Genomic DNA, 55,557 nt, shown 5'->3' with positions numbered 1-55,557 from the left:
GACGAAGCCGCCGCCCGGCTGGTTGTGGCCGCGCAAGAGGAAGTACACGGAAATCAGCGCGGCAACCGGTAGCAGCAGGCGCACCAGCACGGCCGGCACCATCATCGAGCCCGCGGGCACCACCGACTTGATGTCGGGCGCGTCGGGGATGCCGCCGTCCTGGTCCATCTGCTGGCGCGGAATGTCCGCGCTCTCGGCGGCCGGGCGGAAGCGGCGCAGCAGCGCGTAGACGGTCAGCGCCACGATGCCCAGTACCGTGATTTCGCCAAACGTATCGAAACCGCGGAAGTCCACGAGGATCACGTTGACCACGTTGGTGCCGCCGCCGTCGGGCAGCGCCCGGTCCACGAAGTAGGACGAAATGGGATTGGTCTGGGGCCGCGCCAGCACCGAATAGGCCAGCGCCGACATGCCCGTGCCGGCCGCCACCGCCAGCAACAGGTCGCGCAGGCGGCGCCCGCGCGCCATCAGCGTGGCCTTCAGGCTTTCTTCGTCGTCCTGCACGATGCGCCGCGGCAGCCAGCGCAGACCCAGAAGCAGCAGCACCAGCGTCACGACTTCGACGGACAACTGGGTCAGGGCCAGATCGGGCGCCGAGAACCAGACAAAGGTCAGGCAGGTGATCAGCCCTGCCCCGCCGGCCAGCGCCAGCGAGGCCAGGCGGTGGTACTTGGCCTGGAACGCGGCGGCCAGCGCGCACGTGCCGCCCACGATCCACAGCAATGCGAACACCGGATCGACGGGCGTCAGGCGCACGGCGCCGTCCAGCCAGCCGCCCGCGCGCAGCGGCAGCCACGCGACGAACAGCGTGCCGACCACGATCAGCACCATCTGCACCTGCAGGCGCGTGGACGACACCCAGCGCAACAGCCACGCGGCGGCAACGCTGGAACCGTCCAGCAGCGCCTCGAATGTGCGGCGGCCGTCCAGGCGGTAGATGAACGGCACGCGGCCGGGATTGGCGCGCTGATGGGCACGCAGGGCCAGGTACAGCAGCACGCCTGCAGTGGTGGCGACCAGGCTCATGGCGAGCGGCAGATTGAAGCCATGCCAGACGGCCAGGCTGTAGTCAGGCATGTTCTCGCCCAGGATGCTTTGCGCCGCGGTGGCCAGGAACGGACCCACGGTCAGGCTGGGGACGATGCCGACCAGCAGGCACATAAGGACCAGCAGCGCGCTGGGCAGCAGCATCCAGCGCGGCGGTTCGTGCGGTTCGCGCGGCAGGTCGGTGGCCGGCGGGCCGAAGAACACCTGCAGGATGAAGCGCAGCGAGTACGCCACGCTGAACGCGCCGGCAATCGTGGCCAAGAGCGGCAGGCCAAGCTGCACGTAGCGGTCCGCGCTGACGAAGGTGGTCTCGGCAAAGAACATTTCCTTGGACAGGAAGCCGTTCAGCAGCGGCACGCCCGCCATCGAGGCGGCGGCCACCATCGCCAGCGTGGCGGTGATGGGCATCGCCTTGTACAGGCCGGACAGCCTCCCCAGGTCGCGGGTGCCGGTTTCGTGGTCTACCACGCCCGCCGCCATGAAGAGCGACGCCTTGAACGTGGCGTGGTTGATCATGTGGAAGATGGCCGCCACCAGCGCCAGGGTGCTGTTCAGGCCCAGCAGCAACGTGATGAGGCCCAGGTGGCTGATCGTGGAATAGGCCAGCACCCCTTTCATGTCCTGCTGGAAAATGGCTGCGTAAGCGCCCAGCACCAGGGTGATAAGCCCAAGGCCGCCGATGATCCAGAACCATTCGTCGGTGCCCGACAGCACGGGCCAGAAGCGCGCCAGCAGGAAGACGCCCGCCTTGACCATCGTTGCCGAATGCAGATAGGCCGACACCGGCGTGGGCGCGGCCATGGCGTTGGGCAGCCAGAAATGGAACGGGAACTGAGCGCTTTTGGTCAGCGCGCCCAGCGCCACCAGCACCAGCACGGCCGGATACCAGGGGTCGGCCCGGACCAGGTCGCCCGACGCCAGGACGCGGTCCATGTCGTAGCTGCCGACGATGTGGCCCAGGATCAGCACCCCGGCCAGCAGACAGAGCCCGCCCGCCCCGGTGACCGTCAGCGCCATGCGGGCGCCCCGGCGCGCGTCCAGGCGGTGGTGCCAGTAGGCGATCAGCATGAAGGACGCCAGGCTGGTCATTTCCCAGAACAGCACGAGCTGGATCAGGTTGCCCGAGAGCACCACGCCCAGCATGGCGGCCATGAAGGCTTGAAAGAAGGAGAAGAAACGCGGCACCGGGTCTTCGGGCGACATGTAGTAGCGCGCATACAGCACCACCAGCGCGCCCATGCCCGAGACGATCAGCGCGAACAGCCAGGCGTAGCCGTCCATGCGCAGGGTGAATTGCAGTCCGAGGGCGGGCGCCCACGGAATGTCGGCCCTAATGACGCCGCCGTTGGCGACGTCGGGATACAGGGTCGCGATCAGAACCACGCAGACGAGGGCGATGAGGCCAGCCAGCCACGCCTCGGCGTTGCGGGCGTTGGAAGGCAGCAGCGCGGCGCACAGGCTGCCGGCGAACGGCAGAGCGAGGATCAGGATCAGCGACATGGCGTTCCGAAAATGTCCGGGCCCCCTCCCGCCAGCGCAAGGCAGCGAGAGACGAAACAGACCGGGGATTGAAAAACGGACGGAACCCTGGCCCGGTGCGTCGCTGCACTACACGTTGCCCCGTGGGGACATCAACCAACGCCAATTGAACGGCGCAGACAGAAACAAACGCAATAGCTTTCTTGCAAGACCGGGCAAGAATCTCATCCGAAAAATATCAGATTCTTGTAAGTTATGCAGAGATTTATGTGAGTACTCAGCTAATGACAGCATGATGACTGCGCAGCGTTTGCGCACTGAAAGCGTATCGAAAGGCGTTCAACTGGCTGTCAGACACACTTTTTCCTGTAACTTCCGTCATCTTCGCTGAAATGGAAAACGTCTGAAAATTTTTGCCTTTCAACATGACAGGGACAATCCCAAGTTGACCGTGGGGACATACCTGTGTGGAATTGCGGCCACGAGGCGTTGGCTTGCCGGCACCCCCGGCAATGCGCGCTTCACCGAAGCCGGTCCAAGAAGCCGGCCGGCTCGGAACAACAATATGGAGAAGACTCTTGAACGTGTTGTCACATGCCAAAGCCGCCCTGGCCCTTGCCATCGCTGGCGTCTGCTTGACCTCCGCCGCTCAGGCCGCCGATCCCTACCCCAATAAACCCATCCGGCTGATCGTTCCGTTCGCAGCGGGCGGCACGACCGATATCGTGGCCCGCGTGGTGGCTGAAGGCCTGGGCCGTGAGCTCGGCCAGCCCGTGGTCGTTGAAAACCGGGGCGGCGGTGGCGGCTCCATCGGCGCCGACGCCGTGGTGCGCGCCGCGCCCGACGGCTACACGCTGGGCGTGGCCACGGTGAGCACCATGGCCACCAATCCGGCCACCAATCCCAAGAACCCGTACAACCCGCTCAAGGACTTTGCGCCGATCACCAACATGGTGAACGTGCCCAACGTCATGACGGTCAACCCCAGCGTGCCCGCCAAGACGCTGGCTGAATTCATCACCCTCCTGAAGAACAACCCCGGCAAGTACAGCTATGCCTCGTCGGGCGCGGGCGGCATCAGCCACCTGGATGGTGAACTGTTCAAGTCGCTGACCAAGACCGACATGGTCCACGTGCCTTACCGCGGATCGGGCCCGGCGCTGAACGACGTCATCGCCGGCCAGGTCAATGTGCAGTTCGACAACCTGCCCTCCTCGATGCCGCACATCCAGGCGGGCAAGCTGCGCGCGCTGGCCGTGGCGGCGCCCAAGCGCCTGCCCGCCCTGCCCGACGTGCCGACGTTCGCCGAAGGCGGCCTGCCCGACATGGACAACATGGCGTGGTATGGCCTGGTGGCGCCCGCCGGCACGCCGCAAGCGGTGATCGACCGCGTCCACGCCGCGGCGGTCAAGGCGCTGAAGGATCCGAAGATCGCCCAGCGCCTGGCCGACGGCGGCTCGCTGGTGGACGGCAACACGCCGGCCGAATACGCCGCGCAGATCAAGCGCGAACTTGAACTGCGCCAGCGCATCGCCAAGGACCGCAACATCGTCCTGACGAACTGATACTCCAGTTCGACATGAAGGGCGCCAACGCCGGTTGGCGCCCTTTTTCGCCTCCTGCGCCGCTTGACGGCAATTGCCCGGGTGGTAGCATCTGCCCCGTGCAATCCGACATATCCTCCCTACCCTGCGTCACCTGCGCCCTCTGCGCCCTGCGCTCAACGCTGTTGAGTTCGCAGGAGGTCGCCGCGCGTTCCGCTTACGCGCGGTCCAAGCCCGGCTAATCGCCCGCCTTTCCCCTTTCTGATTTCCTTGCTCCGGCCCGTTGCCGGCTGCCTTCGCACATCCACGCGCGCCGCAGCCTGAAACCGGCCGGCGGGCGCACTGCCGCGTGGCAGGTGCCCGTCCCCATTTCGCCTGCGCACGCCTTCACGAAAGCTGGCGCGGCGGCCACGCACCGTCTTCGATTCAGCGCCATGCAACTCACCAAGAAATTCGTCAAAGCCAAGAACCCCTGCGCGGGCGGCTACAAATGGTTCCTTCGCGACCACAACGGCCAGGGGGACTACCAGGCCGTGCTCGACGCGCTCGTCGCCGACGGCCGCGTCGGCGATGCCTGCTGGCTGCTGGATCAGTTCGGCCCGACCGACGCCGTGCTGCGCCTGGACACGCTGGACGCGAACGCCATCGTGTTCGCGGGGACGCTGGAAGTGCGAATGGGCATCAACGTGGACACGGTGGTGCGCGCCGGACGCAGCATTGTCACGGGCGGCGGGATCCGGGCGGGCGAATCGATCGTCGCGGGCGAGAACATCACGGCCGGCGGCAACATCGCCAGCGCCGGCAACCTGCGGGCGGGCGGCGACGTGGCGGCCGACTGGGGCATCGAGACGGCCACCCGCCTGGACTGCGGCGGCAACGTGCGCGCCAAGTGGGACATCTGCGCGGGCCAGGATCTGGCCGTGACCGGCCACCTGCATGCCGGCCAGGACATCAGCGCGCAAGGCGCCATCAAATGCGGGCAAGGCATCAAGGCGGGCGGCAGCGTTCGCGCGGAACAGGAAATCCATGCCGCCTGCGGAATACAGGCAGGCGGATCCATCCAGTGCGGCGATCACCTTGCCTGCGGGTGGGGCATGATCGCCGGCGAGGACATCCGCGCGGAAGGCGCCATCCGGGCGGGCGAAGGCGTGCACGCGGCGGGCATCATCGCGGCCGGGCCGGGACACGGCGTCTATGCCGGCCTGAGCGTGCGGCTCGACGCGTGGGACCTGTGCGCGCGGGTCGTGGCGCAGACGCGGCCTGCTCAACTCGTGAGCGGTCATTGGGCGGGGCCGGACGGCGCGCTTGACGCGCCCGCGACGGACGCCACACCGCCGTGGAGCGGCTGGATGGACGTCGGCGCAGCGAACAGCCAGGCCCCGGGCGGCGGCCCGCGCGCCTGAAAACCGTGCCAGCGTCTGCCGAGGACGCTATCGCTGCTGCTGCCCCTGATCGTTCCCCGACGCCGGATGGCGCAGGACGAGCATCAGCCCCGTCAGGATCGCGGCCATGCCCGCCAGGCTGAGCGCCGGCAGGCGATTGCCCAGGATTACGTAGTCCAGCGCGGCCGTGCCCACCGGCACCAGGTAGAACAAGCTGGTCACGTTGACGAGATTGCCCGCCTGGATCATGCGGTAAAAAAGCAGCGTGGCGCCCACCGAGATCACAAGGCCCATCCAGATCAGCGGCACGATAAAGCCGACGCTCCAGTCGGCATGCAGCGGCTGGAATGGAGCAAACAGCAGGCACAGCACGAGGCTGACCGCGTACTGCAACGGCATCACCTCCATCGGCGCCTGCCGGACGCGCTTTTGCAGCAAGGCGCCGCCCGTCATGCTGGCCAGCGCGGCGCAGGCATAGGCGATGCCTGCCACGGACAAGCGGGTCAGCGCGATGCTTTGATACACCACCAGCACCAGCCCGGCCAGCGCCAGGCAAAGCCCTGCCAGACGCGCCGGGGCATGGCGGCGCTCGGTCAGCGCCAGCGTCAGGATGGGTTGCGCGCCAAGCAACGTGGCCAGCACGCCCGGCGTCACGCCATGATCCAGCGCGAGCAGATAGCAGATGGAGTAACTGCCGATCAGCAGCGCGCCCGTCGCGGCCACCTGAATGCGCGTGCCGGGCTGGGGCAGCCATCGCCGGCGGGGTGCGCAGATCAGGAGCAGCGCCGCCAACGCAAGCAGGAAGCGGCACAACAGAAATCCAAAGGCGGAGGCGTGCGACAGCCCCCATTTCGCGAAGATCGCGCCGCCGCTCCACAGCAGCACGAACAAGGTGGTGGACGCGCGGGCAGTCCACGCGCTTCGGTTGATGGACATGAGAAATCACCTGTCTGAATGGCAACAGACTCCAGCCCGGCGCGCGATGACGCGCGCTCTCGGGCGCGCGCTGCTCAGACGGCAGACGTCATGCGGCTTGCGGCGCGGCGCGAGGGGTCAGGCGGGAGAAGGGAAAGCGGCAGGTCAGCCGACGACGGCCGACACGGGACGGCGCAAAGCCAACCCTGGCGGGCACACGCCCGACACCACACCGCTGGGCGGCGAGGCGGGCGGCGGCGGCGCCGCGTTCTTGACAGGAGAGACCGCCGGCGGAGAACCGGCAGAGAAGAAAGCCGGCACGCGCGCGCAGGCAAGACCGGCGCGGACGGCGCGGGCAAGCATGGCGAGAGGCGTGTGATCAGGCATCGAAGCAGCCTACCGGCCGCGGGCCGAAGCGTCAAGCGTTGGCGTCGGCGTCGGAATCAACGCCAACGCGCCCCGCCGCTATCCGATCCGGCGCTGCTCCACGCCCATGTCCCGCCATGCCTCGCCGTGGCAGGTGAACATGAGGATCTGGTGCCGCGTGGCGGCGTCAAAGAGCGCCCGTTTCATGAAGTCGCGACGCGCGTCGTCGGTGTGCACCAGCGCATCGTCCAGCAGCAGCAACGTGGGCCGGCCGGCCTCGCGCAGCAGATCCGCGTAGGCAAAGCGCGCCAGGATGCCAAGTTGCTCGCGCGTGCCGAAGCTGAGCGCCTCCAGCAGATCCTCGCCGTCGCCGCGGCGCAGCGCCGTGGGCAGCAGCGCATCGTCCAGTCGCAGCGCGGCGTCGGGAAAGAGCAGCGCCAGATAATGGTTGAGCCGCCGGGCGAGCGGCGCCTGCAGGCGCTGCGTGGCCGCGGCGCGTTTGTCGGCCAGCAGCTTTTGCAGCAGGTCCAGCGCGGCGGCGCGCCGCGCGAACTCGTCGCGGCGCCGTTGCAGGCGTTCGCAGGCCGCCTGCATTTCGGACAGGCGTTCGCCCAGCCCCTGCGCCCCGGCCTGATCCAGCTTGCCCTGCAGCTGCAGGATGTCGCCGTGGCGCTTGTGCTGCGCATCGCGTTCGATGGCGGCGGATTTCTCGAACCGCTGCACGTCCTGCTCGGCCAGTTCGGGCCGGTGTTCGGCCAGCGCGGCACGGGCCTCGCGAACACGGGCGTCGAGCTGGTCGTGGGCGCTGCGCACTTCAGCGAGCCGGCCTGCGCGTGCCTGCCGTTGGGCCACGCGTTCAGCGGACTGCAATTCGGCGCCCCGGGCAGCCGCCTGCCCTTCCAGCAACTGGGCGCGGGCCGTGTCGGCGTCCAGCGCGCGCTGCGCGTCGGTAACCGCCTTTTCCGCCTGGGCGGCCACCGCTTCGGCTTCGCGCAGGGCCTGGATGGCGTCCGGCAGGCCGTCGTCGTCTGCGTCCGCGACATCACCGGCCACATCGTCGCTCAGGTCCTGCGCGGGGGGCAGTTTGGACAGCCTTTCCTGCAACTGGGCAAGACGCGCCAGCGCTTCGTCGCGCTGCGTGCGCAGCGCATCCACGCCGCGCGGCGCGTGAATGCCCAGGGTTTTGCGCATGCCGTCCAGCTCGCGCTGCAACGCGGTGTAGCGGGCGTGGCGTTGCTCGGCGTCAGTCAGGGTGTCGACGCCCGCCCGCTTGAGCAACGCGGCACATGCCGACTCCGCGCGCGCCAGGTCGCGCTGCAGGGCCGGCAGATCCTGCCCGCCGGGTTCGATCTGCAGGCGGCCCACGCCGGGCAGGTCGAGTTCAGCCGCGGCCGTCAGCAGGACCTCGCCCGAGCCGCTGACCGCCTTGCCATCGAGCAAAGCTTGCGCGCCGGCATCGAGCCGGTAGCGCAGGCGGGTGGCCACGGCCTGTTGCTGCAATTGCAGATTGCCCAGTTCGCGGCTGGCCTTGCGCAGGGCTTCGATTTCGGCGTCGGAGATCTCCAGGCGCACGGCCTCGGTCTTGAGCGCGAATCCTTGTTCGATGAGGTGGGTGACCGCGATCAGGGCGGTGTCCAGGCGTTCGATCTCGGGCGTGAGCTGCGCCAGCTGGCGGTCCAGATCCCGGCGGTCGGCTTGCGCCTGAAGCTGCGCCACGCGACGGCGCGCGGCCTCGAGGGCGGCCGCATGCGATTGCCGCTGCTGCTGGGCGCGCACCAGCGGCTCCTGCATTGCCTGCACGTGCGCGTGCGCGGCGCGCGCCTCGCGCAGCAGCGACTGGTAGTCGGCTTCGTCCTGCTGATCGCGCCGGACCTGGTCCTGCAGCAGCGCAAGTGTCTGTGCTGCCTGCGCCTGCTCGCGTTGCAGCCCGTCGAAGGCTTCACGTTCCTTGGCCAGCGCGGCCAGCCGCGCGCGGGCCTGCACGGCCTTGGTCTCGAAATCCTTCCAGGGCTGCTCGGCCTGCGCGCGTTCATGATCCCGCCGCAACTCGGCCAGGCGGTCGACGTCGGCGTTCAGTTGCGCCATGGCCTGCGCGCACGCGTCGCGCTCGGACGTGGCGCGGGCAAGCGCGTCTTCGGCTTCCTTGTAGCTGCCCTTGGGCCGGCCGTTGCGCGCGTCCAGCAACGCGGCGCGCTCAGCCGAGACGCGGTCGAACAGGCGATCGCCGTCGCTGGACGCCAGCTCGCCGGAGAGCTGCGTCAAGGCATCGCGCAGATGCGAGCCCGCGTAACTCGCGGCTTCGTGCAGGTTCTGGCCGTCGCCCTGGCGTATCCAGAGCAGGCCCGGCACGCCGGCCAGGTCGGGTTTGCTTTGGCCGCGTCCGGGGAGTTCAAAGCCCAGCAAGACCGCCAGCGCGTTTTCGGCCTCTTCGCCGTCCAGCCGCTGCGCGCCGTCGTCGACGACGAGTTCGCAGCGGGCCTTGGACAGGAACTGCTTTTTCAGGACATACGAGTGATCCGCGTGCGTGAAGACCAGCTCCACGCTGGGGCGCGCGCCCGATTCGCCGTGCGGCGCCAGGTCGGCGACCTTGCTGGTGCTGTAGCGTTCAAGGAACGCGGCACGGATGGCGGCGGCAATCGTGCTCTTACCGGCCTCGTTGGGACCGACAAAGAGGTTCAGGCCGTCTTGCAGATTGTCCAGCGACAACGGCTGGCGGAACTTGCGGAATTCTTCGAGGGCGATGCGGGAGATCTTCATTTGGCGGCTCCCGGCGCAGCGGTTTCACGCTGGAAGCGCAGGAGCAGGCGCAAGGCCTCGCTGGCCACGGCGGACTGGTCGTCTTCGGCATGCGTTGCCTGTGTTGCCTGCAGCGCTTGCAGTTGCGCGGCGACCTCGCCCACATAGCCGCTGGCGCGCAATTGCGCCAGGTCGGCCTCGTCGGGTTCGAGCCGCACACCCGACAGATCCGGCAGCAAGGCCCGCACCTGCGCGGCGGCTTCTCCCACCGCCTTTTGCAGCGCGTCCCAGGTTTCAAGGTTGACGTGGCCCTGCACATCCAGGCGCAACACATCATCGGCGCGCAGCGCTGCCATTCGCTCTGCCAGCGCCTGCGCGTCCGACGAGAGACTGAGCGTCTCTGTCCAGGCGGACCAGCGGTACCGGCCCGTCGCGATGCGTTCAACCACGGGCGCCATGCCGGGCGCGCCGATCTGCACGTCAAGCACGTAGCCGGGCTCGTTGCCCCGGAAGCGGTCCTGTTCGGGCGTGCCGGCATACCAGGTGCGGGCATCGATGGACAGGCAGCCGTGCCAATCGCCCAGCGCCAGATAATCCAGACTGGCGCGGTCCGCGCGATCGGGCGCGATGGGGTTGGTGGCGTCGATCGTGTCGGGCAGGCGGCCGGCAACGCTGCCGTGCGCCAGGCCCACGCGGATGCGCCCGGCTGGCGTTTCCAGCGTGTCGAAGGCCTGCGTGACGTCGTCGTAGGTATGACGCTGCGTGAGCGGGGCCGCAAGCACGGCGAGGTTGGCTTGCGGCAGATCCACGACGCCGGTGACAAGCGGGACATGCACGTGGGCGGGAATGCAGCCCAGCTGCATGGCGCGGCTCCAGACGCTGTCGGCCAGCGCGGCATCGTGGTTGCCCGCGATCATGACCCAGGGCCCGGTGTAGGCAGACATGGCGGCAAAAAGCCGGCGGATGGTGCGATCCGACACCGCTTGCGTGTCGAAGACGTCTCCGGCGACCAGCACGGCGTCCACGCGGCGCTCGGCGGCCAAGGTGGCGATGCGGGCCACGACCTCGAAGCGGGCCTCGGCCAGCATGGCGGCATCGTCGGTTTCAAACTGGCCGTACTGACGGCCGATCTGCCAGTCGGCAGTGTGCAGGAAATGGGTCATGCGGCGATTTTGGCATAAAGCGGCGGGCCTTCCGGGCCCTCGCAGTGCTCAATTCAGCACGCGCAAAAAGACGCGGGCCGCATCGAAGCGGCCCGCCGGGTGTGCGCCGCCAGCGGCGCGGTGGGCGGATCAGGCGCCCTTGCCGTTCAGCACCAGTTCCTGACGGGAAGCGGCGCGCCGGTCGTAGCGCGACAGGCCAAGCCCGTCGGTGCTGATCGCGGGACGCTGGCCCATGACGAGGTCGGCGACCAGCTTGCCGGAACCGCAAGCCATGGTCCAACCCAGCGTGCCGTGGCCCGTGTTCAGATAGAGGTTGCCGTAGCGCGTGGCGCCGACAACCGGCGTGCTGTCCGGCGTCATGGGACGCAGGCCCGTCCAGAACTCGGCCTGGGCCACGTGACCGCTGCCCGGGAACAGGTCGTTGACGACCAGTTCCAGCGTCTTGCGGCGGGCGTCTTTCAGGCGCAGGTCAAAGCCTGACAGTTCCGCCATGCCGCCCACGCGGATCCGCTGGTCAAAGCGCGTGACGGCGACCTTGTAGGTTTCGTCCAGAACGGTCGACACGGGCGCGCCGGCCTCGTCCTTCATGGGGATGGTCAGCGAATAGCCCTTGACCGGATACACCGGCAGGTCCAGTCCCAGGGGTTCCAGGAAACCGCGGGTGTAGCTGCCGAAGGCCGCCACGTAGCGGTCGGCTGTCAGGACCTCGTTGCCCACGCGCACGCCGGTGATCTGGCCGCCAGCCGTGTTCAGCCCCGTAACGCTTTGGCCAAAGCGGAAATCCACGCCCAGTTCGGCCGCCATGTCGGCCAGCCGGCGGGTAAAGAGCTGGCAGTCGCCGGTTTCGTCGTTGGGCAGGCGCAGACCGCCGGAAAGCTTGTGGGCGGAATTGGCCAGCGCGGGTTCGGCCGTCACGAGGCGGTGGCGGTCCAGGAGTTCGTAGGGGACACCCACCTCTTCGAGCACGGCGATGTCGCGGCGCGCGGCCTCCATCTGGGCATCGGTGCGAAACAGCTGCAACGTGCCCCGGGTGCGTTCTTCATAGTGGATGCCGGTGGAAGCGCGCAGTTCGCGCAGGCAGTCGCGGCTGTACTCGGACAGGCGCAGCATGCGTTCCTTGTTGACGGCATAGCGGTCGGCCGAGCAGTTGGCCAGCATGGCGGCCATCCATTTCAGCTGGTACAGGCTGCCGTCCAGGCGGATCGCCAAGGGTGCGTGCTTTTGAAACAGCCATTTGATCGCCTTGAGCGGAATGCCGGGCGCCGCCCACGGGGTGGAATAGCCAGGCGAGACCTGTCCGGCGTTGGCGTAGCTGGTTTCCTGCGCAGCTGCGGGCTGGCGGTCCAGCACGGTCACTTTGGCGCCCTGCCGGGCCAGGTAATAGGCAGTGGTGGTGCCGATGACGCCGCTGCCAAGGACGATCACATGCATGATTCTTTCCGATAGTTGGTTTTGTCTGGGAATTTCGGTAGTCTATGACCCCTTCGGCAGTGAAAAACACTGAATATTTTGCTTTACCAGTGCTTTTTCTCGGGCCACCCCCTTTTTTTGATCCGCAAAAGTGAAATGCGCGACCTCGACCGAATCGACCTCAAAATCCTCGATATCCTGCAGCGCGAAGGCCGGATTTCGGTCACCGAATTGGCCGAGCGCGTCAGCCTGTCGGCCACCCCCTGCTCCGACCGCGTCAAGCGCATGGAGCGCGAGGGCGTCATCACGGGTTACCATGCGCGCGTCAATCCGGCGGCGCTGGGCAAGAACCTGCTCGTCTTCCTGGAGATCAAGCTGTCGGCCAAGTCGGGCGACGTCTTCGACAAGGTCAAGAAAGAGCTGCTGTACGTCCCGGAAGTCATGGAGTGCCACCTGGTGTCGGGCGACTTCGACTATCTGGTCAAGGCCCGCCTGACCGAAATGAACGAGTACCGCCGTCTCTTGGGCGAAATCCTCAAGCGCCTGCCCGCCTCCGCCGAATCGCACAGCTACATCGTGATGGAGGAAATCAAGGAGACGCTCTTTCTGCCGGTGGACCGCTAGGGCCTGTTCACACTAAAAGAAGGGATGCGCCCTGCCCCGGCCACCTGCGGCCGCCGGGTTGTTACCGAAAAAACCGTTGGCGGCTGCTATGCTGCGGCCCTCCCGGCGAACCAATGCGTTCGTCCGACCCTATTTTTGCTCTTGCCTATGACCCGTCTTTATAAATACTTCTTTCGCGGCCTGATCACCGTCCTGCCGCTGGCGCTGACGATCTACCTGCTGTATCTCTTTCTGGCCTGGACGGAAGGCGTGGCGCTGACCTTTCTGCGTCCCTTCATCGGCGGCTTCTACGTGCCGGGCATGGGCCTGGCGCTGGGGATCCTGGGCATCCTGGTCATCGGCTATCTCGTGTCCAAGCAGCGCGTGCAGCGCGTTTTGACGCTGGTCGAGATGCCGTTTACCAACCTGCCGGTGGTCAAGAGCATCTATTCGTCGCTCAAGAGCTTTGCCGACTACTTTTCGCCCAGTTCCAAGAACACCGCCCAGCAGGTCGTCGTGCTGCGCATCCCGGGCCAGCAACTGGAATTGGTGGGCCTGGTGACCCGCCGCGGCACGGACGGCCTGCCCGAAGGGTTCACCCAGGGCGACCGCGTCGCGGTCTACCTGCCGATGGGCTACATGATTGGCGGCTACACCGTCTTCGTGCCGCAGGAATGGGTGCAGCCCATCCAGATGTCGGTCGAGGAAGCCATGCGATCGTCGCTGATCGCCTGGATGGCGCGCGCCGAAACCGGCAACAACCGCCCCGTGCCTCCCGCCAGCCCGCAGGCGCCCGCGGAGGACCCCGCCGCTGCCCCGGCCGCCTCGGCCGCGACTTCGCCAGCCAACCCCGCCGCCCCGGCCAACCCCGGCAACCCCGGCAACGGCCCGGCCTGACCCCGCCGCTTCGAAACCCCATCATGTCCATCATCGAATTCACGCTCGCCGAAGGCAGCCCCTATATCGAGATCAACCAGCTGCTGAAGGCGACCGGCCTGTGCGACAGCGGCGGCGCCGGCAAGATGCTGGTGGCGGACGGCCAGGTCAGCGTCGGCGGCGTGGTCGAAACACGCAAGACGGCCAAAATCCGCGATGGCCAGATCGTGACCTGCGGCGGCGTGCGCATCGTGGTTCGTGCCTTTGCCGGCCCGCATGACGACGCGGGCGAGAGCGCCTGATTTCCTGTTGATCCCCATTCGCCGCGAGCCGTCATGAAACTCAAGATGTCCCAGAACTCCATTTTTGCCGTGCTGCTGCGCTCGCCGTGGTGGATGAGCGCCGGCGTGGCCGTGCTGCTCAGCGCCGGCGGCTTTGCCGCGCTGCCGCTGGAGTATGCCGCGATGGGCGTCTTTGCCGCGGTGCCGTTCGCCGTGATTTCCCTGATGGCGGCGTACAAGCAAATGCGCGCCCCGTCCGGCGCGCGTGTGCAGGCGGTCACCGAAGCGGTTGCCGCGATGTCGTGGGCCGACTTTTCGCGGACCGTTGAAGCCGGGTTCCGGCGCGACGGCTGCGAGGTCGAGCGCCTGCAGGCGCCCGGCGCCGATTTCGCGCTGACCAAGGACGGCCACGTGGCGATCGTCAGCGCCAAACGCTGGAAGGCCGCCAGGAACGGCGTGGAACCGCTGCGCGAACTGCAGGCCGTGCGCGAAAAGCGCGGCGCCCGCGAAGCCATCTACATCGCGCTGGGCGACGTATCCGACAACGCGCTGCAATACGCGAAGGCGCAGGGCGTCTCCCTGATGACGGCGCCGGAACTGTCCAAGCTGCTGCGCGACCTGAAAGCCTGAAAGCCTGAAACCTCGAATGCCGCCCGGCGCGGCCTACACCACCATGACCGACGTGGCCGCCACGACGCGCCACGCGCCCGACGCAGAATCGGGCGTCCAGGTCCGCATGAAACGGAACGTGCCGTTGGCCGGCACGCCGTTGTAGCTGCCCGAGATGCGGGCCAGCACCGACACCACTGCGCAATCGGTCCGCGGCAGGATGCACTGCTCGGACAGATCCAACGCGTGAATCTTGAGCAATCCGCCGCGGTGGGCTTCCAGGTCATCTTCGCGCGTGACTGTCCAGCCCATGTGATTGACGAACAGCAGATCCGGATCCAGCAGCGCCTCCAGCGCGGCAATGTCCGAGGACAGCATGGCCTGGCGCAGCCGTTCCTCGGCGGCCTGGATTGCGGCGGTGATCGAAGCGTGCATGGCGTGGGTTCCGGGCTGATCTTGGGATGACAACACGCCCGCATTCTATTCGGTCATCAAGCGTCTTGCCTTGTTGCCATTGCCGTACGCGCGCCCCGCGCGCATGCGCTTTAATTCACCTGCCGCGTGTTTGCGGCGCAACCCCACCTGTGATTTCCAAGATGACTTATCGCCTCCTTGCCGACCTTGTGCTGGTCATCCACGGACTGTTCGTCGCGTTCGTGGTCTTTGGCGGCCTCTTGGCGTTGTGGAGACCGCGCATGGCGTTCTGGCATCTGCCGGCGCTGGCGTGGGGCGCGCTGGTGATCGGCATGGGCTGGATCTGCCCGCTGACGCCGCTGGAGGTGTCGCTGCGCGAACGGGCCGGCCAAGAGGGCTACGCGGGCGGCTTCATCGAACACTACATCCTGGGCATCATTTACCCCGAAGGCATCACCCGGACCACGCAGATGCTGCTGGCGGCGCTGCTCATCGTGGGCAACCTGGTCATCTACACCGTGTGGGCGCGGCGCCGGGCGGGCGCGCGCCGTGAGGCCGCGGCGGCTTGCAGATAAGGGGCGCCGCGGCGCTTGCCGTTGGGCTACAGGCTACGTGCGATCACCAGGCGCTGGATGTCGCTGGTGCCTTCGTAGATCTGGCAGACGCGCACGTCACGATAGATGCGCTCGACGGGAAAATCCTTCAGGTAGCCATAGCCGCCCAGCGTCTGGATCGCCGCCGAGCAGACCTTCTCGGCCATCTCGGACGCAAACAGCTTGGCCATGGAGGCCTCGGTCAGCGCCGGCCGGCCCGCTTCGCGCAAAGCCGCGGCGTGCAGCACCATCTGGCGCGCGGCGTGGATCTGGGTCGCCATGTCCGCCAGCCGGAACGACACGGCCTGGTGCTCGATGATCGGTTTGCCGAAGGCCTGACGGTCGCGAGCGTAGTCACGCGCGCATTCGAAGGCGGCGCGCGCCATGCCGACCGATTGCGCCGCGATGCCGATGCGGCCGCCCTCCAGGTTGGACAGAGCGATCTTGTAGCCCTCGCCTTCCTCGCCCAGCCGCCAGGCGGCCGGAATGCGCATGTCCTCAAAGGCAATCTGGCAGGTGTCGGACGCGTGCTGCCCGAGCTTGTCTTCCACCCGCAGCACTTTGTAGCCGGGCGTGCTGGTGGGCACGATGAACGCGGAGATGCCGCGCTTGCCCGCGTCCGGGTCGGTGACCGCGAACACGATGACGGTCTGCCCGTTGCGGCCCGACGTGATGAACTGCTTGGCGCCATTCAGGATGTAGTCGCCGCCGTCGCGCCGCGCGCGGGTATGCAGGCTGCTGGCGTCGGACCCGGCCTGCGGCTCGGTCAGCGCGAACGCGCCGATGTGTTCGCCGCGCGCCAGCGGACGCAGGAACTGCGCCTTCTGTTCGTCGTTGCCGAATTTCAGGATGGGCATGCAACCGACCGAGTTGTGCACGCTCATGATGGTGGAGCAGGCGCCGCTACCCGCGGCAATTTCCTCCAGCGCCACCGCGTAAGCGATGTAGCCGCTGTCGTTGCCATCCCACGCTTCCGGGACGAGCATGCCGAAAAAGCCCTGTTGCGCCATCTCGGCGATGGCATCGGCGGGATAGTGATGCTCGCGATCCCACCGCTCGGCGTTGGGCGCCAGGCGCTCCTGGGCAAACCGGCGCGCCATCTCCTGGACGCTTTGCTGTTCGTCGGTCAAAAGCATGCTTGTCTCTCCTGCGGCAGCCGGCGGGCAAGCCGCGGCGCGCGATTCTTGTGGTGTGCCAGCACGGCGCATGACGGAACGCGCCGCGTGATTGCGAGAATACACCGGCGCAGGCTAGGCCCGGGGTGCATCCTGTTCCGCGCGCTGCTGCGCCGGTCCCATCGCGCGGCTCAGGTTGTAGGCCGTGTTCACCAGCCCGATGTGCGAGAAGCCCTGCGGAAAATTGCCCACCAGCCGGCGCCGCACCACATCATATTCCTCGGACAGCAGCCCCAAATCGTTGCGCAGCGACAGCAGGCGGTCAAAAAGCCGCTGCGCATCGCCCAGCCGCCCTTGCATCACGTAGGCATCCGCCAGCCAGAAGCTGCAGGCCAGGAACACGCCCTCCTCGCCTTCCAGGCCGTCGTCGGTATCCTGGACGGCGTATCGGCGCACCAGCCCGCCGTGCATGAGCTCGCGCTCGATCGCGTGCACGGTGCCCGTCACGCGCGGGTCGTTGGGCGGCAGAAAGCCCACCTGCGGGATCAGCAGCAGGCTGGCATCCAGCGCTCGCGAGCCGTAGCTCTGCACGAAGCAGCCGCGGGTGCGGTCAAAACCGTTTTCGCAGATGTCCTTGTGGATGCGTTCGCGAATCCGGCGCCAGACTTCGACCGGCCCCTTCAATCCCCAGCGCTCGCAGGCCTTGACCGCCCGGTCGAACGCCACCCAGCACATCACCCGCGAATGCGTGAAGGCGCGGTGTTCGCCCCGCACCTCCCAGATGCCGTGGTCCAGTTCGCGCCAACGCTGCTCCAGCGGCTTGAGCAGCACGTTCTGCAGGCGCCAGGCCTCGGCCAGCGGCGCCAGGTCGGCGACGCGGGCCGCATACAAGGTGTCGATGAGCTCGCCGTAGATGTCGAGCTGGCTCTGCCCGGCCGCACCGTTGCCCCGGCGCACGGGCCGGCTGCCCTCGTAGCCGGGCAGCCAGGGGATTTCCAGCTCCGGCAGCCAGCGGTCCCCGGCAATGCCGTACATGATCTGCAACTGGTCGGGGTGGCCGGCCACTGCGCGCAGCAGCCATTGCCGCCATGCCTCGGCTTCTTCGCGATACCCGGCGTTGAGCAAGGCGTACAGCGTCAGCGCCGAGTCGCGCAGCCAGCAATGCCGGTAATCCCAATTGCGGCCGCCGCCCAGCTGTTCGGGCAGCGAGGTCGTTGGCGCGGCGATGATCCCGCCGGTGGGCTGGAATGTCAGCAGCTTCAGCGTGATCAGCGAGCGCACCACCGCGTCGCGGGTGCCGTCGCCCGGTCCGTCCCAATGGCAGCGCTTGGACCACTCCTGCCACCACGAGACGGTGCGGTCCATGCTTTCGACCCGGTCGGGCACGAACCGGGGCGTGCGGTGCGAACGGTGATACGACAGGGTGAACGGCACGACGCGCCCGGGATGCACCGCAAAGCGCGCCGTCGTCTTCATGTCGTGGCCTTCCAGCTCGATGGGCGTGTGCAGCTCGACCGCGTCCGGCCCGGCGATGGCGTTGAGCCCGTAGTCGCGCCGCCGCACCCACGGCACGCTCTGGCCGTAGTTAAAGCGCAGGATCAGCTCCATGTCCATCTGCACGTGGCCGGACTCGCCGCGCACGATGCGCACGACATCGACCCGCTCGTCGTCGTCGCTGAGCGGCATGAAGTCTTGCACCAGCACCGATCCCGTGCGGGTCTCGAAACGGGTTTCCAGCACCGCCGTGTCGGGCACGTAGCGGCGCGACGTCGCGCGGACCTTGCCGTGCGGCGCAATGAGCCAACGCCCATGCCTCTGGTCGCCCAGCAACGCGGCAAAGCACGCGGGCGAATCGAAGTGCGGCAGGCACAACCAGTCGATCGAACCGTCCCGCGCGACCAGCGCCGCGGACAGCATGTTGCCGATGAGGCCGTAATCCTCGAGCGGTTTGGACATGCCGGTCCTCAACCCGCGCCGCGGAATTCGGGATACAGCGTCATGCCGCCATCCACGAAGAGCGTGGTGCCGGTGACGTAATCCGACGCATCGCCCGCCAGCCAGACGGCGGCCTGCGCAATGTCCTCGGGCTCGCCGATCCGGCCGTAGGGGATGAGTTCGAGCAGCTTGGCCAGCGCCTGCGGCGTGTCCCACGCGGGCTGGTTGATCGCGGTGCGAATGGCGCCGGGCGCAATGGAGTTGACCCGGATCCGGTCCGGCGCCAGTTCCTGGGCCAGCGATTTCATCAGCAGCGAAATGCCGCCCTTGGAGGCCGCGTAGTTCACCTGAAACGCCCAAGGGATCACTTCGTGGACCGAACTGATGAACAGGATGTTGCCCACGGACAGCTTCTGGCGGGCGGGATCCGGAGGCTGCGACTTGAAAGCCCGGGCCGCCGCGCGGGCGCAGAGGAAATGCCCGGTCAGATTGACGTCGATCACCCGCTGCCAGTCCGCGAGCGTCATGTCGGCGATGGGAGACGGGTGCTCGACGCCCGCATTGTTGACCAGGATGTCCACCCGGCCGAAATGCTGCACGGCCTGCTCGAACAGATGGTCGACGTCGGCTTCGCGGCTGATGTCGGCGGCCGCGGCCACCGCCGTGCCGCCGCTGCGCTGAATGGATTCCACCACCGCCGCGCCGCGGGCCTGCGAATCGCCACCGGCCCGGTGGTTCACCACCACGCGCGCACCCGCTTGCGCGAGGCCGATTGCCACGGCGCGCCCGATACCGGAAGACGCGCCCGTCACCACGGCCACGCGGCCGTCCAGGTCAGTCGTGTGCTGCATGCCAGTCTCCTTGGCGGTCGGCGTGGGCCGGCCGCCGGTGTAGAGGAATCCAGGGTAGTCCCGCGCAAGGGGCCGGCGCAACCCGGCCGCTTTGGAGCGGCGGACAGCAAGCGGCATTCCTCAAGCCGGCAACGCAATAATGAAACACCATAAGTTGCATAAGATGCCGCCGGCTTCTATCATGCAACTTTCAAAGTATCGAAATCTCGAATCTCAGCCCCTTGAGTTCGGCCCGTTCCGGAGGATCCTTCATGCACTACGACGTCATCATCATCGGCGGCAGCTTTGCCGGCCTGTCCGCCGCCATGCAATTGGCGCGAGCCCGCCGGCAGGTGCTGCTTGTCGATGCCGCCCGGCCCCGCAACCGCTACGCCGCGCACGCGCACGGATTTCTGGGCCAAGACGGCGTGCCGCCGCAGGAGATCGTGGCCAACGCCCGCGCGCAGCTTGCGCGCTATCCGACGGTGTCGTTCCTGGACGGCGAAGCGATCCAGGCGCTGGCGCAGGACGGCGGCTTTGCCGTCATCATGGCGGGCGGCGAGCAGGTGCGCGGCGCGCGCCTGATCCTGGCGACCGGCATGCGCGACGAACTGCCGCCACTGCCCGGATTGCAGGCGCGCTGGGGCCAGACCGTGCTGCACTGCCCGTACTGCCACGGCTTTGAAGTGGCGGGCGAACCGCTGGGCGTGCTGGCCGCGCATCCGATGTCGGTTCATCAAGCGATGTTGCTGCCCGATTGGGGGCCGACCACCTACTTCACGCAGGGCCAGTTCGAACCATCGCCCGAGGATGCCCGCCATCTTGCCGCGCGCGGCGTCCTCGTGGAACGCACGCCCGTCGTGGCGCTGCTGGGCGACGCGCCAGCCCTGACCGGCGTGGTGCTGGCCGACGGCCGCGAGGTGCCGCTACGCGCGCTGTTTGTCGCCAGCCGCGTGCACATGGCCAGCCCGCTGGCCGGACAGCTGGGCTGCGCATTCGACGAGGGGCCGCTGGGGCCCGTCATTCGCGTGGACGACATGAAGCAGACCACCGTGCCCGGCGTGTTCGCGGCGGGCGACGCGTCGACGCCGATGTCCAACGCCACGCTGGCCAGCGCCTCGGGCGTCATGGCGGGCGTGTGCGCGCACCGCTCGCTCGTGATGTCATGACGTCATGCAGGCGGGGCCCTGGCCCGTGCATAATGGCGGGATTGCCGGCCCGCTCTCCGCCTGGAGCATGGGCCGCATGTTCATCCGACCATGCATCCAGGAGCAGCCGTGCTGGATCCCATCCTCGCCGAACTTTCCACTACCCTGCCCGCCGCCAAGTCGGTCGAGCAGTTGACCCGCCCGCTGCTGGACATGCTGGGCGCCGTAACCGGGCTTGAATCGACGTACCTTACCTCGGTCGACCTGAAGGCCGAGCTGCAACGCGTACGCTACGCGCGCAACGTGGGACACCTGCAGATCCCGGAAGGCCTGTCGGTGCCCTGGGACGACACGCTCTGCAAGCGCGCGCTGGACGAAGGCCGCATGAGCACCAGCAACGTGGCGCAGTGCTGGCCCGATTCGGACGCGGCCCGGCAACTGGGCATACAGACCTACGTCAGCACGCCGGTGCGCGCCGACGATGGCGCCTTGTACGGAACGCTGTGCGCCGCCAGCGCCCGCCGCCACGAAATCAGTCCCGAGGCGGAAGCGGTGCTGAAACTGTTTTCCAGCGTGATCGCCAGTTTCATAGAGCGCGAAATGCTGGTTGAGCAACTGCATGCGGCCAACGTGCAGCTCATGTCGTATGCGCTGACCGACACGCTGACGGGCCTGCCCAACCGGCGCGCGCTTTACGAAGCGCTGGACCGGCTGCTGGCGCGGGCCGTGCGCGAACACGGCAGCGTGCTGGTCGGCGTCATCGACCTGGACGGGTTCAAAAGCATCAACGACACATACGGCCACCAGGCGGGCGACACCTTTCTGCAGGAAGTATCGCGGCGCATGGCCGCGGCGCTGCGCGGATCGGACATGCTGGGACGCGTGGGCGGTGACGAATTCGTTCTGATCGGGCCCGGCCCCGCGCTCATTCGCAAACGGTCCGACTCGGGCGGCGTGGCGCAACAGGCCGAAGCCGAAGAAGCGGCGCGCGCCATGGAAGAGCGCATCCTGGCCGCCACGATGGGGCGCTATCCGCTGGGCGAAACCACGGTGGCGTATGAGGGCGCCAGCGCAGGTGTGGTGGCGCTGGACCCGGCCGGACTGGACGCCGAAGCGGCCGTCCGGCTGGCCGATTCGCGGATGTATGAAATCAAGCAGGCGCGCCGCGCGGCGCGCACCATTCACTGATTGGCCGCGCGGCGCATCGGCGTTCGATGCCCCGGCGCGCGATCACACGTCGACGCGCGGCCGCGCGCCTATTGCAGCTGCGCCTTGAAGAACGCCGCCACGCGGGCGTTCAGGTCCTGGTGGAATGCGGTGCGGTCAAAGCCTGCCTCATCGCGGCAGATGCCGGGCGATGCCCCGGCCTGTTCGGCGCCGCACGGCGCCAGGAATGCGAAATGTCCGGCGCCGGCGGCCACGTGGTAGTCGGGCGCGGCGCCCAGGCCCTCGCGCACCGCTTGCACGCTGGCGGGGCTGACGCCATCGCCGCCCTGCGCTGAAGCCCAAAGCTGGATCGGCATCGACACGCGCTTGAGCGCCTCTTCCGGAAAGACATTGAGCGGATCGGCAATGACCGCCGCCTTGATGCGCGCGTCCTGCGGATACGGTTGCTGCGGCACCCGGCCAGCCGCGATGTCGCGGCACATGGGCAGCGATGCCTGGCTGGCGCAGATTGCCAGCCCCGCCGCCAGGTCCGGCGCCGCACCCGCCAGCACCAGGCCCGTATAACCGCCCCGTGAAAAACCAAAGAAGCCGATCTTGTCGGGATCCAGCCTTGCCTTGTCGGGCCACGTGCCGGTCATGTAGTCGATCAGACGGCGCACTTCGCGCGGCCGGGTGGAAAAAATGGACAGATAGCCCTGGCGCGACTTGTCCTGCGCGTTGTCGCCCACGTGATTGATCGCCGCCACCACGAAGCCCGCATCGGCCAGCGCGGCGGCGGTGTCATGGTGACTGAGGTACGAACCCGCCGAGCCATGCGACATGACGATGAGCGGGTAGCGGCCTTCGGGCAGCTTGCAGCCCTGCACGCCCTGGATGGTGACGCGGCCTACCTTGATTTCACCGGCCGGTTCGGCGCAGGGCGTCCAGACCGCGCCTTGCAGGCCGGGACCGTACTGGTCCATGGGCAGGTTCAGGCGTTGAAAACCTGCGGCGTGCGCCATGCCGGCGGCCAAGGCCAGCGCAGAAGAAACCAGGGAGACGGCGAGCTTGGGAACGGGCATGCAGGACAGAATTCTGAGAGACGCGCGGCGCGCGGATGGCGAGATTGTGACATGCGCGAATCCCCGGCGGCGCGAGGCCTGGGGGTGAAAAAAAGAACGCCACAGGCAGCCTGTGGCGTTCATGCGTTGACGGCAAATGCGTTGACGGCAAATGCGTTGACGGCAAGTCAGGCGCTTACCGCACCTTGCCGGCCTTCCACGCCGACAGCAGCTGGTCGTACGGGATCGTTTCGCCCTTGGGCTTTTCATTGGCCAGCTTCTTCCACGGCGCGTGCTGATCGGACAGCCACTTGCTGGGATCGCTCTTGGGATTGAGCTTGGGCGCGCATTGGGCCATCCCGGCCCGTTCAAGCCGCGCCATCACCTGATCCATTTCGTTCGCCAGATTGTCCATGGCCGCCTGCGGGGTCTTTTCGCCCGTGACCGCGGTGGCGACGTTCTTCCACCACAGCTGCGCCAGCTTCGGATAATCCGGAACGTTGGTGCCGGTCGGCGTCCAGGCCACGCGCGCCGGGCTGCGGTAGAACTCGATCAGGCCGCCGTAGTTGGCCGCGTTCTTGGTGAAGAACTCGCTGTTGATGTCGCTGTCGCGGATGAACGTCAGGCCCGTGATCGACTTTTTCAGCGACACCGACTTGGACGTGACGAACTGCGCATACAGCCAGGCGGCCGCCATCTTGTCGGGGTTGGTGGACTTGAAGAACGTCCACGACCCCACGTCCTGGTAGCCGTTCTGCATGCCGTCCTTCCAGTACGGACCGTAGGGCGACGGGGCCATGCGCCACTTCGGCGTGCCGTCGTCGTTCACGACCGGCAGGCCCTTCTTGGTCATGTCGGCGGTAAAGGCCGTGTACCAGAAGATCTGCTGCGCGATCTGGCCCTGCGCCGGCACGGGCCCCGCCTCCGAGAAGGTCATGCCCATGGCCTGCTGCGGCGCGAACTTCTTCATCCAGTCGATGTACTTGGTCAGCGCATACACGGCGGCCGGGCTGTTGGTGGCCCCGCCGCGCGAGACCGACGCGCCGACCGGCGTGCACTTGTCGTCAGCGACGCGGATGCCCCACTCGTCCACCGGCATGCCGTTGGGCAGCCCCTTGTCGGCCGCGCCCGCCATGGACAGCCACGCATCGGTGAAGCGCCAGCCCAGCGACGGATCCTTCTTGCCGTAGTCCATGTGGCCGTAGACGCGCTTGCCGTCGATCTCCTTGACGTCGTTGGAGAAGAACGTGGCGATGTCTTCGTACGCGGACCAGTTGGTGGGCACGCCCAGTTCATAGCCGTACTTGGCCTTGAATTTTTCTTTCAGATCCGGGCGGGCGAACCAGTCGGCGCGGAACCAGTACACGTTGGCGAATTGCTGGTCCGGCAGCTGATACAGCTTGCCGTCGGGCGCCGTCGTGAACTTGGTGCCGATGAAATCCTTCAGGTCCAATCCGGGATTGGTCCATTCCTTGCCCGCCCCGGCCATGTAGTCGGACAGCGGCAGGATGGCGCCATAGCGGTAGTGGGTGCCGATCAGGTCGGAATCGGAGATCCAGCCGTCGTAGATGGACTTGCCCGATTGCATGGACGTCTGCAGCTTTTCGACGACGTCGCCTTCCTGGATGAGGTCGTGGTTGACCTTGATGCCGGTGATCTCGGCAAAAGCCTTGGCCAGCACCTTGGATTCGTACTCGTGCGTGGTGATGGTTTCGGACACCACGCTGACCTCATTGATGCCCTTGGCCTTGAGCTTGGCCGCGGCATCGATGAACCATTTCATTTCGGCCATCTGCTGTTCCTTGGACAGCGACGACGGCTGGAACTCCGAATCGACCCACTTCTTCGCCTCCGGCTCGCCGGCCCAAGCCCCTGACGTTCCGATCAGGGCGATAGCGGCCGCCATGGCGTGCATGCGCAATTTCATGACCTGTCTCCTCGATAAGTCTTCCCCTATCGTGCTGCGGACCGCTGGCCGGGGAAGACGCTGGCCGATAGTCCTTTACCTGACTGCCCGAAACCAACGAAGGGTCTGGCGCCCTTCTCTCACCCTTTTTTCATGATGAAGGCCAGCAGCAGCATGGACAGCACGAAGCTGATCCACACCGACGGCGGCTGATCCAGCGAAAACCACTCGACCGCTTTCTGGCCGAATCCCAGGAACGCCAGGTTCAGCCACGCCGCGGCCATCAGGCCGATGAACAGCCGGTCGCCGCGCGTGGTGCGCAGGGGCAGAAAGCCCTTGCGCTCCTGCGTGGGCGACTTCAATTCCCAGATCGTCATGCCGACCAGCATCAGGACGATGCAGCTGAAGAACACGGCGACCGGGGTGGTCCACACCATCCAGCTGAACATGGCTGCGCCCTCCTGTTGTCCAGATGCCTACACCCGGCCCATCGCGAAGCCCTTCGCGATGTAGTGCCGCACGAACCAGATGACGATGCCGCCCGGCACGATGGTCAGCACGCCCGCCGCGGCCAGCACGCCCCAATCCATGCCGGAGGCCGACACGGTGCGCGTCATGGTCGCGACAATGGGCTTGGCGTTGACCGAGGTCAGCGTGCGCGCCAGCAGCAGTTCCACCCAGCTGAACATGAAGCAGAAAAACGCCGCCACGCCGACGCCCGACTTGATGAGCGGCAGGAAGATCGTCAGGAAAAAGCGCGGGAACGAATAGCCGTCCACGTAGGCGGTCTCGTCGATCTCGCGCGGCACGCCCGACATGAAGCCTTCCAGGATCCACACCGCCAGCGGCACGTTGAAGACCAGGTGCGCCAACGCCACGGCCAGGTGCGTGTCCATCAAACCGAACGAGCTGTAGAGCTGGAAGAACGGCAAGAGGAACACGGCGGGCGGCGTCATGCGGTTGGTGAGCAGCCAGAAGAACACGTGCTTGTCGCCGATGAAGCGATAGCGCGAGAACGCGTAGGCGGCCGGCAGCGCCACGCCCAGCGAGACGACCGTGTTGATGACGACGTAGATCAGCGAATTGATGTAGCCCGAATACCAGGCCGGGTCCGTGAAGATGGTGCGGTAGTGCTCGAAGGTAAAGTCGCGCGGCCAGAGCGTCAGCGTGCTGACGATCTCGGTGTTGGACTTGAACGACATGTTCAGCATCCAGTACAGCGGCAGGATGGCGAACACCAGGTACAGCGTCAGGAAGGCGCCGCGCCACCAGGAGGATTTCTCACGCATTTGCCCGCTCCTCGTCGAAGCCGCCCGTGGTGCCCGCGCGTTGCATCCAGTTGTAGAGGATGAAGCACAGCAGCAGGATGATCAGGAAATAGATGATCGAGAACGCCGCCGCCGGGCCCAGGTCGAACTGGCCCACGGCCTTCTGCGTCAGGTATTGCGACAGGAAGGTGGTGGCGTTGCCCGGGCCGCCGCCGGTCAGCACGAAGGGCTCGGTGTAGATCATGAAGCTGTCCATGAAGCGCAGCAGCACCGCGATCATCAGCACGCCGCGCATCTTGGGCAACTGGATATAGCGGAAGACGGCAAAGCGCGAGGCGCCGTCGATCCGCGCGGCCTGGTAGTACGCATCGGGGATGGCGCGCAGCCCCGCGTAGCACAGCAGCGCCACCAGCGGCGTCCAGTGCCACACGTCCATGACCAGCACGGTGACCCAGGCGTCGACGTCGTTGCCCGTGTAGTTGTAGTCCACGCCCAGCCACGACAGCGTGGCGCCCAGCAGGCCGATGTCGGTGCGGCCGAACACCTGCCAGATCGTGCCGACGACATTCCACGGAATCAGCAGCGACAGCGCGATGATGACCAGCACGGCCGACGCGCGCCAGCCGCTGGCGGGCATCGACAGCGCCAGCAGGATGCCCAGCGGGATCTGGATCAGCAGCACCGCGAACGAGAACCCGATCTGCCGAAAGAGCGCGCCGTGCAGTTCCTCGTCCTGCAGCACCGCGGCGAACCACTCGGTGCCGACGAACACGCGGCGTTCCGGCGAGATGATGTCCTGCACCGAATAGTTGACGATGGTCATCAGCGGCAGAATGGCCGAGAACGCCACGCACAGCACGACCGGCATGACCAGGAACCAGGCCCGGTGATCGGTGGGTTTCATGGGATCAGCACCTCGTCGCGGTAGAAGCAGGTATGCGGGTTGAGCACGGACAGCCACACCGTGCCGCCCTTGCCTTCGGTGACGATGTTGCTGCCCAGCCGGGCGCGCACGGCCGTGCCCTCGAAGTCGGCGACCAGCAGCGTGTAGGTGCCCACGTCCTGCACGCGCTCCACGCGCATGGGCACCGCGCCGGGCGCCCCGGCCTCGGCCAGCCGCAGGTATTCGGGACGCACGCCCAGCTTGACCGGCCCCGCGTCCCGCAGCTTGGCGGCCACGGCCTCGGGCACGCCGTCCATGCGGCGCTGCCCCACCCTCAGCGCGCCATCGCGCCACTGCGCGGGCAGGAAGTTCATGCCGGGCGAGCCGATGAAATGGCCGACAAAGGTGTGCGCGGGCCGCTCAAAGAGGTCGTCCGCGCTGCCCACCTGCACCGCGCGGCCCCGCGCCATCACCATCACCTGGTCGGCAAAGGTCAGCGCCTCGGTCTGGTCGTGGGTCACGTAGATCAGCGTCAGCTTGAATTCGTGGTGAATTTCCTTGAGCTTGCGCCGCAGCTCCCACTTGAGCTGCGGGTCGATGACGGTAAGCGGTTCGTCGAACAGGATGGCCGACACGTCGCTGCGCACCAGCCCGCGGCCCAGCGAAATCTTTTGCTTGGCGTCCGCCGTCAGGCCGCTGGCCCGGCGGTCCAGGACGTTGGACATTTCCAGCATTTCGGCGATGCGGCCCACGCGCTCGCGGATGCGCTCGGGCGGCACGCCGCGGTTGCGCAGCGGAAAGGCCAGGTTCTCGGCGACCGTCATGGTGTCGTACACCACCGGAAACTGGAACACCTGGGCGATGTTGCGCGCCTGCGGGGTCTTGTCGGTGACGTCCTGGCCGTCAAACAGGATGCGCCCGTGCGACGGCCGCAGCAGGCCCGACACGCAATTGAGCAGCGTGGTCTTGCCGCAGCCGGAGGGCCCCAGCAACGCGTAGGCGCCGCCGTCGCGGAAAGTGAATTGCAGCGGCAGCAGCGCATAGTCGTCATCGGACTGGGGATGGGCGACGTAGGAATGGGACAGGTCCAGCTCGATCTGCGCCATCAGGCCACCTCCCCCGCGCCGGTCGGCTGGCGCGGTGCGGCCAGCAGCGCGCCGTCCACGCCGAAGGCATAGGTCTGGGCCGGATCGAAGTACAGCTGCACCCGCTCGTCCAGCTTGTAGCGGTGCACGCCGGGCAACTGGGCCACGACGTCGCCTGCGGCCGTCTCGGCGTGCACGAAGGTGTCGGAACCTGAAATTTCAGCCAGCGTCACCCGGCCGGGCAGCGCCACGTGGCCGGGCCGCGCCTCCACGTCCAGCGCCCCGGCCCGCAGGCCGGCCGTGATGCCGGCCTCGGCGCCCGGCGGCAGCGCGCGCGCCACCGCCACGTCGCCCTGGAGCACGAAGCCGCCGTTGTCGCGGCGGGCGGCGAACAGGTTCATCGGCGGATCGCTGAAAGCGCGCGCCACGCGGATCGAATTGGGCCGGTGAAAGACGTCGGCCGTGGGGCCGTACTGCAGCAGTTCGCCCGCGTCGAGCACGGCGGTGTGGCCGCCCAGCAACAGCGCCTCGCCGGGCTCGGTCGTGGCGTAGACCACGGTCGAACGCCCCTGCGCAAACAATTCCGACAGTTCGTCGCGCAATTCCTCGCGCAGCTTGTAATCCAGGTTGACCAGCGGTTCGTCCAGCAGGATCAGCGGGGCGTCCTTGGCCAGCGCCCGGGCCAGCGCCACGCGCTGCTGCTGGCCCCCCGACAGCTCGGACGGGTAGCGGTCCAGCAGATGATCGATGTGCAGGCGCGCCGCCATCGCGTGGACTTTGTCGCGCGTATTGGCCTCGCCGCGCAGCTTGAGCGGCGAGGCGATGTTGTCGTAGACCGACATGGACGGATAGTTGATGAACTGCTGGTAGACCATGGCCACGTTGCGCTGGCGGACCGGCACGCCGGTGACATCGGCGCCGTCAACCCGCACGCGGCCTTCGGTGGGCCGGTCCAGCCCGGCCATGATGCGCATCAGTGAGGTCTTGCCGGCCAGGGTGGCCCCCAGCAGAACGGTCATGGCGCCGGGAACCGGGGCCAGGCTCATGGGATACAGGTGCGTCTGCGAGCCGGCCCGCAAAGCTATCCCGTCCAAGGTCAGCTGCATCTAGTCTCCTCAACCTACTTATACGTCCCTGTTTTCTACGGACTTCGGTATTCGGCACAGCGTCCCGCCCTTTGCGGCGGCGCAATCACGCGCCGACGCAACAGGATGAGCATACTCTTTCAGATGGCTTTCGTTTTTTGTGCGTTTTACCGAAGAAGCGAACAAAAAACAATCTTGCGGTGCGTCATTATTTTTCGCTTTTGTTGTTTTATCATTCGAACATGACACTGAATCCACGACAGAGCGCGCTGATCGAAATGGTGCGGGCCCAGGGCTCCGCCTCGATCGAAGAGCTCGCCAAACGCTTTGACGTCACGCTGCAGACCGTGCGGCGGGACGTCAACATCCTTTCCGAAGCCGGCCTCTTGTCGCGCTTTCATGGCGGCGTGCGCATCGAAGCGTCCACCATCGAGAACATCGCGTACCGCAAACGCCAAGGCCTGCATGCCGCAGGCAAGCAACGCATCGCCGAGGCCGTGGCCCGCGCGGTGCCGGATGGCTGTTCGCTGATCCTGAACATCGGCACCACCACCGAAGCCATTGCGCGCGCGCTGCTGCGCCATCGCGGGCTGCGCGTCATCACGAACAACCTGCACGTGGCCGACATCCTGTCCGACAACCCGGATTGCGAAGTCATCGTGGCCGGCGGCGTGGTGCGTTCGCGCGACCGCGGCATCGTGGGCGAAGCCACCATGGATTTCATCCGCCAGTTCAAGGTCGACATCGGACTGATCGGCATTTCCGGCATCGAGGCCGACGGCACGCTGCGCGATTACGACTTTCGCGAAGTGCGCGTGGCCCGCACGATCATCGAGCAATCGCGTGAAGTCTGGCTGGCCGCCGATAGCAGCAAGTTCAAGCGCCAGGCCATGGTGGAACTGGCGCATATCTCGCAGATCGACCGGTTCTTCACGGACGCGCATCCCCAGGAGCCGCTGGCACAAGTGTTGCTGGATTCGGGCGTGCGCTGTGACGTCGCCGCGGCGCCGAACCTGCCCAAACCGACACCCTGACCCGTGCGCCGCAGCGGCCCCAACCTCCGCTTGCGCGCTGCCGGCACGAATATCGAAGCATTTACCTCGCGGCCACGCCGCTCCCAAAGAACATGAACCAACCCCTCGCCTCCGTCACCCCGCCCGAACGCAGCCGCTTACTCAACACGCTGGACAACACGCACTCCTGGGACGTCATCGTCATCGGCGGTGGCGCGACCGGCCTGGGCACGGCGGTGGATGCCGCCGCGCGCGGCTACCGGACGCTGCTGATCGAAGGCGCCGACTTTGCCAAGGGCACGTCCAGCAAGGCCACCAAGCTCGTCCACGGCGGCGTGCGCTACCTGGCGCAAGGCAATGTCAGCCTGGTGCGCGAAGCCCTGCACGAGCGCGGCCTGCTCAACCGCAACGCCCCGCATCTGGTCTGGCCCCTGGGTTTCGTGGTGCCGGCCTACACGATGATGGACCAGCCCTTCTACGGCATCGGCCTGAAAATGTACGACATGCTGGCGGGCAAGCTGAACCTGGCGCCCAGCCGCTGGCTGTCGCGCCGCGAGACGCTGGCCAACGCCCCCACCCTGGCCGAGACCGTCAACGGACGCAGCCTGAAAGGCGGCGTCCTGTACTACGACGGCCAGTTCGACGACGCGCGCCTGGCCATCAGCCTGATGCGCACTCTCTTTGACCTGGGCGGCACGGCGGTGAACTACGTGCGCGCCACCGGCCTGACCATGACGAATGGCAAGGTGGACGGCGTCACGGCCACGGATGTGGTCGGCGGATCGACCTTCACGTTGCGCGCGCGCTGCGTCGTCAACGCCACCGGCGTGTGGGTCGATGCAGTGCGCCGCATGGAGGACAAGAACGCGCAGACGATGGTGGCGCCCAGCCAGGGCGTGCACCTGACGCTCCCGCACGACTTCCTGCCCGGCAAGCGCGCCGTCCTCATCCCGAAGACCGACGACGGCCGCGTGCTGTTCGTGGTGCCCTGGAACGGCCACACCATCGTCGGCACCACCGACACGCCGCGCCAGGACCTGCCGCTGGATCCCGACGCGGGCGCGCAAGACGTGGATTTCATTCTGAACACCGCGGCGCGGTATCTGAGCCGCAAGCCGACGCGCGACGATGTGACCAGCGTCTGGGCCGGCCTGCGCCCGCTGGTCAAGGCGACAGGCGAAGCCTCCACCAAGAAGCTGTCGCGCGAGCACACGATCCTGGTGTCCAAGGCCGGCCTGGTGACGGTGACGGGCGGCAAATGGACGACATACCGGCGCATGGCGCAGGACGTGGTGGACACCGCGATCCAGCACCAGCTGCTGACGCAGGCCTCGTGCCGCACCGAGTCGCTGCCGCTGCACGGCGCCGGCGGCCTGGCGCCGTCGCAGGAACACGCCGGCACGCCTGACAGCTACTACGGCAACGATCTGGCGACCCTGCAAGCCCTACCCGGCGCCGGGCGCATGCTGGTCAAGGCCAGCGGCCTGTCCGAGGCGCACGTGCGTTTCGCCGCCCGCTACGAACTGGCGCGCAGCGCGGAAGACGTGCTGGCGCGCCGCAACCGCGCGCTGTTCCTGGACGCCGAGGCCGCCATGCTGGCCGCGCCCGAAGTCGCGCGCATCCTGGCCGAGGAACTGGGCCACGACGCGGCCTGGCAGCAGCGCACGCTGCAGGATCTGGCCACCGTCGCGGCGAACTACCGCTTGAAGTAAACCGCTACGGCACGCGTAGCGGGCTGCCCCCGATCATCGATTCGAAGACGCGCAGCAGGTCGGGATCGCATTTCGATCCCGCCTCCTGGCTCAGGATCCGCATGATCTGCGTGTGGGTGCGCGCCGGATGGTAAGGCCGCGCATCGCCCAGCGCGTCGTAGGAATCGGCCACCGAAATGATGCGCGCATGCAGCGGAATGGCATGGCCCGACAGGCCGTCGGGATAACCGGAGCCGTCGAAGTGTTCGTGGTGGTGCCGCACCGCCAGCGCAATGGCTTCGCGCTGCGGCATCGCGGTCTGCAGGATGATGAAGGCGCCCGCCGCGGCGTGCGCCTTCATGATTTCCCAGTCTTCCTTTTCCAGCCGATGCGGGCTATGCAGCACGCGGTCTGGCGTGCCGATCTTGCCCACGTCGTGCAGCCGCGCGGCCACGGAGACGACATCCAGTTCATCCTGCGGCAGTCCGCTGGCCCGGGCCAGCGCAACGCTTAGCGCCACCACCCTTTTGCAATGCCGGCCGGTGGCCGGGTCGCGCGCCTGCATGGCGGCGAAAAGCGCCGCTTCATAAGTTCCTGCTGGAAGATCGGGGACGTCGGGGGGCATTGGAAAGCACGCGCGCCGCAACGGCATGACGGCGCGCTCAGTTCAGAAAGGCGGGATTCTGACACAATCCGCCACAATGCCGGGCCGCATCGCGCTTGGCGTGCGGCCCGGCCCGTGTCCCGCCCTGCGCGCCCGGCAGCGGTCAGTCCTTCAGGCGTTCCAGCAGCGCGCGCGCCACGCCCACCGACGAGCCGGGATTCTGCCCCGTGATGAGCAAGCCGTCGCTGACCACATGCGGCTGCCAGTCCGGCCCGCTGCTGTACAGCCCGCCCAGCTTTTTCAGTTCGTCCTCGACCAGGAATGGCACGACATCGGTCAACTGCACGGCCGCTTCTTCCGCGTTGGAAAAGCCCGTGACCTGCCTGCCCTGCACCAGCGGCTTGCCGTCGGCGGTCTTGGCGTGACGCAACACGCCGGGCGCATGGCACACGGCCGATACCGGCTTGCCGGCGGCCAGCATGGTTTCGATCAGCGCCACCGAATTGTTGTCTTCGGCCAGGTCCCACAGCGGGCCGTGGCCGCCGGGATAGAAGACCGCGTCGTAGTCCGAGGCCTGCACCTCGGACAGCCGGCGCGTGGATGCCAGCACGCGCTGCGCGTCGCTGTCTTGCTTGAAGCGGCGCGTGTCGTCCGTCTGCGCGTCGGGATCGTCGCTCTTGGGATCGAGCGGCGGCTGGCCGCCCAGCGGCGAGGCCAGCGTGAGCTTGGCGCCGGCGTCCAGGAACGCGTAATACGGCGCCGCAAACTCTTCAAGCCAGAAGCCCGTCTTGCGCCCCGTGTTGCCCAGCGTGTCGTGGGAAGTCAGCACGATCAGGATGTTCATGTAGCGCTCCATTCGTCAGGGCCGACCCGCACAATGCGTTTGCCGGCATTTTCGCCCTTGAGCAGCCCGATCAGCCCGCGCGGGGCGTTCTCCAGGCCGTCGACCACGTCTTCACGATACTTGATGCGGCCTTGCTTGATGAGGTCCAGCATGGCGTCGCGGAATTCACCGTAGCGGTGCGCGTACTCGTTGAAAATGATGAACCCCTGCATTTTCAGCCGCTTGGTCAGGATGGTGCGCATGAGCAGCGCAAGCCGGTCCGGGCCCTCGGGCTGGCTGGTCGCGTTATAGGCCGAGATCAGTCCGCAGACCGGCACGCGGGCGCGCGGGTTCAAGAGCGGCAGCACGGCATCGAAGACGGCGCCGCCGACGTTTTCGAAATACACGTCGATGCCTTGGGGCACGGCCGCGGCCAGGCGGCCGGCCAGGTCCGGCTGCCGATGGTCCAGGCATTCGTCAAAACCCAGTTCCTGGACCACGTAGCGGCACTTGTCCGGTCCGCCGGCAATGCCCACGACCTTGCAGCCGTGGATCTTGGCGATCTGGCCCACCACCGCGCCCACCGCGCCGCTGGCCGCGGCCACGACGACGGTTTCGCCCGCCTTGGGCTGGCCGATGTCCAGCAGTCCCATGTAGCCGGTAAAGCCGGGCATGCCCAGCACGCCCAGCGACCAGGACGGGTTTTCGGGATTGGCGCCCAGGCGTAGCAGGCCCGCGCCGTCGGACACGGCGTAGTCCTGCCACCCGGTCTGCGCCAGCACCCATTCGCCGACCGGAAACTGCGGATTATTCGAGGCCTGGACGCGCGTGACGGTGCCGCCGACCATCGGTTCGCCAATCTGCACGGGCTCGGCGTAGGACGGGGCATCGCTCATGCGGCCGCGCATGTAGGGGTCGAGCGACAGGTAGACCGTGCGCAGCAGCACCTGGCCCGGGCCCGGTTGGGGGACTTCGCCCGTTTCCAGGCGGAAGTCGGTGTCGGCGGGCTCGCCGTGCGGCCGCGCGGCAAGCACGATACGGCGGTTGGTTGAAGCGGATTGGGGCATGGTGTGCGGCCTCCTTCATGGAGCCGGCCGGGCCTCGCTACACGCCCGGACGGCGTGGTGGGGAACCGGACCATTACACCATCGCCCACCGCCGGCAGCCGCTGAAACCCTGATGATCGAACCCCCTTTTAATTAATTAATTCTTTAATTAGAATCCGCCGCATGGCTTCCGCATCCCCTCCTTCGTCCCCTCGCCGTCCCGGGCGTCCGCCGCGTCCGGACAACGCCACCGCGCGCGCCAATCTGCTGGATCTGGCCACGCAGCTGTTCGCCGCGCAGGGCGTGGCCGCCACCACGATCGCCAACATCGCGCAACGCGCGGGCGTCACGCCGGCGATGCTGCATTACTACTTCAAGAGCCGCGACCAATTGATCGACGCCGTGGTGCTGGAGCGGATCGTGCCCGTCATCGGCTATGTCTGGGCGCCCGTGCCGCTTGAGCCGGGTGGAGCCGCCGGTGGGCCGGCTGCTGGCGGCACGCCCGCGGCCCCCCTGCCCGATCCGGCGTCGGCGGCGCGAGGCTTCATCACGGAAATCGTGGGCCGCGTGGTCCAGAGCGCGACGGATAAGCCCTGGCTGCCCTCGCTGTGGATGCACGAAGTCGTCAACGAAGGCGGCCAGCTGCGCGATCGCGTGCTGCGCCATCTGCCATCGGACCGGCTTCAGGCGTTTGCCGGCCTGATTGCCGAATGCCAGCGGCGCGGCGCCATCACGCCGGGGGTGGAACCGCGCCTGGTGTTCCTGTCCATTCTGGGCATGACGCTGCTGCCGCTGGCCACGTCGAATTTATGGCGCCGCATCTGGCAGAACGACCCGGTGGCGCAGACCATCGACAACGACGCGATCGCGCGCCACGCGATCGCCATGCTGACCGGCGGCCTCTTTGCGCCCACCACGCCGCCAACCTCCTCGTCTTCAGGACGCTGACCATGCGCACCCTCCGCCTTCTGCCCGCTTCCCTGGCCTTGCTGACGCTTTTCGGCTGCGGCAACAACGACCAGGCCTTCTATCAGGGCTACGTGGAGGGCGACTACGTCTATGTGGCCTCGTCCGAGCCGGGGCGCCTGGACACGCTGGCGGTGCGGCGCGGCCAGCAGGTCGACGCCAACCAGCCGCTGTACACGCTGGACGCCACACGCGAAGCCGCCGCGCGCGATCAGGCCCAGGCCGAGCTGTCAGCGGCGCGCGCCCAACTGGAGGACATCGCCACAGGGAAGCGCCCCCCCGAAGTCGATGTCAGCCTGGCGCAATTGGCACAGGCGCAAGCGGCCAGCCGCCGAGCCGCCGCGCAGCTTGCCCGCGACAACGCGCAGTTCCGCATCGGCGGCATCCCGCGCTCTCAGCTGGACGACAGCCGCGAACAGGCGCAGTCGGACGCGGCGCGCGTGCGCGAACTGCAGGCGCAGGTCGAGGTGAACCGGCTGCCGGGGCGCGACGACGCGCGGCGCGCGCAGGCCTCGCAGGTGCAAGCCGCCGACGCCGCGCTGGCGCAAGCCGAATGGACGCTGGCCCAGAAACAGCTGGCCGCGCCGTCCGCGGGCCGGGTGTTCGACACGATGTACCGGGTGGGCGAATGGGTGCCCGCCGGCAGCCCGGTCGTCAGCCTGCTGCCGCCCGGCAACATCAAGGTGCGCTTTTTTGTGCCGGAGACGGTCGTCGGGTCGCTGAAGATCGGGCAGCAGGCCACGCTGCGCTGCGATGGCTGCGGCGATCCGATACCCGTGCGCATCGATTACGTATCGGATCAGGCCGAATACACGCCGCCCGTGATCTACAGCCGCGAAAGCCGCAGCAAGCTCGTGTACATGGTTGAAGCGCGCCCGGCTGCCGATGTGGCGGCGCGGCTGCATCCGGGCCAGCCGGTGGAGGCCACCCTGCCATGAGCACCCCCGGCTCCGCCACCAACGTCATCGACGTTCACGGCCTGAACAAGCACTTCGGCAACAAGCACGTCGTGAATGACGTGACGCTGCAGGTGCGCGAGGGCGAAATCTTCGGCTTCCTGGGCCCCAACGGCAGCGGCAAGACGACCTGCATCCGCCTCATGTGCGGCCTGCTCACGCCGGATTCGGGCAGCGGCACCTGCCTGGGCTACGACATCCTGCGCGACAGCGCCCAGATCAAGCGCAACGTGGGCTACATGACGCAGAAGTTCTCGTACTGGGAGGACCTGACCATCCGCGAGAACCTGGATTTCGTGGCGCGCATGTACGGCATGGACCAGCGCAAGGAGGCCGTGGACCGCGCGCTGCAGGATCTGGGGCTGCAAAGCCGCGCGGGGCAATTGACGGGATCCTTGTCCGGCGGGTGGAAGCAGCGGCTGGCGCTGGCCGCCTGCCTGCTGCACCAGCCAAGGCTGCTGCTGCTGGACGAGCCCACCGCCGGCGTGGACCCGACGGCCCGGCGCGATTTCTGGGAGCAGCTGCATGAACTGGCGGCGCGCGGCATCTCGGTGCTGGTCAGCACCCACTACATGGACGAGGCCGAACGCTGCCACAAGCTGGCCTACATTTCGTACGGCAAGCTGCTCACGCAGGGCACCGCCGACGAGGTCATCGCGGAACAGGACCTGACCACCTGGGCGATCCACGGCGCCAACCTGGTCCCGCTCGGCCAGCAGTTGCGCGGCGCGCCCGGGGTCGACCAGACGGTCGCTTTCGGGTCGGCGCTGCATGTCAGCGGCAAGGACGCGGCGCAGCTGGAAAGCACGCTGCGCGCGGCCATCGCGGGCCAGGACCTGCGGCTGGAACGCGTGGACACCAGCCTGGAAGATGTCTTCATCTATCTGATGAACCGGTCCACCGACAACTTTTCGAGCCAGCCATGACCGTGCGCCTGAACGGCTTTTCGTGGTCGCGCTGGTGGAGCATGGTGCTCAAGGAATTCCTGCAGCTGCGCCGCGACCGCATCACCTTCGGCATGATCGTCGGCCTGCCCATCATGCAGCTGGCGCTCTTCGGGTACGCCATCAATACCGACCCGCGCCAGATGCCCACCGCCATCATCGCCTCGGACCACAGCCCGTTCACGCGCAGCTTCATCGCGGCGATGCGTTCGTCGGACTACTTTCACATCGTCGAGGAACTGGACACCGAGGAAGCGGGACGCGCCGCCCTGGCGCAGGGCCGCGTGCTGTTCGTGGTGACCATTCCGCCCGACTTCACCCGCAGCCTGTTGCGCGGCGAACGCCCCGCCCTGCTGATCGAGGCGGACGCCACTGACCCCATGGCCACGGGCATGGCGCTGGGCGCGGCCACCCAGCTCACCCAGGCGGTCGCGCAGAAGGATCTGACCGGGCCGCTGGCAAGCCTGGCGGGCGGCCAGCCGCCCTTCGACGTGCGCATCCACCAGCTCTACAACGAAGAACAGATCTCGCAATACAACACGGTGCCGGGGCTGATGGGCGTGATCCTGACCATGACGCTGGTGATGATGACCGGCCTGGCGATGACCCGCGAGCGAGAACGCGGCACCATGGAAAACCTGCTGGCGATGCCGGTGCGGCCGATCGAGGTGATGACAGGCAAGATCGTGCCGTACATTGCCATCGGCCTCATCCAGGCCAGCATCATTCTCGCGGCGGCGCATTTCGTGTTTCACGTGCCCATCATGGGCAGCCTGCTGTCCGTCTACCTGGCCGCGCTGCTGTTCGTCGCGGCCAACCTGACGGTCGGGATCACGCTGTCGTCGCTGGCGCAGAACCAGCTTCAGGCCATGCAGCTGACCATGTTCTATTTCCTGCCGAACATGCTGCTGTCGGGCTTCATGTTTCCGTTCCAGGGCATGCCGATGTGGGCGCAGCACCTGGGCAACCTGCTGCCGCTGACGTATTTCAACCGGCTGATCCGCGGCATCCTGCTCAAGGGCAACGGCTGGTGGGACCTGTGGCCCAACATCTGGCCGCTGATGCTGTTCACCGTCATCGTGATGACCGCCGCCGTGAAGTTCTACCGCCGCACCCTGGATTGATCCCATGCTCCGCGCCCGCCACCTGCCCGCTTCCCGCCCCCTGGCCGTCTCGGCGCTCTGCGCCCTGCTGACCGCCTGCGCGGTCGGTCCCGACTTCGACAAGCCGGCCGCGCCCGCCGTGTCGTCCTATACGCCCGGACAGGACGCGCTGCCGCCGGGACAGCAACGCCTGCAGGCGGGCGCCGACATCCCCGGGCAGTGGTGGCGGTTGTTCCAGTCGGAGCCGCTGGACCGGCTGGTGCGCCAGGCGCTAGACGCCAGCCCCACACTGGATGAGGCACGCGCGCGGTTGCGGCAGGCGCAGGAAGACCTGGCCGCCGACACCGGCGGGCGCATGCTGCCCGCAGTGGACGGCAACCTGTCGGCAGCCCGCAAGAAGGTGGATCCGGCGGCCTATGGCGTGCCGGTCGCCGAGCCGCCCCCGCCCTTCACGCTCTACAACGCCTCCATCGACGTGTCCTATACCCTGGATGTGTTCGGCGCCAACCGCCGCGCGCTGGAAAGCCTGGCCGCGCAAATGGATTACCAGGCCCACGAACTGCAGGCGGCACGCATGTCGCTGGCGGCCAACGTCGTCACCGCCGCCATCCGCCAGGCGGACCTGGCCGAGCGGCTGGCGGCCACGCGCGATCTGCTGGCCGCGCAGGTGAACCAGCAGGACATCATGCAGAAACGGCTGGAGGCGGGCGGCATCGCCCTGGCCGACCTGCGCAACCAGGAGCTGCTGGTCGCGCAGACGCGCGCCACCCTGCCGCCGCTGGAATACCAGCTGGCGCAGGTGACCCATCAGCTTGCGACCTACCTGGGCATGCCGCCCGCCAGCCTGCAGTCGCCCCCGCTGCGCCTGGCGGACCTGACGCTGCCGCCGGATGTGCCCACGGGCGTGCCCTCGGCGCTGACGCGCCAGCGGCCAGACATCCTGGCCGCCGAAGCCCTGTGGCACAAGGCATCGGCCGACGTGGGCGTTGCCACGGCCAACCTGTATCCGCAGTTCACGCTGACCGCCAGCTTCGGTTCCCAGCGCACGGGCGCGAACGAACTGGCCAATGGCGTGAATGTCTGGAATCTTGGCCTGGGCCTTGTCCAGCCGCTCTTTCACGGCGGCGAGCTGCGCGCGCGCAAGCGCTCGGCCGAAGCCGCGTATGATGCGGCCGCTGCGGCCTACCGCCAGACCGTGCTGGACGGTTTCCGCCAGGTGGCCGATGCGCTGCGCGCGCTGCAGACGGACGGCGAGGCCTTCGCGGCCTATGACGACGCCTGGCGCCGCGCGGACGACGCCGGACGCATCGCCGCGGGCCGCTACCAGGCCGGCGGCATCAGCCACCTGAGCCTGCTGGACAGCCAGCGGCAGGTGTTACAGACGCGGATTTCGCGCATCGAGGCCGACGCGGCGCGCTACACCGACACGGCCGCCTTGTTACAAGCGCTGGGCGGCGGATGGTGGAATGAGGCGGTTGCCGCCGTTCCGTGAGCCGACAAAAGGCGATTGCCGCGCCCATGGCCGAGAATTCGGGTAGGAAAGTGTCGTTGAGCGCTTTTTGGAAAGCGGTGTAACCGTTGCATCATGCCTGTGCTCAAGCTGCATGATGTTCACACCGATTCATGAATGACCTATTAGACCTGATCGTCTTCGCTCCCGACGCCGGCCAGCGCGTGCGCCGCAGCGAGGAACTGGCCGAAATGGGGTTCTCGCCGCGTCCTTGCGAAGACTCCAACGGACTGTTCCGCCTGTTCCAGGCCCGCCGCACCCCGCTGCTCGTGATGCAAGCCGAATTTACCGATCTCTGCATGGCCGTCGCAGGTCTGCGCGCCATGGACACCACCGCCGGCATCGTCGCCATTTCCGCCTTCGACACCCCCGAGAACCGCATCCTGGGCCTGCACTGCGGCGCCGACGCCTGCTTTTCGCCCGACGTCGCCACGGGCGAGATTGCGGCCGCCCTGCAGGCGCTTGTGCGCCGCGTGCCCACCGCAGCCAGCCGCCGCGCCCCCGAGGCCGAGCCGCGCCCGGCCGTGGCCGCGGCGCCCGCCGAACCGACCGGCAAGTGGCAATTCCTGGACGCGGCCTGGACGCTCGTCAGCCCCCACGGCACGCGCCTGGCGCTGACCCAGGCCGAACGCGACTTCCTGCTCAAGCTGACCGGCTCGCCCGACAAGCGCATGCCGCGCGGCGACCCGCCGGGCATCGATCCGCATTCCGGCCGCGAATCCGTCCGCCGCACGGACGTCGTCGTCAGCCGCCTGCGGCGCAAGGCTCAGGACGTCGACGTGGAATTGCCCATCCGTACCGTGTGGGGCTGGGGCTACGCATTCACCGGGGAAATCTAGCGCGCCGCGGGCGTATGATTTCGCGTACAAGGCCGACCCCCGGCCGCTTCTGCCCCGAGTCCCATGGAAGTCTTCGAACGCCTGCAAGCCCTGCTCATCCAGAACCAGGCCCGTTACCGCCTGCTTGAACATGCCGCGGCCGGGCGTTCCGTCGAGGTCGCCGCCATTCGCGGCACCGAGGTCAGCCAGGGCGCCAAGGCGCTGGTCTGCCGCGTAAAGATCTCTTCCAACCTGCGCAAGAACGTGCTGGCCGTCTTTCCCGCGGACAAGCAGGCCGACCTGGACGCCATTGCGCGGGCGGCCGGCGGCAAGAAGGCTTCGCTCGCGTCGCAGGACCTGGCGCGCGAATTGACCGGCTGCGAGATCGGCGCGATTCCGCCCTTCAGTTTCAATCCGGACCTGACGCTGCTGGTAGACCCCAGCCTGCGCGAACGCCACGCCGAAATCGTGTTCAACGCGGGACGCCTGGACGCGTCCATCCTGCTGAACACCGACGACTACTTCCGCCTGGCCGCGCCCGAAGAGGCGCCGCTCATCAAGGCCTGACAGCCGCCCATGAGGCCACCTTGTCCCGCCCATCCGTAAGCCGCCTCGCGCACGCCTCGAACATGCGCTGGCTGATGAGCCTGGCGCACATGGAGCCGTCGCCGGTGAATCCGTGGGTGATGCTGCGCGCCGCGCTGGCCATCGGCCTGCCGACGGCGGTGGGCATGGCGCTTGACCAGGGCGCGGCGGCCGCGCTGGTGGCGCTGGGCGCGCTGCCCGCCATCACGGGCGACAACGGCGGCCCCTACCGCAACCGGGCGCTTTCGATCGGATCCACGGTGTTCGGCGGCGCCTTGGGCTACCTGCTGGGCAACCTGATCGCCGGGCACGGCCTGTGGACCTCCGCGGCCATGATGGTGCTGGTCCTGGCGGCCAGCCTGGTCGGCACCTTCAACAACATCGCCGCCGTCGCCACACTGCAATTTGCCACCTACGTCATCGTCGGCTCCAGCTTGACGTCCACGCTGCCCGCGTGGATGCCGCCGGTGCTGGTCGGCGCGGGCGGGCTGTTCGGCCTGGCGCTGACGCTGTCCGGGTGGGTGGTGAACCCCATCGCGCCGGAGCGGGCCGCGGTGGCGCAGGCCTACCGCAAGCTGGCGGCGATGTTCGCGGCGATCGGCACTTCCCGGGTCATGGCCGCGCGCCGCGACATGGAAGCGGCCATGACCGCCGCCTATGACACCGTGCTGGCCGCGCGTGGCCGGTCGGCCGGTCCGACGCCGCGGCTGGCGCGCCTGGCCGCGCAGTTGCAGGCCTGCACGCCGCTCACCAATGCCGCGTTGACGCTGGCGCGCGCCGGCCGGGTATTGCCGCCCGAGTGCGCCCGCGTCATGAACCACGTGGCCGACCGGGTCGAAAACGACGCCGTACCGGACGCGCGCGACGACATTGCCGCCCTGCGCCGGGCCGGCATGCCGCAACTGGCCGAGGCGCTGGAGCAGGTGCAACTGTTGCTGAACGGCGCCCGCGCCGCGCAGCCCGACGCCTTCGCGACGCTTCAGCCCGCGCCCGCGCGTACGCCTTGGCGCGTGCTGGTCCGCACGTACCGGCCCGGGCCGACGACGGTGCGGTATCTCGTGCGTCTGGGGCTGTGCCTGCTTGCCGCCGAGGCTGTCGCCCTGGCGGCCGCGCTGCCGCGGTCCTACTGGGTGCCGCTCGTCGTCGTGGTGGTGTTCAAGCCCAACTTCGGCTCGGTGTTCGCGCGCGCCCTGCAAAGCTGCGCGGGCAGCGTGGTGGGCGTCGGCATCAGCGCCACCGTCCTCGCGCTGGATCGGGGCGGCCTTGCCAGCCTGCTGACGGTTGCCGCGCTGGCCGCGCTGCTGCCGTGGTCGATTCGGCGCAACTATGGGTTGTTTTCGGCCATCATGCTGCCCATCCTCATGCTGCTGATCGGCGCGCTGCAACCGGGAAGCTGGGCCATTGCGCTGGCTCGGCTGGTGGACGTGGGCGTCGCGGCGGCCATCGTATTGCTGGTGGGCTATCTGCCCTGGATCCGGATCGAACGCAGCAATCTGGACCATGCCGTGTCCTCGGCCACGTTCACGCTGGCGGCGTACCTGAACACGGTCTTTCAGGCCGATCCCGACAAGCGGCACGACCTGCGCGCCCGCGCCTACTCGCGCCTGTCGGACCTGCGCATCGCCCTGCAGCGCGGGCTGTCCGAGCCCCGGCTGGTCAGCCGCCGCGCGCTGGCCTGGTGGCCGGTCGAAGTGGCGCTGGAACGCGTGGCCAACGCCATCTCGGACACGGCCTGGTCGCTGCCCGACGGCCAGGCCGCGCCGCCCGCCGCCGAGGTCGCCCAACTGGCCGCCGCCCTGGATCGCATTGCCGCCTCCGTCGAACAGGGCCTGCCCGTGCCTGGCGATGCGATCTCGACGCCCTCGCCCGCGCTGCGCGACGTCGCCGCGCAGATCGAAGCCTTGCGCGCCACGCTGGCCGGACCCGACTTCACCGCCGCGCCCGGCCGCCCTGCCAATCCCTCCCCCCTTCATCAGGTCTGAATCATGTGTCTTGCCGTACTGGCCCTGCACTTCTTGCCCGGCATCCCCGTCCTGATCGCCGCGAACCGCGACGAGTTCCACGCGCGTCCCACCCTGCCCGCCGCGCAATGGCCGGACGCCCCGAACCTCTACGCCGGGCGCGACGGCCAGGCGGGCGGCACGTGGATGGGCGCGACGACCGAGGGGCGCTACGCGCTGGTCACCAACTTTCGCGAGCCCGGCCGGCATCTGGACGACGCGCCGTCGCGCGGCGCGCTGGTCGAGGACTTTCTGCGCGGCGCCATGACGCCGCAGGCGTATTTGGAAACGGTGCATGGCGTGGACCAGGCATATAACGGCTTCAACCTGATCGTGGGCGACGCCCGCCAGGCGTGGTACCTGAGCAACCGCGACGGCGGGCCGCGCGCGTTGGCCCCCGGCGTCTATGCCCTGTCCAATCACCTGCTGGACACGCCTTGGCCCAAGCTGGCGCGAACCAAGGCCGCTTTCACCGCCGTGCTGCACCACCAGCCGCAGCCGGACCTGCCCGCGCTGTTCGCCGCGCTCGCCGACCGCAGCCCGGCAGACGATGCAGACCTGCCCGCCACCGGCCTGCCGCCGGACCGCGAACGCCTGCTGAGCAGCCCGTTCATCGTCAGCCCCGAGTACGGCACGCGCAGCTCCAGCGTAATGGCGCTGCATGGCGGCGGCGCCGGGCAGCTGGAGGAACGGCGCTTCGCGCCGGATGGCTCGGTCAGCGGCGTGAGCCAGCTGACGTTTAGTTGGCGGCAGGCCGGCGGCGTCTCCGCACGCAGCGCCTGATACAAACGGTTGATTTCCGAGGCGGACGGACGCGAACTCGCCTTGCGCGGGCAAGTCGAATCGTTGCAAGCTACCGCCGGGGGCAGCCACAACGCGCTGCCCCGCCGGTTTTCCTGCAGGAGAATTCCATGAACAAACGTTTTGAACGCTGCACGATGGCCGCCGCCATGGCCCTGGGCAGCATGGCCATTGCAGGCGTCCTGTCCACCGCCCAGGCAGGCATGCCGCCCGTGCAGCATCAGGGCACGGTGGAGTACGTCAGCGGCGGCATCGGCATCGACGAATCGGAAGCCATGAAGGCCGCGTCCAGCAGCTATCCGCTGGCGCTGACCTTTGCCGCCCAACGCGGTGGCAAGGCCGATTACGTGGCCGACGTGACCGTCGCCATTCGGGACGCCCAAGGCAAGGCCGTGCTGCAGACCACGTCGCAAGGCCCCTACATGCTGGTGAAGCTGCCTGCGGGCAGCTACAAGATATCGGCCACGTACGACGGCCAGGCGCAGGAGCGTGAGGTCACGGTGCAAGGCACGGGCACCGCGCGCGCCATGTTCGAGTGGAAGTGATGCCGGGCAGCCGCGGCGCGTAACGCCGCGGCCAGTCTCATTGGGTCGTGCGCCGCAGGCTCAGACGCCCGCGAACAGGATCGCGATCACGAACCCCACGCCCGCCGTCCAGACCAGCGAGCGCAGCGCGCCCCAGTTCGCCAGGTACATCGCCAGGTATCCCAGCCGCGTGCCCAGCCAGCACGCCATCAGCGTGGCAACGTGCGCGGGCGGGGCCTGGTTGTACAGCGCGAACAACACCGCGGCGTAGAAAAACGGCAGCGCTTCGAATGTGTTGACCTGCGCGGCATTGGCCCGCGCCCGCCACCCTTCCTGCCGCGCCAGCCACGCGCGCGGATCGTTGTTGTCGAACTTCTTGCCGCCTGCCTTGGCGATGATCGTGCACACGAACGGCAGCAGCGCCGCGGCCAGCATCAACCACGCGATTGTCTTCATTCCTGACTCCATTGCTGGCGGCGCCATGTCCGCCTGATATGCGGGGCATGTGCCGCCGCTGCCGCATGGTCGCCTGAAATCACCGGCAAGGCAAAGCCGGCGCGGGCCCGCGCGTACACTCAGGCCTTCGCGATAGCCTCCCACCCGCCGATGCCGCACGTCATGCCGTGGTTTGCCCTGTTCCTGGCCGCCGCCCTCTTGTGGCCGCCTGGCACGCGCCGCTGGGCGCTAGCCCCCCTGGCGGTGGCGTGGGCCTGGGCATTGGCCGACGGCGTCGTCGATCCCGTGGCGCTGGCGGGGCCGGCACTGCTGCTTGCAGCGGCCGCGCTGGTGCGCGCCAGCGCGGGGCCGGTATCGCGCGCGGCCGGTCATGCGCTCTTCGTGGTCGTGGCCGTGCTGCTCTTTGCCCATCTGTTGCCCGGTTTTCACAACCTGCGCGTCATTGCGCCCGCGCCGCTCACGCCAGACGCGGTGCCGTTCGGCATGTACCTGAATATGGACAAGCCGCTCGTGGGGTTCTGGGTGGTGCTGGTGTTGGCCCCGCCGATGGCCGCGGCGCATGCGCGGCTGACCTTGCAGGCGGCGTTGCTGGCGTGCGCGGGCGCAGTGACGGCCTGCCTGGGCTTGGCGCTGGCGTTGGGGTTGGTGGGATGGGCGCCCAAGTGGCCCGCGTCCGGCTGGATCTGGCTGCTGAACAACGCCCTGCTCGTCACGCTGGCCGAAGAGGCGTTGTTTCGAGGATATGTGCAGGAGCGTCTGACGCAATGGTGGCGTCATCATCCGTGGGGCGCCTGGGCGGCGCTGGCCGTGGCGGCCGCGCTGTTCGGGCTGGCGCACTACGCCGGCGGGTGGCAGTGGATGCTGCTGGCGGCGTTGGCGGGGGTGGGATACGGCGTGGCCTACCGCTACGGCGGCCTGGCCGCCGCCGTGCTGGCGCATCTGGGCCTGAACGCGGCGCACTTCGGATGGTTTACCTATCCGATGCGCGCCGCACTCTGAACGTCAGGCCGCCATTGCAGGGTAGTCGGTATAGCCTTCCGGGCCCGATGCGTAGAACGTGGCCGGGTTCGGCGTGTTGAGCGGCGCATTTTGCTGCAGACGCTCGGCCAGATCAGGCGTGGCGATGTACGGCACGCCAAACGCCACGGCATCGGCACGGCCGGCTGCCACGGCGGCCTCGGCGGTTTCGCGCGTGTAGCCTTCGTTGGCGATGAATACGCCGCCGAACTCGGCTTTCATCATCGGCGCCAGGCTGTCCGGACCTTCGTGTTCACGGGCACACAGGAAGGCGATGCCGCGCTTGCCCAGTTCACGCGCCACATAGCCGAACAGGCCGGGCAGATCCGAATCGCCCATGTCGTGGGCGTCCGCGCGCGGCGACAGATGCACGCCGACGCGGCCCGCGCCCCAGACCGCCACGCAGGCGTCGACCACTTCAAGCAGCAGGCGCGCGCGGTTTTCAATGGAGCCGCCGTACTGGTCGGTGCGATGGTTGGTGCTGTCCTGCAGGAACTGGTCCAGCAGGTAGCCGTTGGCGGCATGCACTTCGACGCCGTCGAAACCGGCTTCCATCGCCATCTGCGCGCCGTGGCGGTAAGCCTCGACCACGCCGGGGATCTCAGCGGTTTCCAGGGCGCGCGGCGTCACGTAGGCGCGCTTGGGACGGACATGGCTGACATGGCCCTTGGCCGCAATGGCGCTGGGTGCGACCGGCAGTTCGCCGTCCAGGAACATCGGGTCGGAAATGCGCCCCACGTGCCAGAGCTGCGCGACGATCACGCTGCCCTTGTCGTGCACCGCGGACGTCACCTTGCGCCAGCCCTTGACCTGTTCGGGCGACCACAGCCCCGGCGTATCCGCGTAGCCGACGCCCTGCGGCGTGACCGCGGTGGCTTCCGTGAGGATCATGCCGGCCCCGGCGCGCTGGGTGTAGTACTCGACCATCAGATCATTCGGCACGCGGCCGGCGCTGGCGCGCTGACGGGTCAGCGGCGCCATCACGACGCGGTTGCGCAGCGTCAGGTCGCCGACTTTCAGCGGTTCAAACAACGGGTTCATGAAACATCCTTTCGTCCCGGCAATGGGGCGCTTGCGGGTATGGCAGACGGGCTACATATCCTGGTTCAACTGCCGCAGAAACGCGGCAATCACGGGTTCATTGCGACGAAAAAAGACCCACTGCCCCACCTTGGTCGCCGAAATCAGGCCGGCGCGCTGCAGCACGGCCAGATGCGACGACACCGTCGACTGGGACAGTCCGCAGCGATCATCGATATGGCCCGCGCACACCCCATGTTCAAAGGTGTGGCCCGGGCGCTCCTCGAAATGGGCGTGCGGCGTCTTCAGCCAGGTCAGGATGTCGCGCCGGACCGGATTGGCGAGCGCCTTGAGAATGGCGTCTGCGTCGATCGCGGGTTGCGTGGCGTCCTGCTCGGTGCGTGAGGAAGTTGCGGTCATATTGGTATATCGCAATTTATCGAATCATATATCGGGTTTAACCGATATATCGTCATGCCCCTATGGACTTCAAGGATTTTCGGCGTGCCGCCGTCGTTCGGGCTTCAGGCTGTCTGCCCAGTCACGCGCGACGTCGCGCCGCGCTTTACGGTTGACTAGCGCGGTGATGGTCATGGCGATGACCGCGCCCAGCGCCGCCAGCGCCATGTCCTTCTGCGCATCCCAGATATCGCCCTGCGTCCCCAGATACGCCGCGCCCAGGTCGCCGCCAAAGAACTCGGCAGCGCCCCACTCGATCAGTTCGTAGAGGGCCGAGGTCGACAGCGTGACGTCCATCGGCAGGAAGTACGCCCAGAACCCGCGCACCTCGGCCACGCGCAGAAAGATCTCGCGGATCGGGTAAGCCAGCAGCAGGCCGTACGAGAAATGCACGACGCGGTCGAAGTTGTTGCGCTCCCAGCCCAAAAGGCTGTTGAGCGTACGCCCGGTCAAGGCACGCCACCACTCGTCATACGGGACCAGGGAATACGTATAGTGCGCCCCGATCGTATGCAGGCACAGGAACAGGAAGATCAGCGTGTACGACACGCGCGAGAACACGAACGCGTGCCGCGTGGCAAAAAGCACGATGCCCAGGCCCAGCACCAGCGCATTTTCCAGCGCCCAGGCCGAGCGGTCGTGCGGGTCGATGGCCAGCAACGTCCAGATGACGGCAAACACGCCAGCCAGGGAGACGAGGTAACGGCGGCGCGCGTCGATCATGGCGGCCTCTATTCGCCCTGCACCCGGCCGCGCATCCGCTTGACCTCGCCGTGCAGCACCTTGCGCTGCACGCGCCGGCGCTGCGAGGCGCGCGTCGGCTTGGTGGCGCGGCGCGGCTTGTCCACCCGGATGGCCGACCGCACCAAGCCCACCAGGCGCTCGATGGCCTCGGCGCGGTTCTTTTCCTGGCTGCGGAACGACTGCGATTTGATGACGATCACGCCTTCCTTGGAGATGCGGTGGTCGTTCAGCGCGCACACGGCATCCTGCACCTCGAGCGGCAGGCGGGAAGCGCGCACATCGAAGCGCAGGTGGACGGCGCTGGAGACCTTGTTGACGTTCTGCCCGCCGGCGCCCTGGGCGCGGATCATGGTGAAGGTCAGGTCGCGCTCGTCGATGAATAGCGAGTCTTGGACGTGAAACATAGGCGGCAAGTCTACAGGGCCGGCAGGCTTCGCGCAGCAGGCACGGAGAACGACGCGCCTGCGGATCCCGCGATTTTCCGGGCGCGGCGCACCCGCCTGCCGCCGGCAGCGAACCCGCGTGGCGCAGGGTCTTTCGGCGGATATCGGCCGCGCCAAGTAAAATGATGCGCTTTTGCTCGAATTTGGGGCGGCCAGCCGCCCGCATCCCCCATGACTTACTCCGCCAAAGAAATCTTCAAGACCTTGCAAGGCGAAGGCGCCCATGCAGGCCGCGCGGCGGTATTCTGCCGGTTCGCGGGCTGTAATCTGTGGTCCGGCCGCGAAAGCGACCGCGCCAGCGCCGCCTGCACCTTCTGCGACACCGACTTCATCGGCACCGACGGCGACGGCGGCGGCAAGTTCGCCACGGCGGATCTGCTGGCCGACGCCATTGCCGCGGCCTGGGGCCCCGGCGCCGACAACCGCTACGTGGTCTTCACGGGCGGCGAACCGCTGCTTCAACTGGACACGCCGCTGCTGGACGCCATCCACGCCCGCGGGTTCACCGTCGCCATCGAAACCAACGGCACGATCAAACCGCCCGCCGGCGTGGACTGGATCTGCGTCAGCCCCAAGGGCACGGCCCCGGTCGTGGTCGAACGCGGCAACGAGCTCAAGCTGGTCTACCCGCAACTGAACGCCCTGCCCGACGCTTTCGCGCACCTCGATTTCGAACACTTTTTCCTGCAACCCATGGACGGTCCGGCGCGCGCAGCCAACACCGAGCAGGCCGTCCAGTACTGTATGCAGCATCCGCAATGGCGGCTCAGCCTGCAAACCCACAAATACATAGGCATTCCATGATTTACCCCCACGCCTCGCGGAGCGCACGATGATTTCCGTGACCCGCAGGCTCGAGTTCGACGCCGGCCACCGCATTCCCGACCACCGCAGCCAGTGCCGCAACCTGCACGGCCACCGCTATGTGCTGGAAATCACCCTGACGGGCGACGTGGTGCAGGCGCCCGGCGAGTCCGACAACGGCATGGTCATGGACTTCTCCGAGATCAAGCACATCGCCAAGACCCACATCGTGGACGTCTGGGACCACGCGTTCCTGGTCTTCGAAGGCGACACCGCCGTGCGCGGCTTCCTGGACACGCTGCCCGGTCACAAGACCGTTGTGCTGGACCGCATCCCCACCGCCGAAAACCTGGCCACCATCGTGTTTGAAACGCTGGCGCCGCACTACCACGGCCACTACGGCGCCGAACTGCGCCTGACGCGCGTGCGTCTGTACGAAACGCCGAACTGCTGGGCCGACTGCAACGGTTGATCCCTGAGGGGGTGGACGGGTGCCACCCCCAGTTTTCCACCCACGGAAAACCGCCCCGCTATTTTCCCAATTGAGAAAATCTATCGAGATAGTCGCCATTTTCAATCATTAGTAAGCTAATAGATAGGATACAATCGATTCCATGCTTACTCCTTCCGACTCCCAGCTCATGGCCACCACCGCCAACCTGATGGTGCTGTCGCGCGCCTATCGCGGCGCTGCCGACAAGGCGCTTGCCGACTACGGACTCTCCCAGGCAACCGCGTGGCCCGTCATCCTGGCCGGCCGACTTGGCGACGGTGTTCGCCAAGGCGCGCTGGCCGAAGCTTTGGGCGTTGAAGGCCCCTCTCTCGTGCGCGTGCTGGACCAGCTGGTGGCCGCCGGCCTGATGGAACGCCGCGAAGATCCCCACGACCGCCGCGCACGCACCCTGCATCTGACCGACGCCGGCCATGCGCTGCGCGCGCAGGTCGAAGACGTGCTGGTCGAACTGCGCCGCCGCGTCTTCCACGGTGTCAGCGAATCGGATCTGGAAGCTTGCCTGCGCGTTTTCGACGCCCTGAAGGTGTCGCTGGGCCGCAGCGGCGCCGGCGCGCAAGAGGACGCGCGGCCATGAAACTGCCGAACGTCCGCGAAACCCTCTTCTCGCTCAAGAGCTACCTGAGCGCCATCATGGCGCTCTATCTGGCTTACAGCATTGGTTTGCCGCGTCCGTTCTGGGCGATGACCACCGCCTATGTCGTGGCCCAGCCGTGGTCCGGCGCGGTGCGTTCCAAGGCCCTGTACCGCCTGATCGGCACCTTCGCCGGGTCGGCGGCCACCGTCTACATGGTGCCGCGCCTGTCGAACTCGCCCGTCGTCATGACCGGCGCGATGGTGCTGTGGGTGGGCGCCTGCCTGTACATGTCGGTGCTGGACCGCACGCCGCGGTCCTATCTGTTCATGCTGGCCGGCTACACCGCCGCCATGATCGGCTTTCCCAGCGTCACCGACCCGTCCCTGGTCTTTGACACGGCGCTCGCCCGCGTCGAGGAAATCAGCCTGGGCATCGTGTGCGCCACGCTGATCCACAGCATCGTCCTGCCCCGCGGCCTGGCGCCCGCGCTGACGCTGCAACTGGACAAGGCCGTGCGCGACGCACGCAACTGGATGCACGACACGCTGAGCGGCAAGACTGCCGAACAGCGCGACAAGGACCGCCGCGTGCTGGCCAACGACATTACGCAATTGCGCCTGCTGTCCACCCACGTTCCCTTTGACACCAGCAATCTGCGCTGGACCGCGGGCGCCGTGCGCGCCATGCAGGACCAGATCGCGGCGTTGACGCCGGCCGTGTCCGCCGTCGAAGACCGCATGCGCGCGTTGCAGGCAAACGGCCAGACGCTGCCCGAACCGGTGCAGGCGCTGCTGGCCGATATTTCGGAATGGATCAATGCCGGCGCGCAGGCCTCGCACGAAACCGCCGTCCAGCTGCGCGCCGCCGTCACCCGGCTGACGCCCGGGATCGACAGCCGCTCGACCTGGCGCGATGCGCTGCTGGCCAGCCTGATGACCCGCCTGCGCGAGCTGATCGACACCTATGACGAATGCCTGGCCCTGCGCCGCGACATCCGCGCGGGCTTGCAGGGCGCGCCGGTGCGCACCCCGCGCACGGCCCGCGATCCCAATGCGGCGCTGCATCGCGACCACGGGATGGCCCTGCTGTCGGCGCTGGCCGCCGGCCTGGCCATTTCGGTGTGCTGCCTTTTCTGGATCGGCACGGCATGGAGCAACGGCGCCACCGCCGCGCTGATGGCCGCGATCTTCAGCTGCTTTTTCGCCTCGCAGGACAATCCCGTGCCCGGCATCATGCAGTTCCTGACCTACACGGTGTATTCGATTCCACTGTCGGCGCTGTATCTGCTGGGCATCATGCCGGCCATTCATTCCTTCGAGATGCTGGCGCTGTCCATGCTGCCGACCGCGTTCGTGCTGGGCGTCTTCATTGCCCGCCCGGCCAGCACCGGCAAGGCCATGGCCATGCTGTTCGGATTTCTGGGCACCATGGCGCTGCAAGACACCAACACGGCCGACGTCGTGTCCTTCATCGACACGCAGGTCGCGCAGTGCATCGGCGTGGCCACCGCCGCAATCATCGCCGCCATCTTCCGCACGGTCAGCGCCGACTGGAGCGCGCGCCGCATTCAGGCCGCCAACTGGAAAGAGCTGGCGACGCTGGCCAGCGCGCCCCGCGCGCCGTCGCGCCACACCTATGCCGCCCGCATGCTGGACCGCATCGGCCTGTTGCAGCCGCGCCTGGCGCTGGCCAAGCGGCCCGACGACCTGGTGGCCGCCGATGCGCTGAAAGACTTGCGCGTGGGCCGCGACATCACCGAACTGCAGCGGGCCCGCCGCCATCTGCCGATGGCCGAATCCACGATCCAGCCGGTGCTCGACAGCCTGGCGCAGTTCTTCCGGCTGCGTTCGTCGGGACGCACGCAGGACAAGACGACCGAGTTCCTGGCGCAGATCGACCGCGCGCTATGCAGCGTGGCTGCCACGCCGCAGGGGCCCCACGCGCGCGACCGTGCCGTGGTGGCGCTGGTCGGCATCCGTCGCGCCTTCTTTCCCGACGCGCCCGACTTTAAACCCGCCCATCCCACGCTGGAGGGCCACGCATCATGATCGGCGAATTCAATCTCTACGGCATTTACTTCCCCTGGCTGCTCGTGCTGGGCGTCGTCACCCTGGGCGTGGCCTGGGCGGTGCGGCGCGTGCTGGCGCGCGCCGGGCTGTATCGCCTGGTGTGGCACCCCGCGCTCTTTGACCTGGCGCTCTTCGTGGTGCTGCTGTACGGCGTCTCCCTCATTTCCCCATATTTTCTTCAGAGATAGGTATGAAACTCCCCAATGCCCTTCGCCCTGCTGCTATCGGCAAGTTCGCAGTGACGGCTGTTGTCGTCGCCGCCGCCGCTTACGCCGGCTGGCAGCTTTGGGATCACTATGAAGTCGAGCCCTGGACGCGCGATGGCCGCGTCAAGGCCTACGTAGTGCAGGTGGCGCCCGACGTGTCCGGCCTGGTGACAAGCGTGCCCGTGCACGACAACCAGGACGTGAAGGCCGGCGACCTGCTGTTCGAGATCGACCGCGCCCGCTTCCAGCTGGCGTACGACCAGGCCCAGGCCTCGGTGCGTTCGCAGCAGGTTGCGCACGACCAGGCGCTGCGCGACGCCAAGCGCAACCGCTCGCTGGGCCAGCTGGTTGCGGCCGAAGCCGTCGAACAAAGCCAGACCAAGGTGCAGCAGACCGAAGCCGCGCTCGCCCAGGCGCAGGTGCAACTGAACACTGCCCGCCTGAACCTCGCGCGCAGCCGCGTCGTGGCTGCCAGCGATGGCCGCATCACCAACCTGGACCTGCGCGCCGGTTCGTACGCCACGGCCGGCCACGGCGTGATGGCGCTGGTGGACGCCGGGTCGTTCTACGTCGAAGGCTACTTCGAGGAAACCAAGCTGCCCGGCATCCACGAAGGCGATCCTGTCAGCGTGACGCTGATGGGCGAATCGCGCCACATTCGCGGCCATGTGGAAAGCATTGCCATGGGCATCGCGGACCGCGACCGCAGCACCGGCGCGAACCTGCTTCCCAACGTGAACCCGACCTTCAATTGGGTCCGCCTCGCGCAGCGCATTCCGGTGCGCGTGAAGATCGACGACGTGCCCGAGGGCGTGCGGCTGGTCGCCGGCCAGACCGCCACCGTGTCGGTCGATGACCGCCCGGCCCAGGCCGCAGCCGCCGCGCCTCACGCTTCCTGACGCGGCCCGCACCGACCCTCATTCCGGAACCCTTGAATCCCTTATCGACGCCAAGCCGTACGTGCCATGAAAACCAGACTCCTCCTTCCGCTGACGCTGGCCCTCGCGCTGGCCGGATGCGCCGCCGTGGGCCCCGACTACCAGGTGCCGCGCGAGGCCGTGTCCCAGCGGCCGAGCGCGCAATCGTCCTTCGTACAAGCGCAGGAAGACGTGTACCGGCAAGAGGCGGTCCCTGGCCACTGGTGGCGTCTGTACAACGACCCGGTGCTGGACGGCCTGGTGGAAAAAGCCCTGGCCGCAAACACCGACTTGCGCGTGGCCAGCGCCAACCTTGAACGCGCCCAGGCCGCGGTGCAGGAAACGAAGGCCCAGCAGCAGCCGACGATCGGCGTGAATGCCTCGCCCACCTTCGGCCACGTCTCCGGTTTGCAGGAGCTTCAGCCCGGCATCGATCCGCCCAACCGCTGGTCCTACTCCACCGGCGCCAGCGTGTCGTATCAACTGGACCTGTTCGGCCAGATCCGCCGCGCCGTCGAAGCCTCTACTGACGACGCGCAGGCCGCGCAGGCCGCGTACGACGCCACCCGCGTCACGGTCGCGGCAGAGACCGCGCGCGCCTACGCCAACCTGTGCGCGGCGGGCATGCAGCTGGCCTCGGCGCAGCATTCCGTGCAGGTGCAGCGCGAATCGGTCGACGCCGTCAGCCGCCTGCAGCGTGCCGGCCGGGGCACCACGCTGGACGTCACGCGGGCGCGCAGCCAGCTTGAACAATTGCAGGCCAACCTGCCGCCGTTCCAGGCCCAGCAGCGCACGGCCCTGTATCGCCTGGCGGCGCTGACCGGCCAGACGCCCGGCGAGATCTCGCCCACGCTGCTGCAATGCGCCAGCGCGCCCAAGCTGACCGAAACCATCCCGGTGGGCGATGGCGCGCAGCTGCTGCGCCGCCGTCCCGACATCCGCCAGGCGGAACGCACCCTGGCCGCCTCCACGGCCCGTATCGGGGTCGCCACGGCCGACCTTTATCCCAAGATCACGCTGGGCCTGTCCGCCGCGTCGGGCGGTCCGGCCGCCATGTTTGGCGACCGCGGCACCTTCAGCTGGAGCGTGGGTCCGCTGATCTCCTGGACGGTGCCCAACACGGGCGCCGCGCAAGCGCGCATCGCCGAGGCCCAAGCCAACACCAAGGCCGCCGCCGCCCGCTTTGACGCGACCGTGCTCAATGCCTTGCGCGAAACCGAAAGCGCGCTGGTCGTCTACGCCCGCCAACTGGACCGCGACACCGCCCTGCGCGCGGCCCGCGACCAGAGTGCGGAAGCGGCCTCGCAGGCGCGGCGCCTGTTCCAGTACGGCAAGACGGACTACCTGACCGTGCTGGACGCCGAGCGCACGCTGGCCAGCAATGAAAGCGCGCTGGCGGCCTCGCAGGCGGAACTCTCCAGCGACCAGATCGCGGTGTTTCTGGCGCTGGGCGGAGGCTGGGAGCAGTAAACCGGCCGCAAAATCAATTCCATATTATGGGAATCGCATTGATTCCATAAAACCCGCGCCCCTAGAATCGTCCCGAACGCGATAACAACATCAAACGATTCGACAGCGCAGCCCCGACCCGACGGAGCCAGCGCTGTAGGACGGGGACAATTCATAATATGGAACATCCGGAAAATATCCGGGATGCGCGGGTGCTGGACAGCATCACCAAGCTGACGCAGGAGGACGCCGGGCGCGTCGTGATCGCCGGGTCGCACGGCGGCAGCTATGCCGCCTATTGCGCGGCACGGGGCGAGGTGCGTGCCGTCGTGCTGAACGACGCCGGCGTGGGCTGGCAGCGCGCCGGCATTGCGGGCCTGGACGACCTGCAACGTTGGGGCGTGCCCGCCGCCACCGCCAGCTACCGCAGCTGCCGCATCGGCGATGGCGCAGACATGGCGCGCCACGGCGTCATCAGCTTTGTGAACGCGCTTGCCCAGGACCTGGGCTGCGAGCCAGGCATGACCGTCTCCGAAGCCGCTGCGCGGCTCGCGCACGCCCAGCCCAACGCCAGCCGCCCCACCGCCATCAAGGAATCCCGCATCGTCATCAAGGCCGGCC

The 55,557-nt window shown here is 67.6% G+C and carries 54 protein-coding genes (2 of these 54 cut by a window edge); 30 read left to right on the top strand and 24 right to left on the bottom strand.

The window, feature by feature from the left end; translation table 11 throughout:
* Positions 1–2,547 carry the 5' portion of a monovalent cation/H+ antiporter subunit A gene (locus tag ASD87_RS03735; RefSeq protein ID WP_056317313.1) on the bottom strand. 369 nt of this gene lie to the left of the window's left edge, so 2,547 of the gene's 2,916 nt are visible here — the first part of the coding sequence; its start codon is at positions 2,545–2,547; its stop codon lies off the left edge, out of view.
* 557 nt (positions 2,548–3,104) lie between these two features.
* Here ASD87_RS03735 and ASD87_RS03730 point away from each other — a divergent pair.
* Positions 3,105–4,091 carry a tripartite tricarboxylate transporter substrate binding protein gene (locus ASD87_RS03730; protein ID WP_056317310.1) on the top strand — a complete coding sequence of 329 codons (987 nt, stop codon included), beginning with the start codon at positions 3,105–3,107 and terminating at the stop codon, positions 4,089–4,091.
* Positions 4,092–4,504: 413 nt separating this feature from the next.
* A complete protein-coding gene (locus ASD87_RS03725) occupies positions 4,505–5,473 on the top strand; it encodes a hypothetical protein (protein WP_056318708.1) in 969 nt (322 codons plus the stop codon).
* A gap of 27 nt (positions 5,474–5,500) precedes the next feature.
* Here the strand turns inward: ASD87_RS03725 and ASD87_RS03720 are convergent, their stop codons facing one another.
* From ASD87_RS03720 to ASD87_RS03705, 4 genes are all read right to left on the bottom strand, one after another.
* Positions 5,501–6,388, bottom strand: a complete 888-nt coding sequence (locus ASD87_RS03720; protein WP_056317307.1) for a DMT family transporter — start codon at positions 6,386–6,388, stop codon at positions 5,501–5,503.
* A 444-nt stretch (positions 6,389–6,832) separates the two neighbouring features.
* Positions 6,833–9,490 carry an AAA family ATPase gene (locus ASD87_RS03715; protein WP_056317304.1) on the bottom strand — a complete coding sequence of 886 codons (2,658 nt, stop codon included), beginning with the start codon at positions 9,488–9,490 and terminating at the stop codon, positions 6,833–6,835.
* Positions 9,487–10,632, bottom strand: coding sequence for a DNA repair exonuclease (locus ASD87_RS03710; protein WP_056317302.1), 1,146 nt, complete (start codon positions 10,630–10,632; stop codon positions 9,487–9,489). Before ASD87_RS03710 ends, ASD87_RS03715 begins: the two co-directional genes overlap by 4 nt.
* Positions 10,633–10,761: 129 nt before the next feature.
* The gene (locus ASD87_RS03705; protein ID WP_056317299.1) at positions 10,762–12,063 is read right to left on the bottom strand and encodes a D-amino acid dehydrogenase; all 1,302 of its coding nucleotides are present in this window, start codon (positions 12,061–12,063) and stop codon (positions 10,762–10,764) included.
* A gap of 135 nt (positions 12,064–12,198) precedes the next feature.
* Between ASD87_RS03705 and ASD87_RS03700 the strand changes: the two genes are divergently transcribed.
* The 4 genes from ASD87_RS03700 (at position 12,199) to ASD87_RS03685 (ending at position 14,432) form a co-directional block, all read left to right on the top strand.
* On the top strand, positions 12,199–12,666 hold the full coding sequence (locus tag ASD87_RS03700; RefSeq protein WP_056317296.1) for a winged helix-turn-helix transcriptional regulator: 468 nt from the start codon (positions 12,199–12,201) through the stop codon (positions 12,664–12,666).
* Between the two features lie 147 nt (positions 12,667–12,813).
* Positions 12,814–13,542 carry a DUF502 domain-containing protein gene (locus ASD87_RS03695; protein ID WP_056317294.1) on the top strand — a complete coding sequence of 243 codons (729 nt, stop codon included), beginning with the start codon at positions 12,814–12,816 and terminating at the stop codon, positions 13,540–13,542.
* 23 nt (positions 13,543–13,565) lie between these two features.
* Positions 13,566–13,823 (top strand): RNA-binding S4 domain-containing protein, encoded by a 258-nt coding sequence (locus ASD87_RS03690; protein WP_056317291.1) that lies wholly within the window; start codon positions 13,566–13,568, stop codon positions 13,821–13,823.
* 33 nt (positions 13,824–13,856) lie between these two features.
* Positions 13,857–14,432 (top strand): restriction endonuclease, encoded by a 576-nt coding sequence (locus tag ASD87_RS03685; protein WP_056317289.1) that lies wholly within the window; start codon positions 13,857–13,859, stop codon positions 14,430–14,432.
* A gap of 33 nt (positions 14,433–14,465) precedes the next feature.
* Here the strand turns inward: ASD87_RS03685 and ASD87_RS03680 are convergent, their stop codons facing one another.
* Positions 14,466–14,846: a nuclear transport factor 2 family protein gene (locus tag ASD87_RS03680; protein WP_056317286.1), complete on the bottom strand. Its 381-nt coding sequence runs from the start codon at positions 14,844–14,846 to the stop codon at positions 14,466–14,468.
* A 161-nt stretch (positions 14,847–15,007) separates the two neighbouring features.
* On the opposite strand from ASD87_RS03680, the gene ASD87_RS03675 reads away from it, so the two are divergent.
* Positions 15,008–15,400, top strand: coding sequence for a DUF2784 domain-containing protein (locus ASD87_RS03675; RefSeq protein ID WP_056318707.1), 393 nt, complete (start codon positions 15,008–15,010; stop codon positions 15,398–15,400).
* Positions 15,401–15,426: 26 nt separating this feature from the next.
* Here ASD87_RS03675 and ASD87_RS03670 read toward each other — a convergent pair whose 3' ends face one another.
* From ASD87_RS03670 to ASD87_RS03660, 3 genes are all read right to left on the bottom strand, one after another.
* On the bottom strand, positions 15,427–16,554 hold the full coding sequence (locus ASD87_RS03670) for an acyl-CoA dehydrogenase family protein (RefSeq protein ID WP_056317284.1): 1,128 nt from the start codon (positions 16,552–16,554) through the stop codon (positions 15,427–15,429).
* A 114-nt stretch (positions 16,555–16,668) separates the two neighbouring features.
* A complete protein-coding gene (locus ASD87_RS03665) occupies positions 16,669–18,489 on the bottom strand; it encodes a glycoside hydrolase family 15 protein (protein ID WP_056317282.1) in 1,821 nt (606 codons plus the stop codon).
* Between the two features lie 8 nt (positions 18,490–18,497).
* Positions 18,498–19,319 carry a glucose 1-dehydrogenase gene (locus ASD87_RS03660; RefSeq protein ID WP_056317280.1) on the bottom strand — a complete coding sequence of 274 codons (822 nt, stop codon included), beginning with the start codon at positions 19,317–19,319 and terminating at the stop codon, positions 18,498–18,500.
* Between the two features lie 251 nt (positions 19,320–19,570).
* Between ASD87_RS03660 and ASD87_RS03655 the strand changes: the two genes are divergently transcribed.
* Positions 19,571–20,467 carry an NAD(P)/FAD-dependent oxidoreductase gene (locus tag ASD87_RS03655; RefSeq protein ID WP_056317277.1) on the top strand — a complete coding sequence of 299 codons (897 nt, stop codon included), beginning with the start codon at positions 19,571–19,573 and terminating at the stop codon, positions 20,465–20,467.
* Positions 20,468–20,578: 111 nt separating this feature from the next.
* Positions 20,579–21,634: a sensor domain-containing diguanylate cyclase gene (locus ASD87_RS03650; RefSeq protein WP_235512625.1), complete on the top strand. Its 1,056-nt coding sequence runs from the start codon at positions 20,579–20,581 to the stop codon at positions 21,632–21,634.
* A 68-nt stretch (positions 21,635–21,702) separates the two neighbouring features.
* Here ASD87_RS03650 and ASD87_RS03645 read toward each other — a convergent pair whose 3' ends face one another.
* The 7 genes from ASD87_RS03645 to ASD87_RS03615 form a co-directional block, all read right to left on the bottom strand.
* On the bottom strand, positions 21,703–22,674 hold the full coding sequence (locus tag ASD87_RS03645) for an alpha/beta fold hydrolase (RefSeq protein ID WP_056317269.1): 972 nt from the start codon (positions 22,672–22,674) through the stop codon (positions 21,703–21,705).
* Between the two features lie 175 nt (positions 22,675–22,849).
* Entirely contained in the window at positions 22,850–24,580 is a 1,731-nt protein-coding gene (locus tag ASD87_RS03640; protein WP_056317266.1) for an ABC transporter substrate-binding protein, read from the bottom strand.
* 119 nt (positions 24,581–24,699) lie between these two features.
* Positions 24,700–25,008, bottom strand: coding sequence for a DUF2160 domain-containing protein (locus ASD87_RS03635; RefSeq protein ID WP_056317261.1), 309 nt, complete (start codon positions 25,006–25,008; stop codon positions 24,700–24,702).
* A 27-nt stretch (positions 25,009–25,035) separates the two neighbouring features.
* Entirely contained in the window at positions 25,036–25,848 is an 813-nt protein-coding gene (locus ASD87_RS03630) for a carbohydrate ABC transporter permease (RefSeq protein ID WP_056317259.1), read from the bottom strand.
* Positions 25,841–26,731 (bottom strand): carbohydrate ABC transporter permease, encoded by an 891-nt coding sequence (locus tag ASD87_RS03625; RefSeq protein WP_056317256.1) that lies wholly within the window; start codon positions 26,729–26,731, stop codon positions 25,841–25,843. Before ASD87_RS03625 ends, ASD87_RS03630 begins: the two co-directional genes overlap by 8 nt.
* Positions 26,728–27,816 carry an ABC transporter ATP-binding protein gene (locus tag ASD87_RS03620; RefSeq protein ID WP_056317253.1) on the bottom strand — a complete coding sequence of 363 codons (1,089 nt, stop codon included), beginning with the start codon at positions 27,814–27,816 and terminating at the stop codon, positions 26,728–26,730. Before ASD87_RS03620 ends, ASD87_RS03625 begins: the two co-directional genes overlap by 4 nt.
* Positions 27,816–28,901, bottom strand: a complete 1,086-nt coding sequence (locus ASD87_RS03615; protein ID WP_056317252.1) for an ABC transporter ATP-binding protein — start codon at positions 28,899–28,901, stop codon at positions 27,816–27,818. Before ASD87_RS03615 ends, ASD87_RS03620 begins: the two co-directional genes overlap by 1 nt.
* Positions 28,902–29,122: 221 nt before the next feature.
* Here ASD87_RS03615 and ASD87_RS03610 point away from each other — a divergent pair, with 221 nt between their 5' ends.
* Both ASD87_RS03610 and ASD87_RS03605 read left to right on the top strand, forming a co-directional pair.
* Positions 29,123–29,914: a DeoR/GlpR family DNA-binding transcription regulator gene (locus ASD87_RS03610; RefSeq protein WP_056317250.1), complete on the top strand. Its 792-nt coding sequence runs from the start codon at positions 29,123–29,125 to the stop codon at positions 29,912–29,914.
* Between the two features lie 92 nt (positions 29,915–30,006).
* On the top strand, positions 30,007–31,605 hold the full coding sequence (locus tag ASD87_RS03605; RefSeq protein WP_056317248.1) for a glycerol-3-phosphate dehydrogenase/oxidase: 1,599 nt from the start codon (positions 30,007–30,009) through the stop codon (positions 31,603–31,605).
* Between the two features lie 4 nt (positions 31,606–31,609).
* Here ASD87_RS03605 and ASD87_RS03600 read toward each other — a convergent pair whose 3' ends face one another.
* The 3 genes from ASD87_RS03600 to ASD87_RS03590 form a co-directional block, all read right to left on the bottom strand.
* Positions 31,610–32,209: an HD-GYP domain-containing protein gene (locus ASD87_RS03600; protein WP_056317245.1), complete on the bottom strand. Its 600-nt coding sequence runs from the start codon at positions 32,207–32,209 to the stop codon at positions 31,610–31,612.
* A 142-nt stretch (positions 32,210–32,351) separates the two neighbouring features.
* Positions 32,352–33,032, bottom strand: a complete 681-nt coding sequence (locus ASD87_RS03595) for a type 1 glutamine amidotransferase domain-containing protein (RefSeq protein ID WP_056317241.1) — start codon at positions 33,030–33,032, stop codon at positions 32,352–32,354.
* On the bottom strand, positions 33,029–34,078 hold the full coding sequence (locus ASD87_RS03590) for an NADP-dependent oxidoreductase (protein ID WP_056317238.1): 1,050 nt from the start codon (positions 34,076–34,078) through the stop codon (positions 33,029–33,031). The genes ASD87_RS03595 and ASD87_RS03590 overlap by 4 nt, the downstream gene beginning before the upstream one ends.
* 162 nt (positions 34,079–34,240) lie before the next feature.
* Between ASD87_RS03590 and ASD87_RS03585 the strand changes: the two genes are divergently transcribed.
* The 10 genes from ASD87_RS03585 to ASD87_RS03540 all read left to right on the top strand — a co-directional run bounded on the left by ASD87_RS03585 (position 34,241) and on the right by ASD87_RS03540 (position 44,285).
* Positions 34,241–35,005, top strand: a complete 765-nt coding sequence (locus ASD87_RS03585; RefSeq protein WP_056317236.1) for a TetR/AcrR family transcriptional regulator — start codon at positions 34,241–34,243, stop codon at positions 35,003–35,005.
* A gap of 2 nt (positions 35,006–35,007) precedes the next feature.
* On the top strand, positions 35,008–35,961 hold the full coding sequence (locus ASD87_RS03580; protein WP_056317233.1) for an HlyD family secretion protein: 954 nt from the start codon (positions 35,008–35,010) through the stop codon (positions 35,959–35,961).
* Complete coding sequence (locus ASD87_RS03575) at positions 35,958–36,905, top strand: ABC transporter ATP-binding protein (RefSeq protein ID WP_056317231.1); 948 nt, start codon at positions 35,958–35,960, stop codon at positions 36,903–36,905. Before ASD87_RS03580 ends, ASD87_RS03575 begins: the two co-directional genes overlap by 4 nt.
* Positions 36,902–38,047 carry an ABC transporter permease gene (locus ASD87_RS03570; protein WP_056317228.1) on the top strand — a complete coding sequence of 382 codons (1,146 nt, stop codon included), beginning with the start codon at positions 36,902–36,904 and terminating at the stop codon, positions 38,045–38,047. The genes ASD87_RS03575 and ASD87_RS03570 overlap by 4 nt, the downstream gene beginning before the upstream one ends.
* Positions 38,048–38,051: 4 nt before the next feature.
* Positions 38,052–39,518, top strand: coding sequence for an efflux transporter outer membrane subunit (locus ASD87_RS03565; RefSeq protein WP_056317227.1), 1,467 nt, complete (start codon positions 38,052–38,054; stop codon positions 39,516–39,518).
* Between the two features lie 131 nt (positions 39,519–39,649).
* Positions 39,650–40,375 (top strand): response regulator transcription factor, encoded by a 726-nt coding sequence (locus ASD87_RS03560; protein WP_056317225.1) that lies wholly within the window; start codon positions 39,650–39,652, stop codon positions 40,373–40,375.
* Positions 40,376–40,438: 63 nt separating this feature from the next.
* Positions 40,439–40,921: a YbaK/prolyl-tRNA synthetase associated domain-containing protein gene (locus ASD87_RS03555; RefSeq protein WP_056317222.1), complete on the top strand. Its 483-nt coding sequence runs from the start codon at positions 40,439–40,441 to the stop codon at positions 40,919–40,921.
* A 20-nt stretch (positions 40,922–40,941) separates the two neighbouring features.
* Positions 40,942–42,921, top strand: coding sequence for an FUSC family protein (locus tag ASD87_RS03550; protein WP_056317219.1), 1,980 nt, complete (start codon positions 40,942–40,944; stop codon positions 42,919–42,921).
* A gap of 3 nt (positions 42,922–42,924) precedes the next feature.
* Positions 42,925–43,722 carry an NRDE family protein gene (locus ASD87_RS03545; protein WP_056317216.1) on the top strand — a complete coding sequence of 266 codons (798 nt, stop codon included), beginning with the start codon at positions 42,925–42,927 and terminating at the stop codon, positions 43,720–43,722.
* A gap of 128 nt (positions 43,723–43,850) precedes the next feature.
* Positions 43,851–44,285, top strand: a complete 435-nt coding sequence (locus ASD87_RS03540; protein ID WP_056317213.1) for a carboxypeptidase-like regulatory domain-containing protein — start codon at positions 43,851–43,853, stop codon at positions 44,283–44,285.
* Between the two features lie 60 nt (positions 44,286–44,345).
* Here the strand turns inward: ASD87_RS03540 and ASD87_RS03535 are convergent, their stop codons facing one another.
* Positions 44,346–44,720: an MAPEG family protein gene (locus tag ASD87_RS03535; protein ID WP_056317209.1), complete on the bottom strand. Its 375-nt coding sequence runs from the start codon at positions 44,718–44,720 to the stop codon at positions 44,346–44,348.
* Positions 44,721–44,882: 162 nt separating this feature from the next.
* On the opposite strand from ASD87_RS03535, the gene ASD87_RS03530 reads away from it, so the two are divergent.
* Positions 44,883–45,719: a CPBP family intramembrane glutamic endopeptidase gene (locus ASD87_RS03530; RefSeq protein ID WP_235512595.1), complete on the top strand. Its 837-nt coding sequence runs from the start codon at positions 44,883–44,885 to the stop codon at positions 45,717–45,719.
* Positions 45,720–45,722: 3 nt separating this feature from the next.
* On the opposite strand, the gene ASD87_RS03525 is transcribed toward ASD87_RS03530, so the two are convergent.
* From ASD87_RS03525 to arfB, 4 genes are all read right to left on the bottom strand, one after another.
* Positions 45,723–46,778, bottom strand: coding sequence for an alkene reductase (locus tag ASD87_RS03525; protein WP_056317203.1), 1,056 nt, complete (start codon positions 46,776–46,778; stop codon positions 45,723–45,725).
* A 51-nt stretch (positions 46,779–46,829) separates the two neighbouring features.
* Positions 46,830–47,177 (bottom strand): helix-turn-helix transcriptional regulator, encoded by a 348-nt coding sequence (locus tag ASD87_RS03520; protein WP_056317201.1) that lies wholly within the window; start codon positions 47,175–47,177, stop codon positions 46,830–46,832.
* Positions 47,178–47,246: 69 nt separating this feature from the next.
* Entirely contained in the window at positions 47,247–47,939 is a 693-nt protein-coding gene (locus ASD87_RS03515; protein WP_056317199.1) for a DUF2238 domain-containing protein, read from the bottom strand.
* A gap of 8 nt (positions 47,940–47,947) precedes the next feature.
* Positions 47,948–48,364 carry an alternative ribosome rescue aminoacyl-tRNA hydrolase ArfB gene (gene arfB, locus ASD87_RS03510; RefSeq protein ID WP_056317197.1) on the bottom strand — a complete coding sequence of 139 codons (417 nt, stop codon included), beginning with the start codon at positions 48,362–48,364 and terminating at the stop codon, positions 47,948–47,950.
* A gap of 210 nt (positions 48,365–48,574) precedes the next feature.
* Between arfB and queE the strand changes: the two genes are divergently transcribed.
* The 8 genes from queE to ASD87_RS03470 form a co-directional block, all read left to right on the top strand.
* Complete coding sequence (gene queE, locus ASD87_RS03505) at positions 48,575–49,207, top strand: 7-carboxy-7-deazaguanine synthase (RefSeq protein WP_056317195.1); 633 nt, start codon at positions 48,575–48,577, stop codon at positions 49,205–49,207.
* 28 nt (positions 49,208–49,235) lie between these two features.
* Positions 49,236–49,679: a 6-carboxytetrahydropterin synthase QueD gene (gene queD / locus ASD87_RS03500; protein ID WP_056317193.1), complete on the top strand. Its 444-nt coding sequence runs from the start codon at positions 49,236–49,238 to the stop codon at positions 49,677–49,679.
* A 142-nt stretch (positions 49,680–49,821) separates the two neighbouring features.
* Positions 49,822–50,295: a MarR family winged helix-turn-helix transcriptional regulator gene (locus ASD87_RS03495; RefSeq protein ID WP_056317190.1), complete on the top strand. Its 474-nt coding sequence runs from the start codon at positions 49,822–49,824 to the stop codon at positions 50,293–50,295.
* Positions 50,292–52,343, top strand: coding sequence for an FUSC family protein (locus ASD87_RS03490; RefSeq protein ID WP_056317186.1), 2,052 nt, complete (start codon positions 50,292–50,294; stop codon positions 52,341–52,343). The genes ASD87_RS03495 and ASD87_RS03490 overlap by 4 nt, the downstream gene beginning before the upstream one ends.
* Positions 52,340–52,552: a DUF1656 domain-containing protein gene (locus ASD87_RS03485; RefSeq protein ID WP_025140452.1), complete on the top strand. Its 213-nt coding sequence runs from the start codon at positions 52,340–52,342 to the stop codon at positions 52,550–52,552. The genes ASD87_RS03490 and ASD87_RS03485 overlap by 4 nt, the downstream gene beginning before the upstream one ends.
* A gap of 2 nt (positions 52,553–52,554) precedes the next feature.
* Positions 52,555–53,469: an HlyD family secretion protein gene (locus ASD87_RS03480; protein WP_056317183.1), complete on the top strand. Its 915-nt coding sequence runs from the start codon at positions 52,555–52,557 to the stop codon at positions 53,467–53,469.
* 66 nt (positions 53,470–53,535) lie between these two features.
* The gene (locus ASD87_RS03475; protein ID WP_056317180.1) at positions 53,536–54,957 is read left to right on the top strand and encodes an efflux transporter outer membrane subunit; all 1,422 of its coding nucleotides are present in this window, start codon (positions 53,536–53,538) and stop codon (positions 54,955–54,957) included.
* A 158-nt stretch (positions 54,958–55,115) separates the two neighbouring features.
* A protein-coding gene (locus ASD87_RS03470; protein WP_056317177.1) for a hypothetical protein crosses the window boundary here: on the top strand, positions 55,116–55,557 show its 5' portion. It continues 392 nt past the right edge of the window; only the first 442 of its 834 coding nucleotides appear in the window; the start codon lies at positions 55,116–55,118; its stop codon lies beyond the right edge, outside the window.

The sequence above is a fragment of the Achromobacter sp. Root170 genome, from assembly GCF_001428165.1.
GTDB classification, from domain to species: domain Bacteria; phylum Pseudomonadota; class Gammaproteobacteria; order Burkholderiales; family Burkholderiaceae_B; genus Achromobacter; species Achromobacter mucicolens.
Note: the sequence above shows the minus strand (reverse complement) of the source record. Positions and strands in the feature narration are given on the sequence as shown.

What these genes read in the sequence shown, in the direction of transcription:
- ASD87_RS03725 (WP_056318708.1), top strand. Translation starts at nt 4,505, where the DNA reads ATGCAACTCACCAAGAAATTCGTCAAAGCCAAGAACCCCTGCGCGGGC.
- ASD87_RS03720 (WP_056317307.1), bottom strand. Translation starts at nt 6,388, where the DNA reads ATGTCCATCAACCGAAGCGCGTGGACTGCCCGCGCGTCCACCACCTTG.
- ASD87_RS03715 (WP_056317304.1), bottom strand. Translation starts at nt 9,490, where the DNA reads ATGAAGATCTCCCGCATCGCCCTCGAAGAATTCCGCAAGTTCCGCCAG.
- ASD87_RS03710 (WP_056317302.1), bottom strand. Translation starts at nt 10,632, where the DNA reads ATGACCCATTTCCTGCACACTGCCGACTGGCAGATCGGCCGTCAGTAC.
- ASD87_RS03705 (WP_056317299.1), bottom strand. Translation starts at nt 12,063, where the DNA reads ATGCATGTGATCGTCCTTGGCAGCGGCGTCATCGGCACCACCACTGCC.
- ASD87_RS03700 (WP_056317296.1), top strand. Translation starts at nt 12,199, where the DNA reads ATGCGCGACCTCGACCGAATCGACCTCAAAATCCTCGATATCCTGCAG.
- ASD87_RS03695 (WP_056317294.1), top strand. Translation starts at nt 12,814, where the DNA reads ATGACCCGTCTTTATAAATACTTCTTTCGCGGCCTGATCACCGTCCTG.
- ASD87_RS03690 (WP_056317291.1), top strand. Translation starts at nt 13,566, where the DNA reads ATGTCCATCATCGAATTCACGCTCGCCGAAGGCAGCCCCTATATCGAG.
- ASD87_RS03685 (WP_056317289.1), top strand. Translation starts at nt 13,857, where the DNA reads ATGAAACTCAAGATGTCCCAGAACTCCATTTTTGCCGTGCTGCTGCGC.
- ASD87_RS03680 (WP_056317286.1), bottom strand. Translation starts at nt 14,846, where the DNA reads ATGCACGCTTCGATCACCGCCGCAATCCAGGCCGCCGAGGAACGGCTG.
- ASD87_RS03675 (WP_056318707.1), top strand. Translation starts at nt 15,008, where the DNA reads ATGACTTATCGCCTCCTTGCCGACCTTGTGCTGGTCATCCACGGACTG.
- ASD87_RS03670 (WP_056317284.1), bottom strand. Translation starts at nt 16,554, where the DNA reads ATGCTTTTGACCGACGAACAGCAAAGCGTCCAGGAGATGGCGCGCCGG.
- ASD87_RS03665 (WP_056317282.1), bottom strand. Translation starts at nt 18,489, where the DNA reads ATGTCCAAACCGCTCGAGGATTACGGCCTCATCGGCAACATGCTGTCC.
- ASD87_RS03660 (WP_056317280.1), bottom strand. Translation starts at nt 19,319, where the DNA reads ATGCAGCACACGACTGACCTGGACGGCCGCGTGGCCGTGGTGACGGGC.
- ASD87_RS03655 (WP_056317277.1), top strand. Translation starts at nt 19,571, where the DNA reads ATGCACTACGACGTCATCATCATCGGCGGCAGCTTTGCCGGCCTGTCC.
- ASD87_RS03645 (WP_056317269.1), bottom strand. Translation starts at nt 22,674, where the DNA reads ATGCCCGTTCCCAAGCTCGCCGTCTCCCTGGTTTCTTCTGCGCTGGCC.
- ASD87_RS03640 (WP_056317266.1), bottom strand. Translation starts at nt 24,580, where the DNA reads ATGAAATTGCGCATGCACGCCATGGCGGCCGCTATCGCCCTGATCGGA.
- ASD87_RS03635 (WP_056317261.1), bottom strand. Translation starts at nt 25,008, where the DNA reads ATGTTCAGCTGGATGGTGTGGACCACCCCGGTCGCCGTGTTCTTCAGC.
- ASD87_RS03630 (WP_056317259.1), bottom strand. Translation starts at nt 25,848, where the DNA reads ATGCGTGAGAAATCCTCCTGGTGGCGCGGCGCCTTCCTGACGCTGTAC.
- ASD87_RS03625 (WP_056317256.1), bottom strand. Translation starts at nt 26,731, where the DNA reads ATGAAACCCACCGATCACCGGGCCTGGTTCCTGGTCATGCCGGTCGTG.
- ASD87_RS03620 (WP_056317253.1), bottom strand. Translation starts at nt 27,816, where the DNA reads ATGGCGCAGATCGAGCTGGACCTGTCCCATTCCTACGTCGCCCATCCC.
- ASD87_RS03615 (WP_056317252.1), bottom strand. Translation starts at nt 28,901, where the DNA reads ATGCAGCTGACCTTGGACGGGATAGCTTTGCGGGCCGGCTCGCAGACG.
- ASD87_RS03610 (WP_056317250.1), top strand. Translation starts at nt 29,123, where the DNA reads ATGACACTGAATCCACGACAGAGCGCGCTGATCGAAATGGTGCGGGCC.
- ASD87_RS03605 (WP_056317248.1), top strand. Translation starts at nt 30,007, where the DNA reads ATGAACCAACCCCTCGCCTCCGTCACCCCGCCCGAACGCAGCCGCTTA.
- ASD87_RS03600 (WP_056317245.1), bottom strand. Translation starts at nt 32,209, where the DNA reads ATGCCCCCCGACGTCCCCGATCTTCCAGCAGGAACTTATGAAGCGGCG.
- ASD87_RS03595 (WP_056317241.1), bottom strand. Translation starts at nt 33,032, where the DNA reads ATGAACATCCTGATCGTGCTGACTTCCCACGACACGCTGGGCAACACG.
- ASD87_RS03590 (WP_056317238.1), bottom strand. Translation starts at nt 34,078, where the DNA reads ATGCCCCAATCCGCTTCAACCAACCGCCGTATCGTGCTTGCCGCGCGG.
- ASD87_RS03585 (WP_056317236.1), top strand. Translation starts at nt 34,241, where the DNA reads ATGGCTTCCGCATCCCCTCCTTCGTCCCCTCGCCGTCCCGGGCGTCCG.
- ASD87_RS03580 (WP_056317233.1), top strand. Translation starts at nt 35,008, where the DNA reads ATGCGCACCCTCCGCCTTCTGCCCGCTTCCCTGGCCTTGCTGACGCTT.
- ASD87_RS03575 (WP_056317231.1), top strand. Translation starts at nt 35,958, where the DNA reads ATGAGCACCCCCGGCTCCGCCACCAACGTCATCGACGTTCACGGCCTG.
- ASD87_RS03570 (WP_056317228.1), top strand. Translation starts at nt 36,902, where the DNA reads ATGACCGTGCGCCTGAACGGCTTTTCGTGGTCGCGCTGGTGGAGCATG.
- ASD87_RS03565 (WP_056317227.1), top strand. Translation starts at nt 38,052, where the DNA reads ATGCTCCGCGCCCGCCACCTGCCCGCTTCCCGCCCCCTGGCCGTCTCG.
- ASD87_RS03560 (WP_056317225.1), top strand. Translation starts at nt 39,650, where the DNA reads ATGAATGACCTATTAGACCTGATCGTCTTCGCTCCCGACGCCGGCCAG.
- ASD87_RS03555 (WP_056317222.1), top strand. Translation starts at nt 40,439, where the DNA reads ATGGAAGTCTTCGAACGCCTGCAAGCCCTGCTCATCCAGAACCAGGCC.
- ASD87_RS03545 (WP_056317216.1), top strand. Translation starts at nt 42,925, where the DNA reads ATGTGTCTTGCCGTACTGGCCCTGCACTTCTTGCCCGGCATCCCCGTC.
- ASD87_RS03540 (WP_056317213.1), top strand. Translation starts at nt 43,851, where the DNA reads ATGAACAAACGTTTTGAACGCTGCACGATGGCCGCCGCCATGGCCCTG.
- ASD87_RS03535 (WP_056317209.1), bottom strand. Translation starts at nt 44,720, where the DNA reads ATGAAGACAATCGCGTGGTTGATGCTGGCCGCGGCGCTGCTGCCGTTC.
- ASD87_RS03530 (WP_235512595.1), top strand. Translation starts at nt 44,883, where the DNA reads ATGCCGTGGTTTGCCCTGTTCCTGGCCGCCGCCCTCTTGTGGCCGCCT.
- ASD87_RS03525 (WP_056317203.1), bottom strand. Translation starts at nt 46,778, where the DNA reads ATGAACCCGTTGTTTGAACCGCTGAAAGTCGGCGACCTGACGCTGCGC.
- ASD87_RS03520 (WP_056317201.1), bottom strand. Translation starts at nt 47,177, where the DNA reads ATGACCGCAACTTCCTCACGCACCGAGCAGGACGCCACGCAACCCGCG.
- ASD87_RS03515 (WP_056317199.1), bottom strand. Translation starts at nt 47,939, where the DNA reads ATGATCGACGCGCGCCGCCGTTACCTCGTCTCCCTGGCTGGCGTGTTT.
- arfB (WP_056317197.1), bottom strand. Translation starts at nt 48,364, where the DNA reads ATGTTTCACGTCCAAGACTCGCTATTCATCGACGAGCGCGACCTGACC.
- queE (WP_056317195.1), top strand. Translation starts at nt 48,575, where the DNA reads ATGACTTACTCCGCCAAAGAAATCTTCAAGACCTTGCAAGGCGAAGGC.
- queD (WP_056317193.1), top strand. Translation starts at nt 49,236, where the DNA reads ATGATTTCCGTGACCCGCAGGCTCGAGTTCGACGCCGGCCACCGCATT.
- ASD87_RS03495 (WP_056317190.1), top strand. Translation starts at nt 49,822, where the DNA reads ATGCTTACTCCTTCCGACTCCCAGCTCATGGCCACCACCGCCAACCTG.
- ASD87_RS03490 (WP_056317186.1), top strand. Translation starts at nt 50,292, where the DNA reads ATGAAACTGCCGAACGTCCGCGAAACCCTCTTCTCGCTCAAGAGCTAC.
- ASD87_RS03485 (WP_025140452.1), top strand. Translation starts at nt 52,340, where the DNA reads ATGATCGGCGAATTCAATCTCTACGGCATTTACTTCCCCTGGCTGCTC.
- ASD87_RS03480 (WP_056317183.1), top strand. Translation starts at nt 52,555, where the DNA reads ATGAAACTCCCCAATGCCCTTCGCCCTGCTGCTATCGGCAAGTTCGCA.
- ASD87_RS03475 (WP_056317180.1), top strand. Translation starts at nt 53,536, where the DNA reads ATGAAAACCAGACTCCTCCTTCCGCTGACGCTGGCCCTCGCGCTGGCC.